Origin of the sequence: Hoeflea sp. CAU 1731, assembly GCF_039888615.1 — a bacterium.
In the GTDB taxonomy this organism is placed as follows: Bacteria; Pseudomonadota; Alphaproteobacteria; order Rhizobiales; family Rhizobiaceae; genus Flavimaribacter.
In genome coordinates, this window is record NZ_JBDQQS010000007.1 from 169,074 (window position 1) to 226,036 (window position 56,963).

The 56,963-nt window shown below is 59.6% G+C and carries 54 protein-coding genes (2 of these 54 cut by a window edge); 22 read left to right on the forward strand and 32 right to left on the reverse strand.

The window, feature by feature from the left end:
• Both AAFN47_RS13410 and AAFN47_RS13415 read left to right on the forward strand, forming a co-directional pair.
• On the forward strand, positions 1-1,288 hold the 3' portion of the coding sequence (locus AAFN47_RS13410; RefSeq protein WP_499809743.1) for a GMC family oxidoreductase. Its footprint begins 347 nt before the window's first position; 1,288 of the gene's 1,635 nt are visible here — the last part of the coding sequence; its start codon lies off the left edge, out of view; its stop codon occupies positions 1,286-1,288.
• Complete coding sequence (locus tag AAFN47_RS13415; protein WP_499809744.1) at positions 1,285-2,493, forward strand: mandelate racemase/muconate lactonizing enzyme family protein; 1,209 nt, start codon at positions 1,285-1,287, stop codon at positions 2,491-2,493. Before AAFN47_RS13410 ends, AAFN47_RS13415 begins: the two co-directional genes overlap by 4 nt.
• A gap of 413 nt (positions 2,494-2,906) precedes the next feature.
• On the opposite strand, the gene AAFN47_RS13420 is transcribed toward AAFN47_RS13415, so the two are convergent.
• Genes AAFN47_RS13420 through AAFN47_RS13430 form a run of 3 tightly spaced genes read right to left on the reverse strand, consistent with a single transcriptional unit; the run spans position 2,907 to position 5,413 of the window.
• Entirely contained in the window at positions 2,907-4,277 is a 1,371-nt protein-coding gene (locus AAFN47_RS13420) for an MFS transporter (protein WP_499809745.1), read from the reverse strand.
• A gap of 22 nt (positions 4,278-4,299) precedes the next feature.
• The gene (locus AAFN47_RS13425) at positions 4,300-4,746 is read right to left on the reverse strand and encodes an RbsD/FucU family protein (RefSeq protein WP_499809746.1); all 447 of its coding nucleotides are present in this window, start codon (positions 4,744-4,746) and stop codon (positions 4,300-4,302) included.
• A 16-nt stretch (positions 4,747-4,762) separates the two neighbouring features.
• A complete protein-coding gene (locus tag AAFN47_RS13430; protein ID WP_499809747.1) occupies positions 4,763-5,413 on the reverse strand; it encodes an SGNH/GDSL hydrolase family protein in 651 nt (216 codons plus the stop codon).
• A 139-nt stretch (positions 5,414-5,552) separates the two neighbouring features.
• Between AAFN47_RS13430 and AAFN47_RS13435 the strand changes: the two genes are divergently transcribed.
• The gene (locus AAFN47_RS13435) at positions 5,553-6,575 is read left to right on the forward strand and encodes an aldo/keto reductase (protein WP_499809748.1); all 1,023 of its coding nucleotides are present in this window, start codon (positions 5,553-5,555) and stop codon (positions 6,573-6,575) included.
• Position 6,576: 1 nt separating this feature from the next.
• Here AAFN47_RS13435 and AAFN47_RS13440 read toward each other — a convergent pair whose 3' ends face one another.
• From AAFN47_RS13440 to AAFN47_RS13450, 3 genes are read right to left on the reverse strand one after another with little or no spacing between them, the layout of a single operon-like run.
• Positions 6,577-8,058 (reverse strand): tripartite tricarboxylate transporter permease, encoded by a 1,482-nt coding sequence (locus AAFN47_RS13440; protein ID WP_499809843.1) that lies wholly within the window; start codon positions 8,056-8,058, stop codon positions 6,577-6,579.
• 21 nt (positions 8,059-8,079) lie between these two features.
• Positions 8,080-8,499 carry a tripartite tricarboxylate transporter TctB family protein gene (locus AAFN47_RS13445; protein ID WP_499809749.1) on the reverse strand — a complete coding sequence of 140 codons (420 nt, stop codon included), beginning with the start codon at positions 8,497-8,499 and terminating at the stop codon, positions 8,080-8,082.
• Between the two features lie 24 nt (positions 8,500-8,523).
• A complete protein-coding gene (locus AAFN47_RS13450; protein WP_499809750.1) occupies positions 8,524-9,465 on the reverse strand; it encodes a tripartite tricarboxylate transporter substrate binding protein in 942 nt (313 codons plus the stop codon).
• A gap of 257 nt (positions 9,466-9,722) precedes the next feature.
• On the opposite strand from AAFN47_RS13450, the gene AAFN47_RS13455 reads away from it, so the two are divergent.
• The 4 genes from AAFN47_RS13455 (at position 9,723) to AAFN47_RS13470 (ending at position 14,738) form a co-directional block, all read left to right on the forward strand.
• Complete coding sequence (locus AAFN47_RS13455; protein WP_499809751.1) at positions 9,723-11,195, forward strand: xylulokinase; 1,473 nt, start codon at positions 9,723-9,725, stop codon at positions 11,193-11,195.
• Positions 11,196-11,289: 94 nt separating this feature from the next.
• Positions 11,290-12,216, forward strand: coding sequence for a substrate-binding domain-containing protein (locus tag AAFN47_RS13460; protein ID WP_499809752.1), 927 nt, complete (start codon positions 11,290-11,292; stop codon positions 12,214-12,216).
• Positions 12,217-12,265: 49 nt separating this feature from the next.
• The gene (locus AAFN47_RS13465) at positions 12,266-13,765 is read left to right on the forward strand and encodes a sugar ABC transporter ATP-binding protein (protein ID WP_499809753.1); all 1,500 of its coding nucleotides are present in this window, start codon (positions 12,266-12,268) and stop codon (positions 13,763-13,765) included.
• A gap of 10 nt (positions 13,766-13,775) precedes the next feature.
• A complete protein-coding gene (locus tag AAFN47_RS13470; RefSeq protein WP_499809754.1) occupies positions 13,776-14,738 on the forward strand; it encodes an ABC transporter permease in 963 nt (320 codons plus the stop codon).
• A 2-nt stretch (positions 14,739-14,740) separates the two neighbouring features.
• Here AAFN47_RS13470 and AAFN47_RS13475 read toward each other — a convergent pair whose 3' ends face one another.
• The 4 genes from AAFN47_RS13475 to araD form a co-directional block, all read right to left on the reverse strand.
• The gene (locus AAFN47_RS13475; RefSeq protein WP_499809755.1) at positions 14,741-16,348 is read right to left on the reverse strand and encodes a glycoside hydrolase family 43 protein; all 1,608 of its coding nucleotides are present in this window, start codon (positions 16,346-16,348) and stop codon (positions 14,741-14,743) included.
• Between the two features lie 7 nt (positions 16,349-16,355).
• Positions 16,356-17,387: an aldo/keto reductase gene (locus AAFN47_RS13480; protein ID WP_499809756.1), complete on the reverse strand. Its 1,032-nt coding sequence runs from the start codon at positions 17,385-17,387 to the stop codon at positions 16,356-16,358.
• A gap of 241 nt (positions 17,388-17,628) precedes the next feature.
• On the reverse strand, positions 17,629-18,360 hold the full coding sequence (locus AAFN47_RS13485) for a ribonuclease activity regulator RraA (protein WP_499809757.1): 732 nt from the start codon (positions 18,358-18,360) through the stop codon (positions 17,629-17,631).
• A gap of 8 nt (positions 18,361-18,368) precedes the next feature.
• Entirely contained in the window at positions 18,369-20,096 is a 1,728-nt protein-coding gene (gene araD / locus AAFN47_RS13490; protein WP_499809758.1) for an L-arabinonate dehydratase, read from the reverse strand.
• A 284-nt stretch (positions 20,097-20,380) separates the two neighbouring features.
• Here araD and AAFN47_RS13495 point away from each other — a divergent pair, with 284 nt between their 5' ends.
• On the forward strand, positions 20,381-21,103 hold the full coding sequence (locus tag AAFN47_RS13495; RefSeq protein ID WP_499809759.1) for a GntR family transcriptional regulator: 723 nt from the start codon (positions 20,381-20,383) through the stop codon (positions 21,101-21,103).
• On the opposite strand, the gene AAFN47_RS13500 is transcribed toward AAFN47_RS13495, so the two are convergent.
• The 6 genes from AAFN47_RS13500 to AAFN47_RS13525 form a co-directional block, all read right to left on the reverse strand.
• A complete protein-coding gene (locus AAFN47_RS13500; RefSeq protein WP_499809760.1) occupies positions 21,078-21,953 on the reverse strand; it encodes an SMP-30/gluconolactonase/LRE family protein in 876 nt (291 codons plus the stop codon). The genes AAFN47_RS13495 and AAFN47_RS13500 overlap by 26 nt on opposite strands.
• Positions 21,950-23,233 carry a TRAP transporter large permease gene (locus AAFN47_RS13505; RefSeq protein ID WP_499809761.1) on the reverse strand — a complete coding sequence of 428 codons (1,284 nt, stop codon included), beginning with the start codon at positions 23,231-23,233 and terminating at the stop codon, positions 21,950-21,952. Before AAFN47_RS13505 ends, AAFN47_RS13500 begins: the two co-directional genes overlap by 4 nt.
• Positions 23,230-23,709: a TRAP transporter small permease gene (locus tag AAFN47_RS13510; RefSeq protein ID WP_499809762.1), complete on the reverse strand. Its 480-nt coding sequence runs from the start codon at positions 23,707-23,709 to the stop codon at positions 23,230-23,232. The genes AAFN47_RS13505 and AAFN47_RS13510 overlap by 4 nt, the downstream gene beginning before the upstream one ends.
• Before the next feature lie 30 nt (positions 23,710-23,739).
• Positions 23,740-24,729 carry a C4-dicarboxylate TRAP transporter substrate-binding protein gene (locus tag AAFN47_RS13515; protein WP_499809763.1) on the reverse strand — a complete coding sequence of 330 codons (990 nt, stop codon included), beginning with the start codon at positions 24,727-24,729 and terminating at the stop codon, positions 23,740-23,742.
• A 242-nt stretch (positions 24,730-24,971) separates the two neighbouring features.
• Positions 24,972-25,931 (reverse strand): catechol 2,3-dioxygenase, encoded by a 960-nt coding sequence (locus AAFN47_RS13520; protein ID WP_499809764.1) that lies wholly within the window; start codon positions 25,929-25,931, stop codon positions 24,972-24,974.
• A gap of 154 nt (positions 25,932-26,085) precedes the next feature.
• The gene (locus tag AAFN47_RS13525) at positions 26,086-26,694 is read right to left on the reverse strand and encodes a TetR/AcrR family transcriptional regulator (protein ID WP_499809765.1); all 609 of its coding nucleotides are present in this window, start codon (positions 26,692-26,694) and stop codon (positions 26,086-26,088) included.
• Between the two features lie 288 nt (positions 26,695-26,982).
• Between AAFN47_RS13525 and AAFN47_RS13530 the strand changes: the two genes are divergently transcribed.
• The 5 genes from AAFN47_RS13530 (at position 26,983) to AAFN47_RS13550 (ending at position 32,984) form a co-directional block, all read left to right on the forward strand.
• Entirely contained in the window at positions 26,983-28,254 is a 1,272-nt protein-coding gene (locus AAFN47_RS13530; RefSeq protein ID WP_499809766.1) for an imelysin family protein, read from the forward strand.
• Positions 28,255-28,296: 42 nt separating this feature from the next.
• Positions 28,297-29,895, forward strand: coding sequence for a di-heme oxidoreductase family protein (locus tag AAFN47_RS13535; protein WP_499809844.1), 1,599 nt, complete (start codon positions 28,297-28,299; stop codon positions 29,893-29,895).
• The gene (locus AAFN47_RS13540) at positions 29,895-30,992 is read left to right on the forward strand and encodes an imelysin family protein (RefSeq protein ID WP_499809767.1); all 1,098 of its coding nucleotides are present in this window, start codon (positions 29,895-29,897) and stop codon (positions 30,990-30,992) included. The genes AAFN47_RS13535 and AAFN47_RS13540 overlap by 1 nt, the downstream gene beginning before the upstream one ends.
• Positions 30,982-32,106 carry a DUF1513 domain-containing protein gene (locus AAFN47_RS13545; RefSeq protein ID WP_499809845.1) on the forward strand — a complete coding sequence of 375 codons (1,125 nt, stop codon included), beginning with the start codon at positions 30,982-30,984 and terminating at the stop codon, positions 32,104-32,106. The genes AAFN47_RS13540 and AAFN47_RS13545 overlap by 11 nt, the downstream gene beginning before the upstream one ends.
• Positions 32,107-32,231: 125 nt before the next feature.
• Positions 32,232-32,984 carry an SDR family NAD(P)-dependent oxidoreductase gene (locus tag AAFN47_RS13550; RefSeq protein ID WP_499809768.1) on the forward strand — a complete coding sequence of 251 codons (753 nt, stop codon included), beginning with the start codon at positions 32,232-32,234 and terminating at the stop codon, positions 32,982-32,984.
• Positions 32,985-32,990: 6 nt separating this feature from the next.
• Here AAFN47_RS13550 and AAFN47_RS13555 read toward each other — a convergent pair whose 3' ends face one another.
• Positions 32,991-33,545, reverse strand: coding sequence for a thioredoxin family protein (locus AAFN47_RS13555; protein ID WP_499809769.1), 555 nt, complete (start codon positions 33,543-33,545; stop codon positions 32,991-32,993).
• Positions 33,546-33,572: 27 nt separating this feature from the next.
• Complete coding sequence (locus AAFN47_RS13560; RefSeq protein WP_499809770.1) at positions 33,573-33,989, reverse strand: ester cyclase; 417 nt, start codon at positions 33,987-33,989, stop codon at positions 33,573-33,575.
• A gap of 102 nt (positions 33,990-34,091) precedes the next feature.
• On the opposite strand from AAFN47_RS13560, the gene AAFN47_RS13565 reads away from it, so the two are divergent.
• Entirely contained in the window at positions 34,092-34,511 is a 420-nt protein-coding gene (locus AAFN47_RS13565) for a PaaI family thioesterase (RefSeq protein WP_499809771.1), read from the forward strand.
• 10 nt (positions 34,512-34,521) lie between these two features.
• Here AAFN47_RS13565 and AAFN47_RS13570 read toward each other — a convergent pair whose 3' ends face one another.
• Entirely contained in the window at positions 34,522-35,703 is a 1,182-nt protein-coding gene (locus AAFN47_RS13570; protein WP_499809772.1) for a bactofilin family protein, read from the reverse strand.
• Between the two features lie 280 nt (positions 35,704-35,983).
• On the opposite strand from AAFN47_RS13570, the gene AAFN47_RS13575 reads away from it, so the two are divergent.
• The 4 genes from AAFN47_RS13575 (at position 35,984) to AAFN47_RS13590 (ending at position 39,685) form a co-directional block, all read left to right on the forward strand.
• A complete protein-coding gene (locus AAFN47_RS13575; protein WP_499809773.1) occupies positions 35,984-36,850 on the forward strand; it encodes a DUF1194 domain-containing protein in 867 nt (288 codons plus the stop codon).
• Positions 36,851-36,944: 94 nt separating this feature from the next.
• On the forward strand, positions 36,945-38,195 hold the full coding sequence (locus AAFN47_RS13580; protein WP_499809774.1) for a cytochrome P450: 1,251 nt from the start codon (positions 36,945-36,947) through the stop codon (positions 38,193-38,195).
• Between the two features lies 1 nt (position 38,196).
• Positions 38,197-38,745: a sugar O-acetyltransferase gene (locus tag AAFN47_RS13585; protein WP_499809775.1), complete on the forward strand. Its 549-nt coding sequence runs from the start codon at positions 38,197-38,199 to the stop codon at positions 38,743-38,745.
• Between the two features lie 130 nt (positions 38,746-38,875).
• A complete protein-coding gene (locus AAFN47_RS13590; protein WP_499809776.1) occupies positions 38,876-39,685 on the forward strand; it encodes a hypothetical protein in 810 nt (269 codons plus the stop codon).
• A gap of 23 nt (positions 39,686-39,708) precedes the next feature.
• Here the strand turns inward: AAFN47_RS13590 and AAFN47_RS13595 are convergent, their stop codons facing one another.
• The 6 genes from AAFN47_RS13595 to AAFN47_RS13620 all read right to left on the reverse strand — a co-directional run bounded on the left by AAFN47_RS13595 (position 39,709) and on the right by AAFN47_RS13620 (position 46,034).
• Positions 39,709-40,398: a peptidoglycan recognition protein family protein gene (locus AAFN47_RS13595; RefSeq protein ID WP_499809777.1), complete on the reverse strand. Its 690-nt coding sequence runs from the start codon at positions 40,396-40,398 to the stop codon at positions 39,709-39,711.
• Between the two features lie 111 nt (positions 40,399-40,509).
• A complete protein-coding gene (locus tag AAFN47_RS13600) occupies positions 40,510-42,372 on the reverse strand; it encodes an alpha/beta fold hydrolase (RefSeq protein ID WP_499809778.1) in 1,863 nt (620 codons plus the stop codon).
• 15 nt (positions 42,373-42,387) lie between these two features.
• Complete coding sequence (locus AAFN47_RS13605) at positions 42,388-43,278, reverse strand: branched-chain amino acid ABC transporter permease (protein ID WP_499809779.1); 891 nt, start codon at positions 43,276-43,278, stop codon at positions 42,388-42,390.
• Positions 43,275-44,060 (reverse strand): ABC transporter ATP-binding protein, encoded by a 786-nt coding sequence (locus AAFN47_RS13610; RefSeq protein WP_499809780.1) that lies wholly within the window; start codon positions 44,058-44,060, stop codon positions 43,275-43,277. Before AAFN47_RS13610 ends, AAFN47_RS13605 begins: the two co-directional genes overlap by 4 nt.
• Positions 44,057-44,785 (reverse strand): ABC transporter ATP-binding protein, encoded by a 729-nt coding sequence (locus tag AAFN47_RS13615; RefSeq protein ID WP_499809781.1) that lies wholly within the window; start codon positions 44,783-44,785, stop codon positions 44,057-44,059. The genes AAFN47_RS13610 and AAFN47_RS13615 overlap by 4 nt, the downstream gene beginning before the upstream one ends.
• A 19-nt stretch (positions 44,786-44,804) precedes the next feature.
• Positions 44,805-46,034: an ABC transporter substrate-binding protein gene (locus tag AAFN47_RS13620; protein WP_499809782.1), complete on the reverse strand. Its 1,230-nt coding sequence runs from the start codon at positions 46,032-46,034 to the stop codon at positions 44,805-44,807.
• A gap of 235 nt (positions 46,035-46,269) precedes the next feature.
• Here AAFN47_RS13620 and AAFN47_RS13625 point away from each other — a divergent pair, with 235 nt between their 5' ends.
• Entirely contained in the window at positions 46,270-47,004 is a 735-nt protein-coding gene (locus AAFN47_RS13625) for a helix-turn-helix transcriptional regulator (RefSeq protein WP_499809783.1), read from the forward strand.
• Between the two features lie 6 nt (positions 47,005-47,010).
• Here the strand turns inward: AAFN47_RS13625 and AAFN47_RS13630 are convergent, their stop codons facing one another.
• The 7 genes from AAFN47_RS13630 to AAFN47_RS13660 all read right to left on the reverse strand — a co-directional run bounded on the left by AAFN47_RS13630 (position 47,011) and on the right by AAFN47_RS13660 (position 53,840).
• On the reverse strand, positions 47,011-47,529 hold the full coding sequence (locus AAFN47_RS13630; protein WP_499809784.1) for an adenylate/guanylate cyclase domain-containing protein: 519 nt from the start codon (positions 47,527-47,529) through the stop codon (positions 47,011-47,013).
• Positions 47,530-47,945: 416 nt separating this feature from the next.
• Entirely contained in the window at positions 47,946-49,349 is a 1,404-nt protein-coding gene (locus tag AAFN47_RS13635; RefSeq protein WP_499809785.1) for an FAD-binding oxidoreductase, read from the reverse strand.
• Between the two features lie 2 nt (positions 49,350-49,351).
• Positions 49,352-50,446 (reverse strand): pyridoxal phosphate-dependent aminotransferase, encoded by a 1,095-nt coding sequence (locus AAFN47_RS13640; protein WP_499809786.1) that lies wholly within the window; start codon positions 50,444-50,446, stop codon positions 49,352-49,354.
• 3 nt (positions 50,447-50,449) lie between these two features.
• A complete protein-coding gene (locus AAFN47_RS13645) occupies positions 50,450-51,058 on the reverse strand; it encodes a carboxymuconolactone decarboxylase family protein (protein WP_499809787.1) in 609 nt (202 codons plus the stop codon).
• A gap of 54 nt (positions 51,059-51,112) precedes the next feature.
• Positions 51,113-51,907: an ABC transporter ATP-binding protein gene (locus AAFN47_RS13650; RefSeq protein WP_499809788.1), complete on the reverse strand. Its 795-nt coding sequence runs from the start codon at positions 51,905-51,907 to the stop codon at positions 51,113-51,115.
• Complete coding sequence (locus AAFN47_RS13655) at positions 51,904-52,806, reverse strand: ABC transporter permease (protein ID WP_499809789.1); 903 nt, start codon at positions 52,804-52,806, stop codon at positions 51,904-51,906. The genes AAFN47_RS13650 and AAFN47_RS13655 overlap by 4 nt, the downstream gene beginning before the upstream one ends.
• A gap of 56 nt (positions 52,807-52,862) precedes the next feature.
• Positions 52,863-53,840: an ABC transporter substrate-binding protein gene (locus tag AAFN47_RS13660; RefSeq protein ID WP_499809790.1), complete on the reverse strand. Its 978-nt coding sequence runs from the start codon at positions 53,838-53,840 to the stop codon at positions 52,863-52,865.
• Between the two features lie 147 nt (positions 53,841-53,987).
• On the opposite strand from AAFN47_RS13660, the gene AAFN47_RS13665 reads away from it, so the two are divergent.
• The 3 genes in view from AAFN47_RS13665 to AAFN47_RS13675 are tightly spaced (at most 10 nt apart) and all read left to right on the forward strand, a layout consistent with a single transcriptional unit that may run on beyond the window.
• Positions 53,988-54,776 carry an IclR family transcriptional regulator gene (locus AAFN47_RS13665; RefSeq protein ID WP_499809791.1) on the forward strand — a complete coding sequence of 263 codons (789 nt, stop codon included), beginning with the start codon at positions 53,988-53,990 and terminating at the stop codon, positions 54,774-54,776.
• A complete protein-coding gene (locus AAFN47_RS13670) occupies positions 54,773-55,762 on the forward strand; it encodes an NADPH:quinone oxidoreductase family protein (protein WP_499809792.1) in 990 nt (329 codons plus the stop codon). The genes AAFN47_RS13665 and AAFN47_RS13670 overlap by 4 nt, the downstream gene beginning before the upstream one ends.
• Before the next feature lie 10 nt (positions 55,763-55,772).
• A protein-coding gene (locus tag AAFN47_RS13675) for a CaiB/BaiF CoA transferase family protein (RefSeq protein WP_499809793.1) crosses the window boundary here: on the forward strand, positions 55,773-56,963 show its 5' portion. 3 nt of this gene lie beyond the right edge of the window; 1,191 of the gene's 1,194 nt are visible here — the first part of the coding sequence; the start codon lies at positions 55,773-55,775; the stop codon falls past the right edge of the window.

The window sequence follows — 56,963 nt, forward strand, 5'->3', positions numbered from 1 at the left end:
GGACTGGAAGTCGGTCCTGCCGGTGTTCGAGCGCACTGAAACCAAAGCGCGGCGCGTCGACGGCAGGCTGGAGACAACCGGCGATGGACCGCTGTGGGTGACGGACGAGACCGACCAGGTCCATCCGCTTACCGCGCGGTTCATCGAGGCGGCGCGCGAGGCGCAATGGCCGATCACGCCCGATGCCAACAGCGACAGGTGGGAAGGTCTCGGCTTCTTCCACAACAACACCCGGATGGGCTGGCGCTGTTCATCGGCGAGCGCCTTTCTCAAGCCGGCGCTGCGCAGACCGAACCTGACGGTTCTGACGAAAGCGATGGTCGACAGCATCCTGTTCGACGGCAAGAAGGCGACCGGCGTTGCGTTGCGCCAGGGCGGGCGATCGCAAACGGTGTTCGCCAATCGCGAAGTCATCATCAGCGCCGGGGCCGTCAACAGCCCCAAGCTTCTGCAGCTCTCAGGCCTCGGTCCCGCCGAACATCTCAGAGAGACCGGCGTGGAAGTGCTGCAGGACATGCCGGAAGTCGGCGGCGGCATGCAGGACCATCTCGCCATCACCTATCTCTACGAATCGAACGAACCGTCGCTGAACGGAATGCTCTATCCGTTGCACGGCCGCGCATGGGTGGCGTTGCGTTACGCGCTTACCCGACGCGGGCCGTTGAGCATGAGCATCAACCAGTGCGGCGGCTTTCTCAAATCCGGCCCGAACAGCGCCTTTCCGGATATGCAGATCTATTGCAATCCGGCGACCTATTCCTCCGGCGGCGGCGACAAGCCGCGGCTCGATCCCGCGCCGGGCTTTCTCCTTTCGTTTCAGCCCTGTCGTCCAACCAGCCGCGGCCGCATCGACATCGCCTCGGCCAATCCGGATGCGCCGCCGCGCATCCGTCCCAACTCGCTTGCCACAGAAAATGACCGCGCGGCAGTCCTGCGCGGCGCGCGACTTCTCGAGCAAATGATCGAAACGCCGACGATAAAACAGCTCATCAAGCGGTCGAAGCAGCCGGATCCATCGACCATGTCCGACGAAGAGATCTACGCCGATTTCACCGAGCGGGGCGCCACCAACTACCACCCGACCTGCACCTGCCGGATGGGGTCTGACAGTGCAAATTCCGTTCTCGACAGCCGACTGAAAGTCCACGGCGTCGAGGCGCTCAGGGTTGTCGACGCCTCGGCCTTCCCGAACATCACCTCCGGAAACACCAACGCGCCGACCATTATGCTTGCACAAAGGGGCGCGGACCTTATTCTTGAAGACGCAGGAGAAACGGTAACGCCATGAAACTGCAAACGATCGAAACCTTCGTCGTCGGCAATCCGCCCCCGCGCTTCGGCGGCAACTATTTCATCTTCGTCAAGCTGGTCACGGCCTGCGGCGTTGTCGGCTATGGCGAAATCTACAATGCGACCTTCGGTCCGCATCTCTGCGCGAAAATGGCCGAAGACGTGTTCGCCCGCAATTTCGAGGGCGAGGACCCGCACCACATCGAAAAGCTCTGGCGGCGGACCTATGGCGCCGGCTACACGCTGCGCCCGGACGTGACCGTCATGGGCGTGTTGAGCGGGCTCGAGATGGCCTGTTGGGACATCGTCGGCAAGGCGGCGAACCGGCCGGTCTACGACCTGCTCGGCGGCAAGGTGCATGAACGGCTGCGCAGCTACACCTATCTCTATCCGATGGACGGGGACGTCTATCCGGACCCTGTCACCCGCAACGTCTACAACGATCCGGACATGTCGGCCGAGGCGGCGCTTGCCTGCGTCGAGCAGGGCTTCACCGCCGTGAAGTTCGACCCGGCGGGACCATACACCGTCTATGACGGCCACCAGCCGAGCCTTGAGGATCTCGAACGCTCCGAACTCTTCTGCAAACGCATCCGCGAAGCCGTCGGCACGCGCGCCGACCTGCTGTTCGGCACCCACGGCCAGTTCACCGTGTCGGGGGCAAAACGCATGGCGCGGCGGCTGGAAGCCTACGATCCGCTCTGGTTCGAGGAGCCGGTGCCGCCGGAAATGCCAGAGCAGATGGCCGAGGTCGCGCGCTACACCTCGATCCCCATATCCACCGGCGAGCGGCTCTGCACGAAATACGAATTCGCCCGTGTGCTCGATCACGGCGCCGCCTCGATCCTGCAGATGAATCTCGGGCGTGTCGGCGGCCTGCTCGAAGCCCGCAAGATCGCCGGCATGGCCGAGACGCGGTACGCCCAGCTCGCACCGCACCTCTATTGCGGACCGATTGTCGGCGCGGCGAACATCCAGCTTGCGACCTGCTCGCCCAACTTCCTAATCCTTGAAAGCATCCAGACATGGGGCGGCTTTCATTCCGAATTACTGAAATCGCCGATCCGCTGGGAAAACGGTTACGTCATTCCGTCGCCGGAACCGGGTCTCGGGGTGGAACTGAACGAGGATGTCGCGCGCGCGCATCCCTGGACCGGCGACGCGCTGCATCTCGGCATGAAAACAGAACCGCCGGAGTTCTGACGTCAGTCTGCAATTTAGAACATAGCAGGAACTTTCCAGCTGCAGCCGGACGCGATTTGTGCTATATGGAGCGCTGTCCGACCGTAGAAATTTTTTACCCGGATCGGGAGCGGACTGACAATAAATCCCGGAAAGTGCAGATTCCCGAAACAAAGCCAGATCGCAACCGAGCGCTGAAATGACGGATTCCCGAAACAAACCCAGATTGGAGATTTGTCGCAGAATCGCGAATTCCCGAAACGAAGCCAGTTTCCCGCATCGCTGTTGATTTGCAGATTCCCGAAACAAACCCAGTCACGGAAATTCCGGGATTCCCCAAACAAAGCCAGATCAGGGTAATGGTCTCAAAACGCAGATTCCCGAAACAAAGCCAGATTTGAAAATATTAAATTTTTCACAATAAAATCAATTATTTAATTGATTTTCTGATCGGCGACTTGTTTCTCCACCAGTTGCCAGACGAACAGGGCTGTGACGAAGACCAGCGCGCCTGTCGTCAGGTAGACCGGCCAGAACTGACCGGTTTCAAGTAGCAGCGCGCCACAAAGCGCGATGCCGACGGTCCCGCCGAACATCTGGATCGTGAGATTGATGCCGCTGGCCTGTCCGCGTTCGGCTTCCGGCACGGCGTTCATCAGCGCCTTGCGCGCCGGGACGGCGAAGAACGGCAGCGACGCGCCCCAGACGATCAGGGCGGCGACGATCAGCCAGAATGACTGGAGGCCGACGCCTAGGGCGATGAAAAGAACGCTTGCGCCGTTGATGACCAGCGTGATGAGCAGCGGCGCCCGCGACCCGTAAAGGTCGGAGACACGTCCGGAGCCGTAGGAGGTGAGGAGCGTTGGCAGGATGGCGAGCAGCAGCACCGCGCCCGATTCGATCGCCGACACCTTCATGACCTGCTGCAGGTAGAGCGGCGTGAAAACGAAAATGACCATCTTCATGAACTGGAACGAGAAGAAGACGATATTGCCGCCGGTGAAGGTCGCAATCTTCAGGAGGTCGACATGAAAGAAGGCCGTCTCCAGACGCTTCTCGACCATGAAGAAGATCGCCAGCAGGACAACTCCGGCTGCGAACAAGAGTAGCGTCAGCCCGGACAGCCAGCCCCAGTCGGCGCCCTGCATCAGCGCGACGACGATGAGACTGAGACCGACGATCAGCGTCGGAAATCCCCAGTGATCCCGCTGCCTTTCCGGCTTGCGCTCCGGCGGCGGCTGGTCCCAGGCGAGAAACACGAAGGCGGCGACGGCGATCACCACCGGCAGATTGACCCAGAAGATCCAGCGCCAGGACAGCGTTTCGGTCAAAAGGCCGCCGACCAGCGGACCGAGCGACATGAAAAGCGCGGATATGTTCGTCTGAAGCCCCAGCGCCACGCCATGCTCTTCCTTTTTGAAGGCAAGGGTAATCATCGACAAGGCCGCGGGAAATATGATCGCCGCCCCCGCGCCTTGTATCGCCCTGGCGCCGATCAGGAAGGCGCCGTTCGGCGCGAAGCCGCAGGCGAGCGACGACACCCCGAACAGCAATGCGCCGAAGATGAAAAGCCGTCCGCGGTCGATCGCGTCTCCCATGCGCCCGCCAAGCGCCACGAAACAGGTAAAAGTCAGGAGATAGGCGTTGACCACCCAGTGCGAGGCAAGCGCGCCCATCGACAGGTCCGAACGCATGGTCGGAAGCGCTACGCCGACGATCGTCTCGTCGAGCACCGTTAGACCAAGCACGCCGGATGTTGCGGCCAGTATCCACCATTTCCGGCTGTCTGCGGCGAGTGTGACCATAGATCCGTCCCCGGCGGGCTGCTCAATCCGGCGGAATAACGCCCTTGCGCAAGGCGAAGCAGCCATAGAATCGGCGTTCGTCGGTCTGGATCACGCAATAGGCCTGTTTCGCTCGTTCATAGAAAGCGAAGCGCTCGATGGAGATCATCGGCCAGGCCTTCCCCTCCGCCTTGTCGATTTCCGCCTGCACCTCATGCTGGACAGGCAAAATCTCGTCCGGGGATCCGACGACTTCCATCCGCGCCGCCGAATCGTCGACAAAACTGTCGAGCGGGTAGACGGAGAGAATGGCCGCTGCGGCTTCGGCCGCCGTCCGGTCGATGCGCAGAACCTTGCCACAGGTCGTTTCGCGCGCCACAGCGTCGGCCGGAAAATTGGTGTCGACGATGACGAGATCATCGCCATGGCCCATCGCGGCCAGCGCATGAAGCACCTCGGCATTGAGTAGCGGATTGATTCCCTTGAGCAATAGAGCCTCCCCCTTTTCAGATTTCCAGACCGATGTCCTGTTCAATCAGATCGGCGATCGCATTTCCGAGGCGTGCATGCATGTCCGGTTCGAAATGCACGCCGTCGGTCACGCTCGATTCGATGATGTCGCCGGCGTCGAGATAGAGACAGCCATTGTCGCGCGCCGCCTTTCTGTACAGTTCCCCGAAACGCTCCGATTTCGCCTCGGCGCCGGCAAACATCTCCGCCAGGACGCCGGTTTCGCGCGCCGGCGGCGGAGCAATCAGCAGGATTTTCGGCGCGCCGCCATCCGGCCCGCACTGGCTTGCCTTCGCGATCATCGCCAGTCTGCCGGCGGACGCCGCAATCTCGTAAGCGCTGACGCCGAAGCGCGGCTTCAGATCGTTGGTGCCGAGCATGATGATCAGCAAATCCACGTCGCGATGCGATTCCAGGGAAATCGGAAGGCCGGTCTTGCCGTTCCGCTGCGGGCCCTCGATCGGATCGTCATGCACCGTCGTGCGGCCGGGAAGCCCTTCCTCGATCACGCGCCAATGCGGGGCAAGCCGCCTGTCGACCACGCCGGGCCAGCGCTGATCATGCGCGTAGCGGTGACGATCGCCGAGATTGGTTATCGGAACGGTGCCGTGTGTATTGGAATCGCCGTAACAAACAATCGTCTTCATGCCGGCCCAAACCCGCCTTTTCAAACGTCATCCCCGATGCTACCTCCGTTCCCGGCAGCGGGCGGACGTTAGCATCGCGCCCCGACCCTGTCTATTGAAGGCAAGGCGGGCGGACTTTAGGCAATTGGGGAGAACGAGCATGGACAAGCGGCTCTGGCGGCGTATCGACAATGGCGGAATGACCTTCACCGAACTCGGCTTCGGAACCGCGCCTCTCGGCAATCTCTACCGCGCTATTTCCGACGAGGACGCCGCCGCGGTTCTGGAAGAGGCGTGGGAAACAGGCTGCCGCTATTTCGATACGGCCCCGCTCTACGGATTCGGCCTCGCCGAAACCCGCATGAACCGTTTTCTGAGGTCCAGGAACCGCGACGATTATGTGCTGTCCACCAAGGTTGGACGGCTGCTTGAGGCCTGCGCGCCGGAAGTCCGCACCGGCATCGGCAAGTTCTTCGACACGCCAAGCCGCCGGGAGATCTACGACTACAGTTACGACGGCGTGATGCGGTCCTTCGAAATCTCGCTGGAACGTCTCGGCGTCGACCGGGTGGACATTCTCTACGCCCACGACATCGACGTCTTCAATCACGGTTCGCGCGAAGCCTGCGACGCCCGCATCGACGAACTGATGCGCGGCGGTTACTACGCGCTTCTCTCGCTGCGCGACCAGGGCGTCATCAAGGCCTTCGGCGTCGGTATGAACGAGTGGGAGCCTGCCCAGACAATGGCGGAGCGCGGCGATTTTGATATCTTTCTACTCGCCGGTCGCTACACGCTTCTGGAACAGGAGGCGCTGGAAACGTTCCTGCCGCTTTGCAAGTCGCGCGGCATCGGCATCGCGCTCGGCGGTCCCTACAATTCCGGGATCCTGGCGACCGGCCCGGTGGAAGGCGCTTACTATAACTACGATCCGGCGCCGCCGGAAATCCTTGACCGTGTCCGCAGGATCCAGGAAATCTGCGGCAGACACGGCGTCGAACTGCGCGAGGCGGCGATCCGCTTCCCGCTCCTCCATCCGTGCGTCGTTTCAGTCATCCCTGGCGGCCAAAGCGTCGAACAGGTGAAGGACAACAAGGCGACCATGAGCGCCGAGATTCCCGACGCACTCTGGCTTGACCTCAAATCCGCCGGCCTGATGCGGGAAGACGCGCCGACGCCATAGACTACGTTTTGTTGCGGAAGCCCAGCCACCAGACGGACACCGCGGCAAGCACGACCAGCGCGACCGCAATCGGATAGTTAATCATGCGTGTGAGATCGCCGTCGAGGATGACCATGGTCTGGGTCAGATAGGTTTCGAAGCTGCCGCCCAGAAAGAAGGCGATGATGAAAACCACGACGGGGAAGCCGAAGACGTTCATCACGTAGCCGACGACAGCGAAGACGAGCATGACGGCGACGCCGAACAGTCCGCCGGTCGACATGTAGACGCCGACGATACAGAGCAGCAGCGCGCTGGAAAATATCACCGATTCCGGCGCGGAGATCACCCGGGTCCACAGTCGCAGGCTGAACTGGCCGACAATCAGGTTGGTGGCGTTTGCGAGAATCATCGCGCCGAACAGGCCGTAGATCAGTCTGCCCTGTTGTTCGAAAAGCAGCGGCCCCGGCTGGATGCCGTGGATCTTGAACGCCGAGATCAGGAGAGCTGCGGCGATGCTGCCCGGTATCCCGATCACCAGCAACGGAATGAGGTTTGCGCCCATCACCGCGCTGTTGGCGGACTCGGCCGCGGCAATGCCCTTGATGTTGCCCTTGCCGAAACTGTCCGGCTCGTCGGAGGCCTGCTTGGCGCTGGCGTAGCTCATGAAAGCGGCTGCCGTGGAGCCGATTCCCGGAATGGCGCCGAGCACCGTTCCGATAACGGCGCCACGCGCCATCACGTAGCGGCACGACCAGTATTCCGCCCAGCTCACCCGGCTGACAGTCGGGTCGTCGCCGTCCAGCGACGTGATTGCAGAACGCGGGGTCGACCCGGCGCTGGCGAGCCGTCTGAGGATTTCTGACACGGCCAGCATGCCGATCGCGACCGCGGCGAGCGGCAGACCGTCGAAGAGTTCGAAGAAGCCGAAATAGAGCCTGGGTGTGCCATGTTCCGGGTCGATGCCGACCGTGGCGCACAGCAGGCCGAAGACCGCAGCGATAACGCCCTTGATCATAGAATCGCCGACCAGGCCCGCGATCACCGAAAAGGCGAAGATCATCAGGGCAAAGATCTCGACCGGCCCCATTTTCAGGGCCAGAACGGCGAGCGGCGCGGAGATCGTGATCAGCACGATATCGCTGAACGTGTCGCCGGTGACGGAGGAATAGAGCGCCATTTTGGTCGCCTTGACCGGCTTGCCCTGTTTGGCCAGCGGATGGCCGTCCAGTGCGGTCGCCGCCGCATCGGGCGTGCCGGGCGTGTTCATCAGGATCGCCGGAATGGCGCCTCCAAACAATCCGCCCTTGTTGACGCCCACCAGGAAGGCGATCGCCGGCAGCGTCGGCATGAAAAACGTGAAAGGTATGGCGATCGCCATCGCCATGACCGGACCGATGCCGGGCACGGCGCCGACGAACTGACCGACCATGACCCCGGCGATCACGAACAGCAGATTGACCAGGCTGAAGGCGTCGGAAAGCCCGGCCAGAAGCACGTCCATGTCAGGCAAGGCCGATCCCCCTCACGGCAGCGTCCGCTCCAGCAATTGCACGACAAGCAGCCAGACGACGGCCGGGATGATCAAGGCGCCGGTCGCCAGCCAGATCCAGCGTCTCTCGCCGATCAGAAGCATCACGACAAGCGCCGTCACCGGCGCGATGACCGAAAAACCCAAACGGCCCATCAGGACGAGCGACACCGCGGCTATCACCGCGAAAAGGCCGAAACGCAAGACTTCGCGCCATTCGATCGTCACTTCTCCGCGCGGTCTGATCGCATGGAGAGCGCCAAAGGCGACAAGCAGGATCGCGCAGAGATCCGGGATCGTCTGCGGCCGCATCCGGCCGTATTCGACCGTTTCCGTATTGGCCGGGATGATCAGGAAAAGCAGGAGAAGGCCGGCGCACGCGACAAAAACGCCTGAGAGCCTGTTTGCCGTCATGCAGCCTTCTCCTCTTGCCGGGCGCTATTTGCCGAAAAGTTTCGCCACGTTGCCCATGCCGCCGGTCATCATGTCCTGAGTGCCCTGCGGGCCGAGATCGCTCGGTTCGGTTTTCAGTGTGTTCATGATCACGGTCTTGACCTCATCCGAATTGATCGCCCCGTTCAGCGCGGCAGAAAGGGCGGCTTTCGCGTCATCGGGCAGTCCGGCCGGCGCCGCGATGAAGAAGTACGGATCGACGAAGATGTCGAAGCCCTGTTCCTTCACCGTAGGCGTGTCCGGGGCATAGCTGTGGCGTCCGTCATTGGCGCTGGCGATCATCTTTACGTCGCCGCTTTCCAGATACGGGATGTGCGCGCCGGCCGCGAAGGAGGCCGCCACGTGTCCGCCCAAAATGTCCTGTATCATCTCCGCGCTGCTCTTGGTCGGAACAAGCTTGAAGTTCGCGTCTGACTGGGAGCCGACAAAATTCATCAGCAGTTCCTGCGGCTTCGCGTCGAAAGCGACCAGGGCGCCGTCGCTGCCCTTGGAATATTCGATCAGGCCGGCCATGTCGTCGAAAGGCGCATCGGCCTTGGCGATGATGGCGAGCTGGGCCCGCGCTATTGTCGCAAGATAGTCGAAACTGTCGAGGTCGAAGGGCAGGTCCTTGCCGCGCAGGACCAGGTTGACGAGGATCGGCATGTTGACGCCCATGCCGAGCGTCTGTCCGTCCGGCTTGGCGACCGCCAGCCCGGTGAACATGGCGATGCCCCCGCCGCCCGGCTTGTTCTCGACGATGATCTTCCAGCCGGTCTGGTCTTCCATGGCCTTGGCGACGACGCGGCCGAGCGTGTCGGTCTCGCCGCCGGCGTCAAATCCGATCTGAAGCTTGATCGGCCCGGACGGCTTCCACTCCGCCTGGGCGGCGAAGGCCAGCATGAACGAGACCCACACGGCCGTCATCAGTGTCAGAATTCTTCTCATGTCGCATTCCTCCAGTGTCTCAGCAATAATCCCGCCGCTCCGCGATTCCCGTCAGGGATCGCGATTGTCCGGCGAGCGTGGCCTCCTCATGAATCCTGCCGCACAAGGGACATAGCACAATTTTTCCTATTGGAAAATTGCATCGCTCAAGAGAAAATTGCAGGACCGGGGCAAGTCGGCTGTGCGACAAAAGACTTGAATGCACCGACCCATCATTGCCATTGTCCACGCAACTTTGGTGACGCGGCGAGGTAGGGATGGCGCAGGAAATGTTGATCGGCGTCGATGTTGGAACAACAAGCGTCAAGGCGATCCTTTTCGATCTCGCCGGCGCCATTGTCGACCGCTACGCCGAACCATACGAAACCATTCACGGCAAGCACGGCGTCGTCGAGCAGGATCCCGAGCTCTGGATGAAGCATATATTTGCTGCGCTTTCGCAATTTACCGCGAACCATGACCTTTCGGAGGTCAGGGCGTTGGGCCTGACGTCGCAGGTCAACACACATCTCTTTGTCGACGAAAACGGTAAGGCGCTCGCTCCGGCGATTGTCTGGCAGGACGGACGCTGCGCCGATGTCGCCGCGCGACTGGACGAGCAGGTGCCGGTGGAAGACCGCATCCGCTGGTGGGGCACGCCACGCCCCATCGACGCCAGCCATTGCATGAGCCGGATGGCGTGGATGTCCGAGAACCGGCCCGACATATGGGAAAAGACCCACTGGGTGATGCTGCCGAAGGACTATTGCATCCAACGTCTCACCGGCGATGCCGTCTCCGATCAGATTGGCAATCTGGGGCTGGTTGATGCCGCGCTCGGCCCCATTCCGGACCTTTTCGCCCATGTGCCTGGCGCCGCCGAGCGCGTCGTGCCGCTGGCGCCGATGACGGCGATTGCCGGCAAGGTGCGCGCCGGCCTTCCCTGCGCCGGCATTCCTGTCGCCGTCGGCACGATGGACGCATGGGCCGGCATGTTTGGCATCGGCGTTCCGGGAGCAGGCCATGCGATGTATCTGAGCGGGACGAGCGAAGTGCTCGGCATATTGTCCGGCGCCGTCCTGCCCTCGCCCGGCGTGATCGTCTTTCCTTCCTATGACGGGCTGACGCTGCACGCCGGACCGACCCAGTCCGGCGGCGAGTCGCTCAACTGGTGTTCGCGTCTACTCGGCCATCCGCCCGAAACGCTTGCTTGCAAAGTGGAAGGGCTCGATTTCGATGCCCCCGCGCCGCTTTTTCTGCCGCACCTGCAGGGTGAGCGGGCGCCGCTCTGGGACATCCACACACGCGGTACTTTCCTCGGAATAGACAGCAGCGCGGGGCCGGCCGAAATCGCGCGCAGCGTGATGGAAGGCGTGGCCTGCTCGGCGCGCTGGGTGCAGGAGCGTTTGGAAGTCTCCGCCGACATGACCCCCGACACGATTAATTGCGGCGGCGGCGGGTTCCAATCCGATATCTGGAACAGCATCCGGGCGAATGTGCTCGACAAGCGCCTGAAGCGCGCGTCCGTGGGCGATCCGGGCGTGCTGGGCGCAGCGGGCATCGCCGCAGTCGCCACCGGGCTGATGCCGGATCTTTCCAGCGCCTTCGCCAGCCTTGTCCAATTCGACCGCGTCTACGAGCCGGACGCGGCGCGTCGCGGCCACTATGACCGACTCTTCGATTTGTACAAACGGGCCTATGAGTCGACGAAAGATCTCAGTCATGCGCTGGTCGGTCTGCATGAGGTGTAGTTGCGACAGGCGACAAAAGCCTTTTCGTGGAGAAGCCAATTGTATTAGGCTTAAAATATATATCGGGACCTATAGAATTTAACAGGAGAGGACTATGCGCAAACTGATGAAATCAATAGCCTTGACGCTGGCTTCGGCCTTCGTGCTCGCCGCAGGCGCTAAGGCTGCCGAAAAGGTGGCGGTGATCACGCCGTATCTCGCTCAGCCGGGAACGCAATTCTATCTCGAAGGCTTCCAGACGGCGGCCGGTGAAAAGGGCTGGGACGTCAATGTCATCGATACGGCCGGTGACGTCGCCGCCGTCATCAGCCGCATCGAGGACGCCGTCAACCAGAATGTCGACGCGATTGTTATCAATGTTGATCCGACGCAGGTTGCAGCTGGCCTTGAGGTTGCCAAACAGGCGGAAATCCCGGTCATCGGCATGGATTCCGGCGCTGACGCTCTGCTTGTCACCAACGTCACCAGCAATGGCTACGCCATGGCTGCGGAAACCGCGACCTATGTCGCCGACCGGATCGGCGGGAAAGGCAATGTGGTGATGTTCGTCTTCGACCCGTTCCCGCCGGTCCAGATACGCGGCGTCATCGCCGATGCCGTGTTCGGGAACTTTCCCGATATCGAAGTGATCGACCGGGTCACGCCCGATGTCCAGGACGGCGGCATCGCAGATTCCCGCGCCAAAATGGAGGCGATCCTCGCCGCCCATCCCGAAAAGGGCAGCATCGCAGCCGTTTGGGCGGCCTGGGACCAGCCGGCGCTCGGCGCCCTGCAGGCGATCGAGGATGCGGGCCGCGCCGATGAAGGCATCGTCATCACTGGCATAGACGCGAACCCGCAGGCGCAAGAGGCAATCGCCACCGGCGGCAATTTCGAGGCGTCCGTCGCTCAGGATTTCGTCGGCATCGGAACCGCGACCGCCGATGCGGTCGCCCGCACGCTTGCCGGAGAAACCATCAAGGAGCGCGCGATTTACGTGCCTGCAAAGCTCGTGACATCCGCCAACGTCGGCGGACAATGACCGAAAGCACGGCTGGCGGGCGCATGTCCCGCCGGCCGTTTCCACAGCTATGACTTTCCTGAAACTTGACCATGTGACGAAACGCTACGGGTCTGCCGCGGCGCTCGATAACGCCAGTCTCGAGATCGAGGCTGGCGAGGTGCACGCGTTGATGGGCGAGAACGGCGCAGGCAAGAGCACCTTGATCAAGGTTCTGGCGGGCGTCGTGAGGCCGGACGATTGTTCGCTCCTCATAGACGGATCGAAGGTCGCGCTCGACGGACCCGATGATGCGGCCCGCCAGGGGTTTCGGTTCATTCATCAGGAACTCAACATCGTTCCGCATCTCTCCGTGGCCGAGAACATCGTCATGGCCCAAGCCTATCCGAGGCGTTTCGGTCTCGCCGTCGACTGGCCACGCGTGCATGACAAGGCGCGCGCGGCGCTGGAGCGTCTCGACGTCGATCACATCGATACCCGCCGCAAGACGGCGCGGCTTTCGACCGGCGACCAGATGCTGGTCAAGATCGCCGCAACTCTCGTGTCTTCCGACGCGCATCCCGCCTGCCTCTATGTCATGGACGAACCAACGGCGGCGCTGACCGGGCAGGAATGCGACAAGCTCTTCGCCGTCATTGAGGGGCTCAAGCAGTCCGGCGCTTCGGTCCTTTTTGTTTCGCACCGGATGAACGAGGTCATGCAGATCTGCGATCGCGTGACGGTCTATCGGGACGGCCGCACAATCGAGACCTCAAAAATCGAAGAGACCAGCCGCGATCGGATCATCGAGGCGATGACCGGCCGCGCAATCCGCGACACGTATCCGGAGCGCGCGCAAGCGCCTGCGAAGGAAATATTCTGCGCCGTCGAAAAGCTGCGCACGAAACATGTGAGCGGGTTGGAGTTCTCGCTGAAGCGGGGCGAAATACTCGGCGTCGCGGGCCTCGCCGAATCGGGACAGAGCGAAGTCCTTCACGCCTTTCTCGGCGACGAGAAACCGCTATCGGGCACGGTTGCGTTTCAAGGCAAGCAGTCGTTGCCGTCCGCTCCGTCCGTCGCCTGGAAACGGCGCATCGCCTTTGTCCCGCGGGAACGCAGGCGCGAAGGCCTGATGTTGCGACGGAGCATCGTCGACAACGCTGTTCTGCCGCATCTCGCACAGCTCGGATCCGGGCGCATCTTTTCCAGCAGGCGCAGGGAGCGCGCTCATACCGGCGCCATCGCGGAGCGCGTCAGGCTGAAATTCGACAGGCTCGGCCAGCCCTGCTACCAGCTCAGCGGCGGCAACCAGCAGAAGGTCGTCTTCGCAAGGGCCCTGGGCAAAACGCCGGAACTGCTGCTGCTCGATGAACCCACGCGCGGCGTCGATGTGGGCGCAAAGTTCGACATCTATACGCTTGTCCGCGAACTCAGCGCAGCCGGCAGCACAACGATCATGACGTCGTCCGACCTTCCGGAACTCATCGGCATGTGCGACCGGATTCTTGTCATGCGCGATCATCGTCAACACGCCATCGTCGAGACCGACGGCCTGACGCCCGCGCGGCTTCTACAGATGTTCTACGAATAGGATTCGATCGTTGCTCAGCCTTGTTCGCCGCTTCGGCACCCTCATCGGCTTTTGCGCCATCATCGTGTTTTTCTGGACGCAGCTGCCGGACACATTCATGACGCCGCGAAACATGCTGAATATCTCGCAGCAGATCAGCATGCTTGCCGTCGTGGCCTTCACCATGACGATTGTCATGGTCATGGGCGATTTCGACCTCAGCGTCGGGTCCATGGCCAGTCTGGCGGGTGTGGCGGCGGCGATCGTCTTCAGCCATGACTATCCTGTCTACGCCGGCGTCGCCGCAGCCCTTGCGGTCGGCGCCGTGGGGGGTCTCTTCAACGGTTTCCTCGTCAGCTATGTCGGCATATTGCCTTTCGTCGCGTCGCTCGGCACGCTGACCATGTTCAGCGGCGCCGCCTTTCTGGTGAGCGGCGGCAAGACCATTTTCGGCCGCGATATTCCTTCCGCGTTCAGCGGTTTCGCGCGCAGCGGCATTTCGCTCGAGTGGCTGGGATTGCAGCCCCTGTACCTGCCCTATCTTACGATCCTTGCCATCACAGTACTCATTCTTGTCTGGATCGGCCTGGAGCATACGCCCTATGGAAGGCGGCTTTATGCCATCGGCGGCAATTACGAGGCGGCGCGGCTCGCCGGCGTCAAGGTTCGGATACTTCGCATGTCAGCCTTCGCCCTGACCGGGCTTGGCGCCGCCACAGCCGGACTCATGTACGCCAGCCGGGTGGCCTCGGCGAATCCGACCCAGGGCAGCGGGCTGATGCTCGATGCGATCGCCGCCGTCTTCCTCGGAATGACCATGAGCGAGGAAGGAGAGCCTCGCGTATTTGCAACGCTGGTTGGAGTTCTCACACTTGGCGTGCTCGACAACGGACTGACCCAGATGAGCGTCGACAGCTACGTCCGCGAAGTGCTGGTCGGCGCGATTGTCGTCCTGGCGGTCGCCACATCCAGCATCGGAAAGCAGCGCGCCTGATTTCAACGCGGCGCGTAGTCGAAACGGGAGAAGTCGGCGTTTATGGCCGACCCGCTCGTGTCGAACGCCGCCATGCCGACGAAAGCGCCGGTAAACGATGCATGTTCGCCGCGACCACCCTCGTCCGAAATCACGCTGGCGTCGAGAACAGGCCCGACCTGTTTCCAGTCCTCGGAAGCTGAAGCGCGCCAGAAAAACCGGAGTTCGCCAAGATCGACCTCAAGAGCGAGTTGCACCGGTCCGCCGGCGGGCAGCTGAACTGGCTCATCAAGCGGAAACTCGAGACGGCCGTCCGGCCAGTCGCCCGGACAACTCAGGATCGTCAGAACCCGGCCGAGTTCCTCATACCAAGTGACAGCCAGGAAGTGGAACTTGTGGCGATTGTAGTAGTGGGTGAGACCGGCAGCCTGCTGGATGGTTTCCGGTGCAAACGAGATTTCCGTCTCGGCGCGAAACACGAAATGTTCCTGACGCCGCGCCACCAGCGCCTGCTCGAACCAGCTTCCGATCGATTCCCGGGCGTGCAGACGCAGCGCGCTTCCGGTCATGGAGAACAGTTTTTCCGGTTCGGGCGAACGCAGCCACTGGAACTCCGGCGGTAGCTGATCGCCGTCGAAAATCCTGTGAACCGCTCTCGCGGGTTCCGGATCGACGAGCGGATCCTCTGTCGCCACCTCTACAAAGGGTTTTATGCCGCCTTGCGACAGATAGAGCCATCCATCGTCGCGCCATTCGCAGCGCTGGATCGCCGTTTCACGCCCCAGCGGCGAGCGCCTCGTTCCGGGAAGCGGTCTCGAACACAGGTGCGTATGAAACACGAGGCCGGTTGGCGTTTCGACGATCTGGCCGTGTCCGGCCCGCTGCAGCGCGGCGTCAGGCGCATTTGCTGAGGTGATCAGAAACGTATCGGGATGGATCTCGTACGGTCCGTCGATGGACCGTGAACGCGCCATGGTGACGGCGTGGTCGTATCCCGTCCCGCCTTCAGCGACGGTCATGTAGTACCAGCCCTTTCTCTTGAACAGATGCGGGCCTTCCACCAGTCCGTGCAAGCTTCCCTGGAAGACGTTTTTCACCGGCCCGACCAGCTTGCCCGCATCCGGATCATATTCCTGCAGCAGGATGCCAGCGAAGGCCGGATGCTTCGGACTGCCGCCTACCGAATTGGACCGGTGATTCCACAGCATGTTCATGAACCATTTGCGGCCATCATCGTCATGAAACAGCGACGGATCGAAGCCCGAGGAATTGATATGGACGGGATCCGACCATTCGCCTTCAATCGTCGGAGAGGTGACGATGTAGTTGTGCGCGTCTTTGAAGTTGCCGTCGAGCCTTTTCACGTCCGTATAGACAAGCCAGAACAGACCGTCGGCATAGGACAGACACGGAGCCCACACACCGCATGAATCCGGATTGCCGCGCATGTCGAGCTGGCTTGCCCGCTCCAGCGGACGCCTGACCAGATTCCAGTTCACGAGATTGCGGGAGTGATGAATTTGCACGCCCGGATACCACTCGAACGTCGATGTGGCGATATAGTAGTCGTCACCGGCGCGGCAGATCGACGGATCGGGGTTAAAGCCGCGAAGCACCGGATTGAAAATCATGGCTGCCTCAATTCCTCCTCTGTGCCGCGACGGCGGAAAGTCGGACATTCACTTCCCGCGAGAACCAGTCGATCTGCGTCAGTTCTTCGATCGAAAAATCGACATGCTTCATCGCCATCACGCAATCGACCACCTGCTCAGGCCGGGTGGCGCCAATAAGCGTCGACGTCATTTTGCCTCCCCATAAAATCCATGCAAGCACCAATTGCGCAAGAGACTGGCCTTTGCCGGCCGCAATACCATTCAATCTTCTCACGTTGTTCAAAAGACTGTCCTGAAAGGACGCGGCGTTTGGCGGCATTGCGGACACGGATCCGTCCTGCAGTGCGCGGGAGAGATTTCTGCTTGTCAACAGACCCTGGGCAAGCGGTGAAAAGACGATCGAGCCAATGCCGTTCTCGTCGAGAGTCGTCATCAGTTCCCTGTCATCCATCCAGCGGTCGCCGGAAACGTGTCTGGGCTGGTAAACGAGGCAGGGTGTGCCGAGCTCTTTAAGGATATCCACCGCTTCGCGTGTTGACTTGGTGTCATAGGCGGACAGTCCGACATAGAGAGCCCTGCCCGAACGCACGATGTGGTCGAGCGCTGACATGGTTTCGTCCAGAGGCGTTTTCGAATCCCGCAGGTGTGTGTAGAAAATGTCGACATAGTCGAGGCCCATCCGTCGAAGACTGCGGTCGCAACTCGCCACCAGGTGCTTTCTGCTGCTCCGTACGGCGTGATTGTTGGATGAGGCGCCGAAGCCGGCTTTGACAGAAATCACAAGTTCATCACGAATGTCGCGAAAATCGGTTCGCAATATCTCGCCAAAGATTTCTTCGGCCGAGCCGGGCGAGGATCCGGCGCCGGCGTTGAGATCGTAATGGGTTATCCCCATATCAACCGCCTGCCGGCAAACCGCCTGCTTGATGTCGAAGGGAATATCGGGTCCGAAATTGTGCCATAGTCCGAGGGACAATGCCGACACGCTCAACCCCGAATTTCCACATTGTCGATATGACATCCTGTCATATCTGTCTTCGGCTGGTCGCCACATCATTAAAACACTTTTGCTTCCCGTAATAAAACACCGGGAATCTGAAATCGATTTTCTAAAACAGGTGGCCGGAATTATTCCGGCGATGGCATCATCAGTCCCCCGCCAAACGCCTGATCCCGCCCGCAGTCCTGCAAAACGCAGACTGGTCGCCCGTATGTCGCCGCCTGCCTGACCTCCCCACCTCAACTCTGGATGGATTAGCCCGAAAGGCAATTCAACCTGCATATCTGGAAATCGAGTGTCAAGTGCAATCATCCGACCGTTCTGCAAGCCAGGCCTCGAATGCCTGTCTGGCGCTTTCGCTGGTCGGGGGATACAGACCAATGACCGGCGCGCCCTTGAGCACCTGCTCCGTGGCGAACTGCTCGAACCGCTCCATCCGGGCGCATTCCTCGGCGATTTCTGCAGTCATGTGCGCCGGAATGACGACGACGCCTTCACCATCGCCAACGATTGTGTCGCCGGGAAACACCGCGACCCCGCCGCATCCGATCGGCACATTCAGGTCGCACGCTTCGTGCAGCGTCAAGTTCGTAGGGGCGGACGGCCGATTATGATAACAGGCTATCTCCAGCGTCTCGATGACCGGACTGTCGCGAAACCCGCCGTCGGTGACGACGCCGGCGCACCCGCGAATCATCAACCGGGTGACAAGAATGGACCCTGCAGAGGCCGCGCGCGGATCGTTGCGGCTGTCCATGACCATGACATGGCCTTCAGGACATTGCTCCACCGCAACCCGTTGCGGATGCTCGGGATTCTCGAACACGGATATGCCGTTTCTGTCTTCCCGCGCCGGTATGTAACGTAACGTATAGGCGGGTCCGACCATGTTTGTCGTCGGTTTCGAAAGCGGCCGCACATCCTGGATGAACTGGTTCCGCAATCCCGTTTTGAAAAGCGCCGTGCAGATCGAGGCCGTACTGACCCGCTGCAGGATCTGCGATGTTCTCTCTTCGAGTGTTTCCGACATGGGCGACCTCAATAAATATCCGGCTCGCCGGACGCGGGTCCGTAGGCCGTCTCAAGGTAGTCGAAATCTGCGCCTTTGTCAGCTTGGCCGATATGCTGGAGGAACATCCAGCCGTAGCCGCGCCCGAATTGCGGCGGCGGTTCCTTCCACGCGGCGCGGCGCTGTTGCAACTCTTCATCGCTCACAAGCATGTCGATCCGTCTGTTGGGAACGTCCATACGCACCATGTCGCCGGTCTTCAGAAGCGCCAGCGGCCCTCCTACGCAGGATTCCGGCGCCACATGGAGCACGCAGGCGCCGAAGCTGGTGCCGCTCATTCGGGCGTCCGAAATGCGCACCATGTCGCGATGCCCTTCCTTCAGGAGCTTCTTCGGCATCGGGATCATGCCCCATTCCGGCATGCCCGGCCCGCCCTTCGGCCCGGCGTTGCGCAAGACGAGCACATGGTCGGCGGTAATGTCGAGATTCTCGTCGTCGAGCGCGATCTTGAGGTCGGGATAGCTGTCGAAGACCATGGCCGGACCTTCGTGGACGTGAAACTTTGGATCACATGCGGCCGGTTTGATGACGCAGCCGTCCGGCGCCAGATTCCCTTTCAGAACAGCGATCGAACCCTCCCGGTAGATCGGATTGTCAAGGCTGCGTATGACGTCGTCATCATAGATCTCGGCGTCTTGAATATTTTCGCCAAGCGTTTCGCCCGTCACCGTCATGCACTCGGCGTGGAGGTGATCGCCCAGTCTGGACATGAGGCCCGTCAGCCCTCCAGAGTAGTAGAAATCCTCCATCAGATAGGTCGAGCCGGATGGCCTCACATTGGCGATAACCGGAACGTCGCGGCTCTTGGCGTCGATGGCGTCGAGATCAAGCTGAACACCAGCTCTTCTCGCCATCGCTATCAGGTGTATGACGGCGTTGGTGGAGCATCCGGTTGCCATCGCGACGGTCAGCGCATTGTCGAAGGCGTTCCCATCAAGAATCCGGTCCGGGGTCAGGTCTTCGGCAATCATCCCGACGATCCTCACGCCGCATTTCGAGGCCATGCGGATATGTCCGGAATCGGCCGCCGGTATGGATGAGGCGCCTGGCAAGGTCAGGCCAAGCGCCTCTGCTATGGCCGTCATGGTGCTGGCTGTTCCCATCGTCATGCAGTGACCATAGGAGCGGGCGATGCCGGCTTCCATCTCGTCCCATTGCTTCGCCGTGATTTCACCCGCGCGCCGCTCGTCCCAGTACTTGAAAGCGTCCGAGCCGCTGCCAAGGGTCTTGCCTCTCCAGTTGCCGCGCAGCATAGGCCCGGCTGGCAGGAAGATGAACGGCAGGCCAGCGCTGATCGCTCCCATAATGAGTCCCGGCGTAGTCTTGTCGCAACCGCCCATGAGCACCGCTCCGTCGACCGGATGGGACACCAGAAGTTCCTCGGCCTCGATCGCCAGCAGATTACGATAGAGCATGGTTGTCGGTTTCACGTAGCTCTCGGATAACGAGAGCGCTGGAAGTTCAATCGGAAAACCCCCTGCTTCAAGAACGCCGCGCTTCACGTCCTCGACGCGCTGCTTGAAGTGCTGGTGGCACGGATTGATGTCGGACCAGGTGTTGAGAACCGCGACAATCGGCTTGCCCGACCATTCCTCCGGTCGAAGCCCCATCTGTTGCGCCCTCGATCGGTGGCCGAAGGATCGAAAGTCATCCGGTGCAAACCAGCGCTCGCTGCGCAGCGATTTCTTTTCTGTCATTTGCGCCCTTTCCTCCGCGCGCCGGCGAACAATTTGTCTGCCGCGCCAGTCTTGCTTATCATTTCGACTTGTCCTGAAACACGAAGAGCAAATCCGAACGACGGCCCACCGACTAGCCTCCCCTTGCCTCCGTCAGGCGTGAATGTATTGTCACCCGACCAAGCCTCGATCCTTGCTCCCGTCCGGCTTGCGCCGGAATGGACATCTAATCGATGTATTAATATATTAGTTTGCCAGAAGCAATGGCGCAAACCACGGCGCGTCCAGGCGAACAGGAGATTTGATTGCCGACAACGAGCGAAGAAACTGCGCAGGCCGGCAAACCGGCGCGCCATCAATTCGCCATCGATCGCAAACGGCCGGCGGCGATCCAGGTGTATGAGGATCTGCGTTCGCGAATCATTTCTCTGGAACTCAAGCCGGGCGAAAGTCTCTCCCGTCTCGAACTCGTCCAACAATACGGCGTTAGCCAGACGCCTGTGCGCGATGCATTCATTTTGTTGGAGAAAGAGGGGCTTATAGAGGTCTACCCGCAATCCAAAACACTTGTGTCAAAGATCGACATCGCCCAGGCGCGCGAAACCCAGTTTCTGAGAACAGCCGTCGAACTGGAAGTTGGCCGCGTGCTTGCCCGGTCAGACGACCGCTCGCTAACCGAAGAAGCGAGACATCTCTGGCAATTACAAGAGCGGGTTCTTGAGACGGAAAACTGGATCGACCGGTTTCGCGACCTCGATGCCCGCTTTCACGCGGCTCTTGCGGAAGCCGCAGGTCAGGCCAATCTCTGGGATCTGATCATTTCGCGCTCCGGCCATATCGACAGGCTGCGCAATCTGCATCTGCCCGATGCCGGCAAGGCCGCCACGGTGCTTTCCGATCACCGCGGGATTCTCGATGCAATCGAGGCCTCCGATCAGGTTCACATAGCCGAGGCCATTCGCAAACACTTGTCCGGCACCCTCAGCGCAGTTGACCTGATCGTCAGTCGGTATCCGGATTATTTTTGAATTTTTGACCAACACCCGTGACATCGGCTATCGCCTGACACAGAAACCCGCCCTCTCCATCCATATGTTTTGACGTCAGGAACACACGATCTCCGCGACTTCCGCCGAAGGTCATTTTTGTCGGATAATCACTGTCGGCTGCGACCGTTCGGATCCGTTCACCTGCCGGGGAGTAGCACCACAATTCACCGGCGTCGACGCCGGCGATCCAATAGTTTCCGGCGTTGTCGACCACGCCGCCGTCAGGGCGTCCCTTTCTATCCTGGCATACGTCCAGAATGCTCCTGTCAGACGCCTTGCCCGAAACCGGATCGTAATCGCAAACCCAGATCGTCCGGGATTCCGGATGTGAATCGGAAAAATACATACGGTTTCGCACAGCATCGAAGGCAAGTCCGTTTGGCGTATAGAGACCGGTGAAGAGAATGAACAAGGAGCCGTCCGGCTCGACGCGACTGATCGTTCCGACCGGATGAGCATTATCACTGTCCATTGTGCCACAAACGATCCGTCCGGCCGGATCGATTGACGCGTCATTGTAGCGAAGGCCCTCGCCAGGCGACGACGCAAAACGCGCGCCAAGTCCTGACCTACCTGTAAACCGATAAATTCCCGACTCCAGACCGATTGCGACCGACCCGTCATCCGCAAGGACAGCAAATCCAACCGTTTCCGGAAGATTCCAGCGTCGGGTTCGACCATTCTCGCAATCGGTGCGCAACAAGGCTTTTCCCGAGACGTCGATCCACCAGACACAATTGTCCCGATTTGACCATGCCGGGCTTTCCCCAAGTTCTGCATAAAGATCGGAAAGGATGGTAAAGCGCCAGGCCGGTTTGTCGTCCGTCACATCAACAGCCTCGGCAGATAAAGTGACAGGCCCGGGAATGCGATAAGGATGGCGAAAAAGATGATCATGGCCAGGAAGAACGGCAGCGAGGCCCTTACGAACTCACCCGACTTGCAATTCATTATGTCGCAGACTGTGAACATGATGACGCCAACCGGCGGCGTCACCCCGCCGAAATTGATCAGCGTCACGATGATGACCCCCATATGTATCGGATCGAAACCGCTCGCCACCAGAACCGGCAAGACGATCGGCGTAATCAGCAGGATGTTTGCTGCTCCTTCCAGGAACATCCCGGTCACGATCAACAGGCAGACGACCAGAATAAGAACAAGCAAGGAGACATCCGTGATCGAGGTAACGAATGCAGTGATTTCCTGCGGGGCCCGCTCGATCGTCATGGCGTATCCAAGCACCGCGGCCATCATGATGAGAAGCATGACCATCCCAAGGTCGGCCATGGTTCCACGCATCGCGTCCAGCAGCCTTTCGAAGTCGAGCTCCCGATACACGAACCGCCCGATGACAAGGGCGTAAAAGACAAGGAAGGCTCCGGCCTCCGTCGCCGTAAAGAGACCGAACCGAAAACCGATGATCAGAATGATCGGAAACATCAGCGCCCAGATGCTTTCAGCCGCGCTTGTCAGCAATTGGCGACCGGTCGGACGTTCTGGCAATTCGGGCGCGTACCCTCTGCGCGACGCGACAATACCGGTGACCGCCATGAGCACGAACATCAGCAGGAGACCCGGTATGACGCCTGCGAGAAACAATCGCCCGACGGAAACCTCGTTGATGAAGCCGAACAGGATCAGTCCGATGCTTGGGGGAATGGTCGCGGTAATGATGGAGCTGAAGGCGATAACTGCGGCTGACGTGCCGCGGCTGTAGCCGCGCTCGACCATCGCCTTGCCGAACAGCCGCGACTGCATCGACGCGTCAGCCACCGCCGAGCCCGATACACCCCCCATCATGAAGCTGAGAACCACGCTTACCTGGAGCAATCCGCCGGCCATCCAGCCGGTAAGAAGCCGCGAAAAATTGACGAGACGGCGCGTGAGGCCCGTCACATTCATCAGATTGCCGGCGAGAATGAAGAACGGAACGGCGAGTAACGGGAAAGACTGCGTCGCGACCGCCATTTTCTGCAGGGCGACGGTCGGCGGCATGCCGCCGCTGAAAATGAAGACCGGAATGCTGGCGAGCGCCAGGGCAAAAGCGACCGGAACGCCGATGACCAGGAACAGGGCGAAAAGCAACGCAACGCTGATGAGGATCATTGGCCGGCCAGTTCGTCTGCAGATGAGGTGTCGGCCGGTCCCCGGAGACTGCGATAGAGATCGAAGCCGAGCGTTCTGATCATCAGGAACAATCCGAATGGCAACGCCCCGGTGACGAAGGAGAAATGCATTTGCGTCGCTCCATAAAGGCGCGGGTGGCTCAATCGAACCAGCTCAATCGAATAAACAAAGAGAAAGACGAGCAAGACGAGAACGATGGCGAAGTTGAAGATCTTCACCATCCGACCGAAGACCGGCGCGAGAATATCGCCCAACCAGTCCAGTCCGAAATGCCGCGATTGCTGGAGCGCGATATCGGCGGCAAGCATGCAGAGCCAGATGAACAACGTCTGAGCGACTTCCACCGACCAAATGATAGGCGCGCCTGCGTAGCGGGTTATCGATGCGATCGCCACAAGGCAGACGATCGCGCTGAGTAAGAGGGCCGCGAGGGTGAATTCGATGCGCATCATCATTACAATTTTCCACCCGCGCGGCCGACTGGCCTATTGTTTGCCGAGGACTTCCTTGACGACGGCGACCTCGTCTTCCAGTTCCAGCTTGCCGTAGACACCCGACACGGCTTCCTTGAACACCTCGCGATCAACCTCGTTGACGTTCACTCCGGTCGCAGCCACGTCCTTCAAGGCTTTTTCACCAAGTTCTATCGTGAGTTGCGAGGCCCAACGGCCGTTTTCGACTGCTTCCTCCAGTACGATCGCCTGCTGCTCCGGGGTCAGTTTGCTCCAGCTATCTTCACCGACCACGAGCGCCGTGACAAGCTGGATGTGTCCGGTCAGGTTCACATCCTTGATCACCTCATACAACTTCGCGCCCCAAATGGCCGTCGGCTGGGCCTCGGCCGCATCGATCGTGCCGAGCTGCAGCGCGGAATAGACTTCGCCCCAGGCGATCGGGGTCGGCGTCGCGCCCATGGCCGCGATGGTTTCGATCCAGACCGGCGCGCCGATAGTCCGCATCTTGACGCCCTTGAGGTCCGCCGGCGACGCAATCGGCTTCTGCGTCAGCGCATGACGGGCGCCCTGATACCAGTTGGAAGCCAACATCACGAGGCCAGCCTTGTCCGTCAATTCCTCGCCCCATGCAAGATAGGGTTCCGACTGTGCAAACTTGTCGGCGTCCTCGAAATCGTCAAACAGGAACGGGGCGCTGAGAACTGCAAGTTCCGGAACAAAGCTTGCAAGCCTTGCGACGTCCGTCACCGTGCCGACATTCGCCCCTGCACGCGCCTGGTCGAGCATGTCGCGCGTGTCGCCAAGTTGCGAATTGTGGAACACCTCGATGACCACCTCGCCATTGGTGCGCTCTTCGACCTTCTCCTTGAAGCGCTCCAGGCCCTGACCCATTGGGTCCTGCGGCGACAACACCGTGCCGAGACGCAATACCTGTTGCGCTGAAACGCCGGTCGCGCCGACGCCCAATGCGAGCCCTGCCGCCAGCATGGCGACGGCAATCTTCAATCCTCTAGTCTTCATGTCTTCCTCCCGTGTGTTTCGCTCAAAATGAGTCCGGAACCGAGGCAACACCGATTCCAGCAACTCAGATACTAATATATTAGTTGAGATGGCATTGGCAGTTCAAGCGGGTCTTGGCAAGCTGAGATTGCAGTCGACGCGCTGCACGCCACTGGATAACACCAGGCGGCCGCGGGCCAACGGGAAAATCAATTCCGGCCAGACCGGGCCTGTGTCAGAGGTTGAACAAACGCGTTTCCCGTTTAGTCGGCGCCCACCGGCGGCGTGCCATGGGTGTGGAAACTGGCGATCGTCTGCAGTCCCCAGGCCTGCCCCTTCTTGCGTTCTTTCTCCGTCCAGATAACCGGCTTCCAGTCCGGTCTCAGGATCAGGCGCGCGCCGGCGTTGGCGACTTCGACGCGATTGCCAGCGGGTTCGTAAACATAGAGGAAGAACGTTCCCTGTATCGCATGCTTGTGCGGGCCGGTCTCGATAAAAACGCCGTTTTCAAGGAAGATGTCGGCGGCCCGCAAAACATCCTCACGCTGGTCCACCGCATAGGTAACGTGGTGAAAACGCTCCTGCGCGTTCGCATGATCTTCCGTGTAGGCGATGTCGTAGCTCTTGTTGTTGACCGTAAACCAGCATCCGCCAAGCCGTCCATTGTCGAGCTGGATCAATTCGGTCACGCGACTGCCGAGCGCCTTGGTCATGAATTCCCGGATCGCGCTGACATCGCGCGCAAGCAAATTCAGATGGTCGATGCGCCGCACACATACGCCACGCCCGTGATAACGCTGGGCAATGTTCTTCAGCGCCGGCTGCTCTTCCGCTGGCGCTATGTATTCGCGGGTATCGTAATAGAGTTCGAACAGGTGCCCGTCCGGATCGGTAAACTGGTACGCGCGTCCGTGTCCGAGGTCGCCGTCGATCCAGCCCTTTTCGCATCCCATCTCCTTGATCACCGCAACGCGTCGCTCAAGCGCCGCCTGTGAGGAGCACCGGTAGCCGATATGTCCAACGCCGGTTGTGTCGGACGCCGTCAGTTTCAGCGTGTGATATTCATAATCGTCGAAGGCGCGCAGATAGACGGAATCCCCTTCCCGGCCGCTTTCCGTCAGCCCGTAGACATTCACGAAAAAGTCGAGACTTTCTTCCGGCTTGTTGGTGAATATTTCGACATGTCCGAGATGCGCCACATCGTAACAGGGTTCGTCCGACATATGAATTCCTCCAAAGCATAAGGTCATCTATGAGAATTGCGGACCCGATAGCATACACTCGACCGATAGTGGAACAAGCGGATGGACGCGGCTGCGGGAAGCCGTGCGGGAGGGATCAACAGCTTAATAAATGCGCTTGTTGACGCTCTGCTTTTCAGAAACTGTCAGACTTGATTGCCTCGGGCGCGCCAGACAAAAGCAGATCAGCAACGAACCTTGCATACCGGGCGCGAGTCATGCCCCGGCCCTCGCGGAACCACATATAGTTCCAGTTCAGCATGCCGAAAGCCGACATGGTGAGAGGCTTGAGAAAGGGTCCGTCGGCAAGCTGCGGAAGAGCTTCTACAAGCGCCTCCGACATCAGCTTGACAAGCGCGCGCTCGCAATTCTTCAACAACTCCTGCTTGTCATCCGGCAACAGCTTCAGGCTCGATATCTGCACCTGGTGATGCGCGTCCGCGTCCTGGTAGGCGTCCAGCAAGGCTGCGGCTATTGCGTAGACCCGCTCGCGGGGATTGGAAGCGGCGTCGGATGCTTTCTGGACAACTTCGACCAGGCTCTGCAGATGTTCGTCGAGCATGTCGAACAGCACAGCTTCCTTGTCCGGATAATAATGGTAGATCAGCGCCTTCGAGACGCCGCACCCATCCGCAATCATCGTGATCGAGGTGCCGGAATAACCGTGTCTGGAAAACAGCTCGGCAGATTGTTGCAGAATCGCCAGCCGTTTTTCATCATAGTCCTGTGCCCGAGTACGAGCCATGGCAAGCCCTTCGCTGCCTGCGGCGGGGTTCGCGAACACGTCACGGACCTGCGCAGCCTTTAGGACGGCTAGAAGTAAAATAAACCGAACGAACGGTCAACCAACGACATCCGAACAGCGTTTCGTATAGTAGCACTGCGACAGAATATTCCCTGCAGGCAGATTTACATATCCTGTAATAATGATAACAAAACTCATGTTTAATACGCCAAGCTCCTAGCCTGTGCCGGCAGCGAAATCGTGCAACCCGTGGGCAGAATTCGACACTTGTATATCGGAGGAATCCAGATGATCAAAACCAGAACCATTCGCACAGCGATTGCGGCGACTTCGCTTGTTGTTGCCGGACATGCGTTAGCCGCGCCTTCAGCGCAAGAGGTGGTCGGCCACTATGCGAACCTGGCCGAAGCGATATTTTCCGATTCGCTAACCACCGCGAAAACGCTTGAAGCAGCGGTTGACGCGTTCCTGGCGAATCCTTCGCAGGAAACGCTTGATACGGCGAAAGACGCGTGGCTTGCAGCGCGCGTTCCCTATCAGCAGACTGAAGCCTACCGGTTCGGCAATGCGATTGTTGACGACTGGGAAGGCCGGGTCAACGCATGGCCGCTGGATGAAGGGCTGATCGACTATGTCGATGCCTCCTATGGCAGCGAGAGCGACGAAAACAGCCTCTACACGGCGAATGTCATCGCCAGTTCCGAATTGATGATCAACGGCGAAGAGGTCGACGCAACTGAAATCACCCCGGAATTCATAGGCGGAACCCTGCATGAAGCAGGTGATATAGAGGCCAATGTGGCGGGCGGCTACCACGCCATAGAGTTCCTGCTTTGGGGGCAGGATCTCAACGGAACCGGACCGGGCGCAGGAAATCGTCCCTACACCGATTTTGATCTTGAGAATTGCACCGGCGGTCACTGCGAACGCCGACGCGCCTATCTTGAGGCGGCCACTGACCTGCTCGTCATCGATCTTGAAGAAATGGTCGCCAACTGGGGCGCAGACGGAGCAGCGCGCAAGGAGTTGATGGAGGATCCCCGAACAGGATTGTCCGTAATCCTGACCGGCATGGGCTCGTTGTCTTATGGCGAACTGGCCGGCGAACGCATGAAGCTTGGCCTTTTGCTCGCGGACCCGGAAGAAGAGCATGACTGTTTTTCCGACAACACCCACAATTCGCATCTCTACGATGCGATCGGAATTCGCAACGTCTATCTCGGTGAATACACGCGGCCTGATGGCAGCACTGTCACAGGACCGTCCGTTTCCGATCTGGTGGCTGAAAAGGACGCCGGCGTCGACGCGGAACTCAAGGCGAAACTGGACGTGACGATCGAGAAAATGCAGGCGATGGCCGAGAGGGCGAAATCCGTCGAAGCCTACGATCAGATGATCGGCGAAGGCAATACGGAAGGCAACGCTGTGGTGCAGGCTGCAATCGACGGGCTCATCGATCAGACCCGCTCGATCGAACGCGCGGTAGCGACGCTCGAACTCGAAAGCCTCGAAATCGAGGGCTCGGACAGCTTGGACAATCCGAACGCTGTCTTCCATTAGGCGGCGTTCCGACGCATTGAATCGAAAGGTCTGCTCCAATACATCAGGCGCGTTGTCCGGGGAAACAGCCCTCCGGACGCGCGCTCGAAATGGTGGAAACTCGTGAGACGGCACGCACTTGCAGCTCTGTCAGCGTTCACGTTGCTTCTTGCAACGGCGTCGCTTGTCGATGCCGAGAACCACGCAGGACTTTTGGAATCAGGCGCCAGGCAGGATCTCTCCGCAAGGGATCTGGAACGGGTCCGGAAGGTAACGCAACCGACGACTGATTTCTCCAGCGCAGAAGCCTTTGAGACCATGCAGGGGGGCGCCGGAACCTCGAAGAAACTCGTCAATCGCGATTCCTTCTCGCAATTCCTCGCCAACCTGACCTTTGAACAGGAGCAGGAATTCAAACTCGGCAATGCGCTCTTTCGCAAATTGTGGGTCGCATCCCCGTCGTCCACTCAGGCCTCCGACGGTCTGGGGCCCCTGTTCAATTCCCGCGCTTGCCAGAGTTGTCACCTGAAGGACGGACGCGGTCACCCGCCACTTGCCGACGGCGACGCCACATCAATGCTCATACGGCTGGCCAGACCAGCAAACACGGAAGCGGAACGGAGACTGATCGCAGATTACGCGCTTCTGAATTTCGCCGACCCTGTTTACGGCGGACAATTGCAGGACAAGGCGGTGACAGGTTTGGCCGCGGAAGGGCAGATCAGCGTCGCCTATACGGAAAGGCCGTTCGCCTACCCAGACGGAGAGACCGTTTCCTTGCGTTATCCGACCTTTGAGATCAAAGATCTGGCCTACGGTGACATGCATCCCGAAACAACGATCTCGCCGCGCATCGCGCCGCCCATGATCGGGCTCGGGCTCGTGGAAGCCATTCCCCAGGCGGACATTATCGCCAAAGCCGACCCCGACGACGTAAATGCAGACGGCGTCTCGGGCCGTGTGCAGATCGTGCGCCATCCGGAGTCCGGAGAACCTGCGCTTGGGCGATTCGGATGGAAGGCTCAGAACGCGACCATCCGCCAGCAGTCGGCGGACGCTTTTTCCGGCGACATCGGAATATCGTCGCCGGATTCGGTAGATCCTTATGGCGACTGTACGCAAAACCAGACCGCCTGCCGCGCATTGCCTGACGGCGTCCAGGCCAGACTGGGAGAAACGGAAGCGCCTGATCCGGTTCTCGATCTTGTGACTTTCTACTCCTCCAATGTGGCCGTTCCTCAGCGCCGCGATGTCGATGATCCTCAGGTTCTGGAGGGTAAGGAACTTTTCTATGCGGCAGGCTGCACAAGCTGCCACACCCCGAAATTCGTCACCGCCAGGGACGCGTCCCAAAAGGAACACCGGTTTCAACTGATCTGGCCATACTCCGACTTTCTGTTGCACGACCTCGGAGAGGACATGGCTGACGGCCAACAGGTTGGCGAGGCCGATGGCCGCGAGTGGCGTACGCCGCCGCTCTGGGGCATCGGTCTCACCGAAACGGTCAACGGCCACACCTATTTTCTCCACGATGGCCGCGCCCGTAATCTGGAAGAGGCGATCCTGTGGCATGGTGGAGAAGCCGAAACGGCGCGAGACAATTTTGCTGCGATGACACGTGAACAGCGCCAGGCGCTGATCAGGTTTCTGGAGAGCCTCTGATGATAAAGTCCTTTGCGATCGCCTGTCTTTTGGCATTCCTGACGACATCGTCACTCGCTGAAACGCTTGAGCCGGATTCGGAAGGTTTCATGTCCGGCATCGTCGACAGAGCGATCGACGACTACATAAGGCCGTCCTTTGCCCGGCTTGCTGCAACCACGCAGGATCTCAAGGACACACTTTCAGAGTATTGCGAGCAGCCGTCGGAAAGCGGACTTGCAGCGGTTCACGCGCAGTTCGGCAACGTCGTCGAGGCCTGGTCGGCTGTAGAATTCCTGCGCTTTGGCCCTCTGATCGAGGACAACCGTTTGGAGCGGCTGTATTTCTGGCCGGATCGCAGAGGGCTTGGTCTCAAGCGCATCACGCAAGCGTTGAGGGAGCAGGAAGACGACGTCACGTCCGCGCAAGCGCTGGCGGAAAAAAGCGTCGCCGTACAAGGGCTCGGCGCGCTGGATTATCTCCTTTATGGAACTGATTCCGACGAACTGGCGGACAGTACTCTGTCAGGGCGCTTCCGCTGCGGCTTCGCATATGCCGTTGCTACGAACATGGCGACCATCAGCGCTGAATTGCGCGACGACTGGATGAATCCGGATGGCTACTCCGCTCTTTTAAGAAATCCCGCTGACGACAATCCGGTGTATCGGACAGCGCTCGAAGCCGCTTCGGAAATTCGCGACGCAATCCTCGAAGGCCTGGACATTGCAAGCGATCTCAAGCTCAAATCCGCGCTTGGCGAGGATCCTTCACGTGCGATACCCAAACGCAGCGCACTGTGGCGAAGCGGACAGACCTTTCCTGCGCTTCTCGCCAATGTCGACTCGCTTCAGATACTCCTGGACACATCCGGTTTCGCAGAAGGGCTGCCCGAAGAAGGCCGGTACCTGGTCAATGCGCTGCCTTTCGAGTTTGCCAACGTGACACGAACGATCGGCGCCGTTGACCTTCCTGTCGAAGAGGCTTTCACTAATCCGGAAGCACGCGGCAAGCTGATCTACGCAACCATTGCGCTCGACAGCCTCAGAGACATGATCGGTGACCAGATGGGCGCATATCTGGGGTTTCAACCCGGGTTCAGTTCACTTGATGGAGATTGACATTTCAGCTCTGTCGCAAAGCGCGCTCCAGACGAACCGGCGGACATTCCTTACCGGCATCTGCGCCGGTCTTTTCCTGGCGGCCGAACCTGGTTTCGCGCGGGGCGGGGAAACCGAAAGCATTCTCTTCGCCAGCGCGGGAAAACGCCCTGACGGCAGCTTCGTCGCCGTTCTGTTCGATGAGAATGGCCGGGAAACTTTCAGCGTTCCCCTGCCGGATCGTGGTCACGACATCACGCTGGATCGCCCACGAGACCGAGCCGTCGCGTTTGCGCGCCGACCAGGAAATTTTGCTGTCGCTTTCGACATCCAGGGCCGGCGAGAACCGGGTTTCTTCACCGCGCCGGAGGGCCGGCATTTTTATGGTCACGGTGCATTCACGAAGGACGGCAAACTGCTCTACGCCAGCGAAAACGACTACGACGGCGTGAAAGGCGTGATTGGCGTCTATGACGCCACGGATCGCTTCAGGCGGATCGGCGAATTGTCGAGCCACGGTCTGGGGCCGCACGAAATTCTGCTGATGCCAGACGGTCGCACACTCGCGGTCGCCAATGGCGGGATAGAAACCCATCCGGATTTTGGCAGGGAAAAACTCAATCTAGCAACCATGGCGCCGTCCCTTGCCTTTATTGACCTGGAGGCCGGCATTCTGCTGGAAAAACACGCATTATCGCCGGAATTGCATCAACTCTCGATCCGTCACATGGACGCTGACGCAAATGGCCGCATATTCTTCGGCGGCCAATATGAGGGCAACAAAGCGGATCTTCCGCCGCTCCTTGGCACAGGGGCGCTGGGCGAGAATATCCGGCTGTTCGACATGCCGAGAGAACTGATCGGCGGCTTCCGCAATTATATCGGCTCGGTCAGGGTCGGCGCCGATGACGCGACATTCGCGGCGACGTCGCCCAAGGGTGGTTGCGCCGTCATCTTCGACGCCCGCTCGGGCAATGCGCTCGAGGTTCTGAACCGTCGTGATGCGTGCGGTCTCAGCTCTGTTGAGGAAGGCTTCTACGTTGCATCGGAAAACGGCATCGGCTCCTTCGAGCCATCGACCGAAAGCCTGACAAGCCTCGACTTTCTGCCGGACAATCATCTGAGAAATATCTGATAACGACTCGCCTCGCTCCCTGGGGATGCTATCCAAGTCCTCTGGACAAGCCTCGATTGCATTTGGCGTTTTCAGGCCGGACAGATAAAGCGAAGTGAGGAAGCGATCATGCGCGGGGTGGAGGAATGAATGGAAAAACAGCAATTGTTACGGGCGCAGCGCGCGGCATAGGCCTTGCGACCACGAAACTGTTTCTCGAAGAAGGCCGACGCGTCGCCATGATCGACAGGGACGCCGACGCGCTGCAAGCGGCTGCTTCAGACCTTGCCGACGTCTTGCCCGTCATCTGCAACGTGTCGTCGCCGGATCAGGTCGACGACATGGCGAAACAGGTGGAAACCACGTTCGGTCGGGTCGACACGCTGATCAATAATGCCGGCGTCGCCGATTTCGGCCCGATGGAGCAGACCGATTTCGAACGCTGGCGCACTGTCATGGCGACCAATCTGGATGGCGTTTTCCTGTGCTCCCGGAGACTCATCCCGGCGCTAAAGGAAACCAGGGGAGCCATCGTCAATATCGCCTCGATTTCGGGGTTGCGTGCAAGCACGCTGCGCATCGCGTATGGAACGAGCAAGGCCGCCGTCATTCACCTGACCCAGCAACAGGCCGCCGAACTGGGCGAATTCGGCGTTCGCGCCAATTGTGTCGCGCCCGGTCCTGTGAATACAAAGCTGGCGCTTGCCGTCCACACGCCGGAAATTCGAGCGGCCTATCACGACGCGATCCCGCTTAACCGTTATGGCAGCGAGCAGGAGATAGCAGAGGCGATCGTCTTTTTGTCATCCGACAAGGCGAGCTACATCTCCGGACAATTGCTTTGCGTCGACGGTGGATTTCAGTCAACCGGCATCGGTCTGCCGGCGCTGCGCTCTTGACGACCCTCAGGTCGCCTTCCACTTGATCGAACACCCCATGGACGCAGTCTGATCCAGTGGTCCTTTTCCGGTTTCAGCGACCTGCTTCATTGCGTTGTAAAGATCGCGCGGCGCGTCGTTTACCCCGGCCTGCGCCCGCGAGGCATCCAGGCGACCGCGATATTGCAGTTCCAGATCGCTGTTGAAACCGTAGAAATCGGGCGTGCAAACTGCATCATAGGCTTTCGCGACCGACTGATCCTCGTCATGCAGATAAGGGAATGTGAAGCCATTCGCTTCGGCGAATTTGATCATGTTGTCGAACGAATCTTCCGGATGCGAATCGGAATCGTTGGAATTGATCGCCACTACGCCAATTCCTAACGCCTGCAGTTCATTTGCGTCGCGAACGAGCTTGTCAGCGATGGCTTTCACGTAAGGACAGTGATTGCATATGAAAACGACGAGGAGACCACTCGAACCCTTGTGATCGAATATACGATGGGTCCTGCCATCGGTTCCGGGCAGTTCCGCATCTATCGCTTTCCATCCAAAATTGCATACAGGTGGTATTGAAGCCATGTTTTCCTCTTGTTTTGTGGCGAAACCTCAGATGAACCCCAGAGTGGTCATGAAGCGGTACTTATCCCAATCGACCCAGCTTTCAACGATCTTTCCATCTCTAAACCGGTCAATCTGGATACCGGTCCACTCCACGGTCTTTCCCGTTGGCGCGTGACCGAGATATTCACCGTCGTTGACGCCCTTGATGGTCCAGCGGGTCGCAACCAGATCCCCTTCCTCGATCTGCATGTGGAAGCGGACTTCCGACTGCGAGAATCCCTTGTGATACCCGTCGACGATCTCCAGGTAGTCCTCAAGCGAATTGTCCGATATGTCGCCCGCGGCGTCCGGTTCCTGGTGGTTTAAATACCCCTCGCCGAAAATTCCATCCGCGGTGACGTCGCTTTCCGAACTCCACAAATTCAGCAGATCGCGCGACAACGCCTTTCGATCTTCCGCCATAACACTCCCCATTGGTTGCAGTTGGATGCAACGTCCACTATTGCACTCGGCCCCGGCCATGTTAACCCTGAGACCTAGGGAAATTGGATCGGGAGGGTCCGGATGCTGGACAAACAGGACGTCGCCAAAATCATTCCACAGGTGTTCGCGCCCTGGGTGCAGGATCTCTCGATTGAGGTCAGGTCGATTGACGACAACCTCGCATGTTTCACGATCCCGGAAAACGACCGCCTCGTACGGATAGGCGGTATCGTTTGCGGGCAAGCCCTGTCAGCCTTCGCCGATACGGCGATGGTACTTGCTCTGTGCGCGAAATTCGACGGTTTTCGGCCGGTGACGACAGTAGACCAGACGACGTCTTTCATGAAGCCGATACGCAATGTCGGCGTCAATTGCGACGTCGAAATCCTGCGGCTAGGCCGGCAGATGGCCTTCCTGCGCGCAATTCTCTACGAGCAGGGCGGCGCTCCCGCCGCCTCGGTGTCGGGAAGCTATATGCTGCCGCCGCTTGACAAAAAGTAACGAAATTCCGTCACACGGTCGTCAATCGGAGCCTGCGCCAGGCCTCCACGGAAGCCGCGCCGGCTCCCGCAACGACCGCCAGTCCGGTGATCACGACGCCGACGAAGGGAATGAGCATCACGAGACCCAGAATGACGGCGCCGATGACGGTCCAACCTGTCCTTCCGGCGTTCGATGGCGGCGGCGCACTGCGCCGCACCAGCCCTCTCAGATACAGACCGACACAAGCGCTCACGATCACCGATCCAAACAGTTTGACGATCCCGATCGCAACAAACAGGGCGACGCCCAGCGGAATTCCTACAATAGAAATGAATAGCAGCAAACTCAGCACGGCGCCGACTACCAGGATCGCGATCCCGATGCCGAGACTCGCCCAAGGCCGGTCGACGAGCCGGTTCGCCGCAATGGAGAAATATCCGACAAAGGCCCAGGCGAGGATCGCGGTCAGAACGAGAAACGCAACAACCCAGCCGATCAGCAAACCAATCATAATACCGATTATTGCGTCGATGATCGAGTGAATCTCCGGGAGATTGCTTTCGACCTTTGTTACACTGCCGGCGATCTTTGCGCCTTCGGCGATTTCGGGCGCGGCTTCCGACCGATAGGTGACATCGCCGTTGATGACTGCGCTCGGTCCGATGACGATCTTTTGTGCAAGAAGGTCCACCGTACCGGTAATCTCGCCCGATATGGTTACGCTCTTCGCCGCAACCCGAAGATTGCCGCTGATCTTCCCATCGATATCCATGCTTTCGGCAGCCAGTCGCGCGTCGCCCCCGATCGTGGCGGCTGACGCTATCGTGATCACCCTGGCGGCCGACAAGAGATCATCTTCCACGCTGCCGGAAAGGATGACGGTGTGCGCAAAGGCCACCAGATCGCCGACTGTACCACTGCGCTGATCGACTTCATATGCGGCGATATAGGTGTTTCCAGCAGTCGCGCCGTCAAGCGTTACAAAACGTCCGGCTGCAAACAGATCGTCGGCGATATTGGCCTTGACGAGCACGGTCTCGCCGCCGGTGAACTGGACGCCGGTCAGATCCCCTTCAAGGACAACATTTCTGCTGTCGCGCAAATGCTGCCCGACCGCCACCGTGGCGAACAGGCTGAATAGAGCAAGTAAAAGCACAAGCGCCGCAGATATTGCGCGATGCGACAGGCGGATGGATTTCTCCGTAACCATGGCAATCCCCTCAAAGCTAAAATCGACGGGCCGGTCCGTTCGTCCAAAACCGCTCCCATATTAGCCCAGACGAGCAGATCAGGCCGGCTAACCTCAAAAATTCGTTCTGCTGCAAGAGCTGTGAATCTCATTTTTACATCTGCCGCGCGTGAATTCCAGCCGTTGAAGCGCCGCTGCATCGATCTTTTCACGTTCCGGCGCCGAAAATGTCATTGAGGAAAACCAATGCTGCGATGCAAAAGGGCGCGCGACAAATCCAGATTCGTGATATCATTGTCCAATGGCCATGTCTGATTTCGGTAAATCACCGAAACGGGTAGCGGGTTGTAGCACCAGACATTTCGTTTGCCTGTTTCTTCTCATCCTGGCGTCGGTGTTCCACGCCGGCATTGCCGTCGCGGACGACACCGAGGTTGACGTCGAACTTATCCTTGCCGTCGACGTCTCCCGGTCCATGACCCCCAACGAGTTGGAAATCCAGAGACGCGGATACGCCGAAGCCATCGTCAGCGACGAGGTTATCGGCGCCATTCGCAATGGTCTGATCGGCCGCATCGCAATCACCTATGTCGAATGGGCCGGCTCCTGGTCCCAGAACGTAGTGGTTGAATGGATGATCATCAGCAATGTGGACGAGGCCCGCGTCTTCGCCGAACAACTCACCGCCCGTTTCGAGAATTCCTTGCGGCGTACGTCGATCTCGGGCGCAATCGACTTTACGTCAGGTCTTTTTGAAGACAATGGCTTCATCGCCAATCGTCAGGTCATCGACATTTCCGGCGACGGGCCCAATAATCATGGCCGGCCGGTCGTGCCCGCCCGCGACGAAGCGCTTGCCCGCGGCATCGTCATCAATGGTTTGCCGCTGATGACAAAAGAAGGCATGGGCACGCAATGGATGCTTGAAGATCTCGATCAGTATTATCGACATTGCGTCATCGGTGGGCCAAGATCGTTCGTTCTGCCGGTCAAGGAATGGTCACAGTTTCCAACCGCCGTTCGCCAGAAACTTGTTCTGGAACTGGCTGACGCTACCCCTCCCATAGCCCGGGACCTGATCGTACGCATCCAGGCGAGCGAAGCCTATGACTGTCTGGTCGGAGAGAAAATCTGGAACCGGATGCGGGACATCTGGTCCGAGCCATAACAATCTCCTTCAAGCAACGATTTTCTCACTGTGCATTTTCGCAACGCGTTTCCTGTTCTATGATCGGGCTCCCGCAATTCGAACGAGACGCATAATGAGTATTGCTTCCGAACTGACGTCGCACGGCCACTGGAGATTCGAGCCACTCTCCAAAGAATTCACAGCGGATCCCTACGCGGCCTATGCAAACTTGCGGGAAGAAGACGATTTATACTACTTCAAGGACTTCGACGTCTGGATCGCATCGCGGTTCGAGGATGTGCGCGCACTCGCGCTTGACAAGCGCATGGTCCGTTCTCTGGACGGGATAGCCACCCGGGAAGCACTTGAAGCGTTGCAGCGCCGAAACAACTGGCACGACATGCCGTACCATGAACGCTACGTTCAGGTGAACCTTCTGGAAAGCGACGGGCCGGTCCATGATCGTCTACGCAGGCAGATCTTCGGCTATTTCACATCCTCTGCGGTCAATCACTGGCAGGCGCTGATCCAGGACTATGTCGACGGATTGCTGGACAGTCTTTCGGGTCGTGACGAGATCGATTTCGTCTCCGAACTGGCCTCCCATGTTCCGGGACACATTATCGGGCGCATGCTTGGCGTGCCGGATGAGGACTGTCCGAAATTGCGCGAATGGTCGGAGGAGATCGTCCGGTATTTCGACATCGACAGAACGGAGGAGAAAAAGCGCATCGCGGAAAACGCGACGCGTGAATTCGCCGAATACATGATCGCACTGAAAGCCGAGCGCGAAAAGAATCCGAAAGACGACCTGATATCGCAGCTTCTCGAAGTGGAGCGTAATGGCGGTTTCCTGGAAGACGAATTTATCGCGACGGTCATGCTGATCCTGAAAGCAGGACACGGATCGACGATCGACGTTCTCGGGAGCGGCATGCATGCGCTGCTCGAATTTCCCGACCAGATGCAGAAATTGCGGGACGATCCCACGCTGATCGGAACGGCCGTGCAGGAAATGTTTCGCTACGAATCACCCCTGCCCTTCTTCCACCGCCATAATTGTGAGGAGATCGAACTGAAAGGACGGCGTTACCCGAAAGGCACGAAATTCGGACTGCTCTATGCTTCCGCCAACCGCGATCCGGCAGTCTTCCCGAACCCTGACAGCTTCGACATTACCCGCACGCCCAACCGCCACATCGCCTTTGGCGCCGGTCCGCATTTCTGTCTCGGCAATCATCTTTCGAGACTCGACATGGAAGTGATTTTCACGTCGCTGCTCAATCGTTTCAGTTCGATCGAACTCCTGGAGAAACCGAACTATAAACCCGGCCTTCAGGCCCGCGGTCCGCAATCCCTCCATCTACGCCTGAGGGAGGCTTGAGATGGCACGATCCGAACGAGAGAAAATGGCGGCGGGCGAATGGTACAACTGCCTTGACGCAGAACTGGACGAACTGCGCAAACGGGCGCGCCGGGCAGTTCATCAGCACAACACAATGCCCCCGGACGAGCGCAGCAGCGCGGGTCCCTACCTCGTCCAGTTGCTCCAGAGCATCACCGAGGACGCCTATCTCGAAGCGCCGTTCCACTGCGCCTACGGGTTCAACATTACCCTTGGCCGAGGCGTCTATCTGAACGCCGGCTGCGTCATGCTCGATACCGCGCCCGTCATCATCGGCGATCAGACAATGCTGGGCCCCAATGTGCAGATCTACTGCGCGCAGCACCACAAGGACAGAAAACTTCGCACCGAAGGGATAGAGATCGCGAAGCCCGTAACGATCGGCCGCGAAGTATGGATCGGCGGCAGCGCGATCATCATGCCGGGCGTCACAATCGGCGACGGCGCGATTGTTGCGGCGGGCGCGGTCGTCACCCGGGACGTCGCGGCCGACACAACGGTGTTAGGAAATCCGGCGCGGCCGCGCTGACAATTCGAAGAACAACGGCATCTCTGCTTTCATTGATGTAATTCTTCCTAGAAGGCGCTCCAGTTTCTTTCGTGACGCTGCAATTAGTGATTGCTATACTTCCTCTCCATGGCGACCAAGGGAGGTAACAATGGCGAAAACGGACCTTAAATCATCCATCGAAGCTATCGAGGCGCTCACGCTCGCCGAGCCGGCGCCGCTGATGCCCGGCATGCCGGGTTCGGAAATCATGCCCGAAAATGCGACGGCGACGAGCGATCCCTGGAGTGATCTCCGAGACATACAGGAGGAACACAAGGCCGCCATCAACGCGTCCAATCTGATCGCATTTGTCGAAGGCGTAAGCGCCGAGCAGAAAGGCGACGTGCTCGATTCAACCCAGTTCGCCGCCCGCGCCGCCGATGCGGAGTTCAATCGAGGATCCCAGATTCGCGAGTGGTACGACGCCTATGTCGAGGTGCTGACGAAAATGGGCTGGGTGATCGAGGGCTTCGCCTTCCAGCAAAGCCGACGCGCCGAGGGCGCGATGCTCATGAGCCAGGAAGCGATCGGCGTGATCACCGCGGTGGCCACCGGCAACCAACTCGCCATCCTGGAGGCGGCGATCGATTCTCTCGGCAAAATGGCCGACGATTCACGGCAGATCAAACTCTTCGATTTCAACGTGTCGGTGGAAACCGGCGGCAATTTCCAGATCGGAGCGGCCGAGGCGGCCGATAACGGCGCAATCGGCATGGCCATGGGGGCGTTCTACTACCGCTCAAACGACAATCGCAGAAACGTCCTCTTCTTCGGATGGGGGAGCCAGGAGATCGAAATGTGGACCGCCGCCCAAAGGCTCGTGCTTGACACGACATTCTACACTGATCTGAGAGACATCGTGAGACAGCGGCTCGGCGAAAAGAGCAAGGATTTCGTCGCGACCATCCCGATCATCTGATCGGCAGACCAGACCCACATGATCTACTGAACAAACGCATTGACCGCCTCGGCGATCAGCTCGTGTTCCTCGTCATGACTGATCTCCTCTTCCGGACCGACGCCGAGACTTTCGAGCACGAAGTCCTCGGCTGGGGGTTGCGGCGCCTCGAACTCCCTCACGCTCAGCAGGCCTTCGGGAACGACGTAGGCCCGCACCTCGCGACAAATCCTGTCGCTGTTTCCAACGAAACCATCAAACGTGGACAGCAGCAGAACCGGACAAGCCTTGCCGGTCCAGGCCTTGTGCGGCCTGACGTTCGCTGGAGCAATATTGAGATCATGCATCAAAGCCGCGACCAGACGTTCGGCGCGTGCGTTGGCGGCCGCCTGATCGATGCCCTTGTGCATGCAGATTTCAATACCGATGCTGACAGCGTTGCCGGAACCCGCATGGATCGCACGCTCGTTCACCGGCAGGTGCTTGATGACGCATTTGTCGTCGACGGTGAAATGCCAGGAAACGAAGTTCTGTTTTCCGGAGGGGAGCTGATAGCATCCCTTTTCCCGGACGAAGCGCGAATGGGCGTTGGCGTCCGCTCCCGCCCTGTCATTGGACGTGTTATGAATGGTGATGTATTGCGGCGTGATCGTTCGGCCGCTGCGGTTTGAAGCGCCCTCCGGAATCATCTCGATCTTGAGGTTCAGCGACTGGCCGAGTTCCTGTCTGTTCATGATATCCTCCCGCACAGTATATGTCCGACAGGATAAACTATAAGTAGCGATCACGCAGCAGTATGTGCGTATGGCCACAATAACCAAAGCAAACCGGCGGAAGAGCGGTGGCTAGTCGACTGTCGCCGCGCCTTTTGCCCAGGTCAGAAATTCCCGCAACATCCTGTCGAAGGTTTCATGATCTTCGAGAAAGGGCGCGTGCCCCGCCTCCGCGACATTCTGCGGCTCGCCGCCCCAGATATGGCCGTATCCAAAGGTTCGGCAGTATTCGTGATTGATAAAGGGATCCTTCGGTCCGTTGATCATCGCGAAGGGTATCTTCCCCTTCTTCAGCATCCGCACCTGGCGCGGCCAGTTGCATGTCTTGAGCTTGGCGAACGCCTGCTCGCGGGCGAGGCCGTCAGTCCGCCACACCGCCTGCCACACGAGCGGTTCGGCGCCTTTTTCCATTCCGATCGTATGGACCGCATAATTGGCTTTCTCATGCGGCGAGTGGAACCGCTTTCCGGCGAGCTCCATGTGGGGCGTCGCGATGTAGCCGCGCGGCATGTCTTCCGGAAACTTGCCCACGGGCGAGGTGCCGCAAATCGCAACCGCGGTTAGCGGGTAGCCGCGGGCCGCATATTCCAGCGCCACATAGCCGCCGAGCGACCAGCCGAAAACAACGGGTTTTCCAAGACCGAGCTTTTCGACGATGTCGCGGGCGATCTCGGAATAGGCTTCAATGCTGTAATCTTCTTCCGGATCGGCGTTGGGCGACACGCCATGGCCCGGTAGGTCGAAGGCGACGACCCGATGGTCCTTGCCGAATTCTGCGAACTGATGCCGGAAGACCTCCTTGCACGAGGAATTGCCGTGAATGAAGAGGATCGTCTCGTCTCCCTGTCCCGACTCGCAGACCGAGATCTTGCCGTGACGCGTCTCGACGAGCCTGTCGGGCGCACCCATCATGGCCTTGCGCATATCTGCGCCACGCGACCGCCGCCAGCTGGCCCTCGCATTCGTCCTGAATCGGTTGAACGCGCCCCAGCCTTCCTGAACGGCGGCGAACAGCCCTCCCGGATAGACGACGACCACAGCGATGATCACGAGCGCAATGATGATGCTGCGCCAGGCGCCGTAGTCGCCGAGGAACTGCGCAAGAATAGTGATGACGAAGGCCGCGATCAGCGATCCCCAGATGGTGGAGAGGCCGCCGAGCAGCAGGATCGAGAGCGTGATCGTCAGGAAGCCAAGACCGAAGACATCGGGCGAGGCGACTCGCAAGTAAGCCCCGTAGAAACCGCCGGCAAGCCCCGGGAACAGGGCCGATGCGCACAAAGTGTAGAGCCGCAGCCTGCCTTCCGACACGCCGCGGGCAATGGCGTAATACTTGTTGTCGCGCAGCGCCTTGATGGCGCGCCCAAGCGACGAACGCTGCAGCTTGTAGAGAAAGAAAGTGGAGAATGTCAGCAGTAACAGAGCAAGATAGTAATAGCCGATGCGGTTGTCCTTGCTGAGCTTGTAGCCGAATATTTCCAACCGCGGCAGGAGCACCATACCGCTGGTTCCGCCCGTATAATCGGACTGGCTGACGACGATCTGCAGGAGCAATTGCGCGGCGGCGATCGTCACCAGGATAACGTAGATGCCCTCGAGCCGCAGAATGGGAATGGCGAGCAGCGCCGCGAAGGCGACCGCCAGCAGGGGGGAAAGCAGCAAGGCGATCCACGGGTCGATGCCCAGCACCTTGCCGAATATGCCGAAACTGTAGAGACCGATCGCGAAGAAGGCCAGATGGGCGAAATTGACAATGCCGCCCAGCCCCAGAGAAATGTCCCAGTTGGAAGCGAGAATGGCATAGACGAAAACCAGGATGAGCGTGTGCCTGGCGTAGGTCTCGGTCAGGAACAGCGGGATCAGCGCCAGAGCGATGAATGCGACAAGAACCGGCAGAAACCCGTTGGTGCGCTGGAAGGGCGGCGCGTATTTCATCTTTTGTCTGTGCTCCTAAAGCGTCTTCGACCGATGGCCGAACAGACCTTCGGGCTTGATCAGAAGCACGGCGATCATCATCGCGAAGAGCACCGCCGGCGCCCAGTAGAGACCCAGAAAATAGACCGAGAAGGATTCGGCGATCCCGACGATGAAGGCTGCGAGGATGGGGCTTGTAAAGCGCGCGACGCCGCCGAGGATAACGACGATCAGCGACTTCATCAGCGGATCGCTCCCGAAGGTCGGACTGATGAAGCGCACAGATCCGATGAAGACGCCGGCGAGCGCCGCAGTCGCAGCCGAAAGGCCGATCGTCATGGCGTAGAGGCGCGAGACGTTGAGGCCCATCAGTTCCGCCGCCTCGCGGTTCTGGGCGACGGCGCGCATGGCCCGGCCCGTCGCGGTACGGCGCAGGAAGATAGCGAGAACCAGCAGGGCGAGCAGCGCAACTATCAAAATCATCACGTCATTGGCGCTGATTTCCGCGCCCATCAGGCCTATCGTTCCGCTGATCGGCGGCTCGATCTGCTTGTCGCGCGCGCCCCAGATGAGCAAAATGCCGTTCTCGATGATCGAGGCTGCGGCGAGCGTCGTGATCACAGCGAGCAGCACAAGATTGGCGTTTCGCTCGAACGGCTTGACGAGCACGTAGTGCAGGAGAAAGCCCACCCCGAACATCAAAACCACCGAAAGCGCAGCGCCGAGCAGATAGCCGACGCTGCCGGTAACGTTCTGGGTTACCTGCCAGGCGATATAGGCCCCGAGCGCAACGAAGACGCCATGCGCGAAGTTGAAGACGCCAAGCGTCGTCCAGACCACGGCGAGACCAGTCGCCATCAGCGCATAGAGACCGCCAAGCAGGACGCCGGAGGCAAAAACGAATAGAAAAGTGTCGGCGGAGATCAATGGCTTTCTCCGAACATCATGGCCATGGCTTCGTCATGCGACGGCATCGAGGCGGCGTCGATTTCGCGGGTGATCGCGCCATGGTCGAAGAGCAGCAGACGGTCCACCAGGCCGGAGAGGAATTCGATGTTCTGGTCGACGATGATCAGGGGCACCCGGCTTTCGCGGATCTGCCTGACGGCCTGCATGAGTTCGAGGCGAAGCTTCGGCGAAAGACCCAGCGTCGGCTCGTCAAGGATCAGAAGCTTCGGAAGCGCAAGCAGTCCGACGGCAATCGAAACCATTTGCCGCTCGCCGCCCGAGAGATAGCGGATTTTCGAAGATCGGCGCTCTTGCAGACGCGGAAACAGGTGATGGACGCGTTCGCGCATCTCGCGCACGCCGTTTCTGCCCTTCGCCGCCAGCGGCGCAACGCCCAGAACTTCCTCCACGGTCATTTCCGGAAACAGGAGATTGCCTTGCATGACGTAGATGACGCCAGCCTCGACAACCGTCGCCGCCCTGATGCGGCGTTTCTGGAACAGGTCGTAATTGAAATTGCGGGAGATGCGCGGCCGCATCTTGCCTTCCGCGTTGAGGCGTCGACCCTGAAAGACGACATCCCCCTCCCACGGATCGATCAGGCCGGCGACGGTTTTCAAAAGCGTCGTCTTGCCATGACCGTTGGGTCCGAAAAGGCCGACGGACTCTTCCTCGCCAACCGACATCCTGACGCCGCGAAAAACCGAGACGGGCGGATAGCCGCCGCTCAGGTCGCGCACTTCGAGAAGGGCCGCGCTCACACGGGTTGCCCCAGATAGGCTTCGATGACCTGCTTCTCGCGCGTGACCTCGGCCGGATTGCCAAGCGCGATCACGCTGCCCTGCTCCATCACCAGCAGGCGACGGGAGACGGCCATCAGCAGCGGAAGGACATGTTCGATAAGCAGAATTGTGATTCCCGTTTCGTTGAGCTTGAGGATCGTGTCGCGCACCCACTCGACCTCGTTGTCGACCAGCGACGAGGCCGGTTCGTCGAGCAGCAGCAGTTTCGGCTTCTGGGCGACGGCGGTCGCGAGCATGAGTTGCTTTTGGTAGAAGACCGGCATGGTGACAGCGGGCATATTGTGGAAATTCCGCGGAAAGCCGACCAGATCGGAGGCTTCGTCGGCCAGCCTTTCGGCCTCCTTGCCGCGTACGCCGAGCGTTTGTTCGACGGCGACGAGGATGTTGTCGATACAGGATAAAGACTCAAACACGGCTTCCCGCTGAAAGGTCCTGATCACGCCGCTGCGCGCAATCTGGTTGTCGCTCGCGCGTTCGATCCGTCGACCCTCGAAGACGACGCGTCCGCTGTCGGAGCCGAAAGGAACCCTGCTGATCAGGTTGAACAGCGTCGACTTGCCGGAGCCATTCGGCCCGGCAATGCCGAGGATCTCGCCCTTTTCGACTGCGAAGGAAACCTGGTTGACGGCCACCAGAGCCCCAAAGGACTTGGTCAGGCCGTCAATTTCAAGAATGGCCGCCATGAGGATGTAACTTAGGCGCCTATTCCATCCACTCGGGCTTTACGAAGTCACCGGATTTGTACTTGTCCGGACCGATCATCACGCCCTTGCCGTCCTGGATCTGGAAGAAGGTGACTGGAATGTAGTCGAGACCGTACTTTGCCACATGGGTCTCGGGATCGAACTCGAGAAAGCCCGCCGAAACGGGGCGGCTCGTTTCACCGATCGCCTTGCCGATTGCATCGTGATCCTTGGGATCGCCGACTTTTTCCAGCGCGTCGAAATAGATGTTCGCCATTTCATACAGGCCCGTGCCATAGGCGCCGGACTCGATATCGTACTTGTCCTTGTACTTCTTGAAGACTTCCTTGCCGCGCGGATGCGCGTCGACATTCAGCGTGGCGCCGATGGCGTTGTAGAGAATGCCGTTGGACGTGTCGCCGGTCAGTTCGACGAATTCCGGAACGAGCGGCGCATACTGCAGGAACACCAGAGAGTTGGTCGGGTTCTCGCGGAACTGGTTGGTGAACAAGGCGGCGTTGGCCGGAATATAGTCGGTATTGATGATAACTTCCGGCGGGTTCTCGCGCACCTTGGCGAGGATCGGACGCCAGTCGCTGACAGGACCGAAGGGCACCAGTTCGTCCAGAGTGATCGTCCAGCCTGCTTCGGTGAAGACCTCTTTCATGCCTTCGGAAATAGTCTTGGAATAGGGATTGTCGGAAGAGATGATGGCAACGGTCTTGTCGTCGAGCGGGAAGTGCCCCGCTTCTGACAGAGCCTCGATCAACGGTGTGACTTCCGTCTCGTAGCCCTTGAAGTCGGCTGTGAACGACCAGCAGCAATCGTATTCGCCCGGATCCTGCGTGACGATCGCCGCGAATTGCGGCGAAGGCCCGGCCGGCAGATAGGGCATGCCGGCCTCCGCCATCAGTTCCACCTCGAACAGCGACAGGCTGGCGTAACCGGTCAGGATGATCTCCACGCCGTCGGTGGCGAGGAGCCGTTCGACGGCGGAGGTGACGTTGGCCGCCGAGTGATCGACGACGTCCGCCGGAACGACCTCGAAAGTGTGCCCGGCGACGCCGCCTTCGGCGTTGACTTCTTCCACCGCCAGTTCCACACCGCGTACGAACTCCTCGCCGTCTGAGGCGGTCGGACCTGTCAAAGGCGCAAGCACGCCAATCTTGACGAGATCGGCGTAAGCCGCCGTCGTTGCAAGGGTTGTAAGCGCCGTTGCAATTGCCAGGGCTTTCGTGAGCTTGCCCATTTTTTTCTCCATGAAGAACGTGATTGAAAATGAAAATCCGGCGTTCAGGCTACTAGAGATTTTGGCGGAGGCTCAATTGCAAAGGTTTGCCAAAATCCAGCCGCTCGGTGTAGATTTTCGAACTTATCGTATTTGCGAAAACCGGATGACGGGTTGCGCCGCTGCATCCATGCAATCTATCGGCTAATCTAAGACGGTTCCGAGAGCAGCGTGACGACCCCGAAGGACAGAGCGTATGAAGCCATGGCTTGCCGAGAGCGACTACCAGATAGAGGATGGCGACGCCGAGATCGGCGTCCGCATGAAAGCCATGCTTGGCGCCATGAACCTGGAGCATTTCTCGTTCATGATCCTGCGTCCGCCGCGCAACAGGCCATTTCCCATCGACGAGACGATCAGGACGAGCTATCCCGACGCGTGGCTTGGCCGGTACCGCGCCCTGCGCTACTTCGAAGTCGATCCGGTGGCCGACCTGTCGACACGCATCATGCAGCCTTTCTACTGGGGCCAGGGGCGTTTCCTGAGGGATTTCAAGAAGCCGCAGCGGCTTGTTTTCAACGAGGCGAAATGTTTCGGTATTTCCTATGGTCTCGCCATTCCGATGCACGGACCGGCCGGCGAAGTTTCCGTTTTCAACGTGGTTTCGTCGGACAAACGCCACTTGCTCGATGCGACGCGCAGCGAGCATGGCCGCATCTTCGCGGCCGCCTACGGCACCCATGACCGGGTGATGCGCGAGCAGATCAGATTGCCGCTTGCCGGCGTCGACGAGGATGTGGAGCTTTCCATAAGAGAACGTGAATGCCTCGCCTGGACGCTTGAAGGCAAGACGGCCGGGGAGATCGCGACGATCCTCAATCTCTCGGTTTCCACCGTCAATCACCATGCGCTGTCGGCAACGCGCAAGCTCGGAAGCCTGAACAAGCATCACGCCGCGGTCACGGCTCTGCGCGGAGGACTGATCCAGTAGAATGGGTCAGGCCTCCGGCGCAAAAACGGTCACGGGATCTGAAACGCCCTTGAGGTCGTAGGCTCCGATTTCCCGCCAGCTGCGCGACGACCGCTCGACGATCGCCTGTGAAACCAGCAGCGGCTCTCCGAGGCCGCCCGCCAGACTTTCGATGCGGCTCGCCGTATTGACGGCGGAACCGATCACCGTGAAATCCAGCCGCATACCCCCGCCGATATTGCCGTAGAAAACCTCGCCCGGATGCAAGGCCATGCCGAAAGCAAAACGAGCGTTATCCGTCTGGCGCAAAGTTTCGAGCGCCCCGAAAGCCGCGTCTTCCGCCCGCTTGACCGCGTCCTCGGAATCGCCGTCGATGGGGAAGATTGCGAGCATGGCGTCGCCGATGAACTTCAGCACCTCGCCGCCATTGCTTTCAACGGCGTCGGTCACCAGTTCGAAATAGGCGTTGAGGATGGCCAGCAACTCCTCCTCGCCGCGCCCTTCGGAAAGAGCCGTGAAATTGCGCAAGTCACAGAACCAGATCACTGCGTCGATGCGGCTGATTTCGCCTATCTATTTTCTAATATATTGTTTTTATTAAATAATTTACTTTAAATTGGCTCGCGACACTGGCTTCCCGGCAATCTGGCTTTGTTTCGGGAATTCGCGTTCTACGCCATCTGGGTTTGTTTCGGGAATTCGTGTCTCAGTCTTTTGGGTTCGTTTCGGGAATCTACATTTTCGACCATCTGGCTTTGTTTCGGTAAATCCCGGTTTCAGGCATTGTGGCTTTGTTTCGGTAAATCTGGCTTTGTTTCGGGAATCTGCAATTTCGAAGAGTCGCCGGATGGACAACGGCTCTACGATTACGGCGCGCCCTCCCCTGAGAGGTCGCCACCATAGCACAAAAAACCGAAAATTGCAGCAACATTGTTCTGCTTGTGTTCCGGCCTCGCCGCGCCTCAGAGAAGCACGTCCGGATTGAAGATCCGGTTGTCGTCGAGCGCCTTGCGCAATCTGCGCATGAGATCCTTTTCGACCGGATCTGCGCTGAGGTCGAAGCTCTTGCGACGGATCGCGCCAATGCCGTGCTCGGCGCTGATCGTCCCGCCAAGTTTCAGCGCCTCTTCCTCGACGATCTTCTTCAACGTCTCGTGGCGGGCGTGAAAGTCCGGCCCGCTCATCGTTTGCGGACGCAGAAGATTGAAATGGATGTTGCCGTCGCCGACATGGCCAAAGGGCGCGGACCGGACTCCGGGCAGATAGTCAGACACGGCGGCTGTCGCGTTGACGATATAGTCGGGAACATTTCCGGCCGGCACAGCGGTGTCGTTCTTCAGTGAGTGTTTGTCTTCGATGAAAACGACGGCGATCGCCTCGCGAAGACGCCACATGGCCTGGCGCTGGGCGACGGACTGGGCAATGACCGCATCCGAAACGTCACCGTTTTCGATGCATGCAGCGAGGCCTTCTTCGAGCGCGGCGGAAATATCGAACGAAAGCGCCGGCGTTTCCACCTCGACCAGAACACACCAGTCGGCCAGTTCGGCGAGCGGCAATACGACGCCCTCTGCGGACAAGCCCTGTTCAAGCGCGGTGCGACCGATCAGCTCGAAGGCTGCGACAGTCTCGCCAAGGATGGCCTCCAGGCGCCGCAATACCCGCAACGCTGCTTCCGGCGACTGCACGGCGGCGAATGCGGTCACGCGATTGCGTGGCAAGGGCCGCAGTTTCAACACAGCGGCGGTGATCACGCCCAGCGTGCCCTCGCCCCCGATGAAAAGCTGTTTGAGATCGTATCCGGCGGTATTCTTCCTGAGTTTCCTCAGGCCGTTCCAAACCGTTCCGTCCTGAAGCACGACTTCCAGACCCATGACCTGATCGCGCGCAGTACCGTATCTCAGCGCATTGTTGCCGCCGGAATTGGTCGAAAGATTGCCGCCTATCTGGCTGGAGCCCTGTCCGCCATGGCTAAGCGGCAGGTAGCGCTCCACCTCTTCGGCCGCCGCCTTTGCATCGGCGAGGACGACGCCGGCTTCGACCGTCATGCTGTTGTTGAGCGGATCGATATCGCGGAACCTGTTCATGCGATGCGTCGACAGGATGACGGATTTGCCGTTCGAGAGCGGCACGGCCCCGCTGCTTAGACCCGTCAGCCCACCCTGGGGGACGATCGCGAATTCGCGCCGGGCGCACCACTTGACGGCCGCTGAAGTTTCCTCGGTGCTGGCCGGGCAAAGGACTGCGACCGGCGGCACAGGCGTCGAACCGATCATGTCGTCCAGATGGCGCGCCATGCCGGCCTTGTCCGTCACCACGCCGCGTTCGCCAAGTATGGCGGTTAATTCATCAAGAGACTCATGCATTCTCAGCGCTTTAACAGTTTGCCGAGAGCCTCGACAAGTCGGTCCGTGCTTTCCGGGGAGTCGACGGTAATTCTGAGTGAACCCTGCACGTCCGGCCAGGCGAGCGGCTGGACGAGAATATTCTGCGTCTCCAGTTCCCGGCCAAGTTCAGACGCGGAAACCGGCGCCCGCAGCGTGAGAAAATTGGCGAAGCTTGGAAAGGCTTCGAACCCCATGGGACGGAGCGCTTCCAAAAGCCGCCGCCGCTCGGTGATCGTCAGTTTCAGCGTTTCCAGCAGATAGGCCTCATCCTGAATCGCCGCGGCCGCGGCGGCGAGCGCTGGACGTCCGAGATTGAAGTTCGGCCGGAGCTGCCACAGGCCGTAGGCGATGTCCTTGTCACTGGCGAGCGCGTAGCCGACCCGAAGCCCGGCCATGCAATAAGCCTTCGAAAACGAGCGTGTGACGATCCATGGACCTGTCCGATCCTTCAGCAGCGAAAGAACATCCGGTCCACCCTCGACCGAGGCAAATTCGAAATAGGCTTCGTCGACGACTAGCATGCAGCTGTCCGGCGCTTCATTGACGGCCGTCCGCAGGTCATCAGAACTGATTATGCCGCCAGTCGGATTGTTGGGCGTGCAGAGATAGAACAACCGGGTGCGCTCGGTCACAGCCGCGAGCATGGCCGGGACGTCATTGCTTCCGTCCTGCTTCAGCGGAACATTGGCGATCCGGCCGCCGGCGATCTGCACACCCTTGCCGCAGGTCGGGAATGTGGGAGCGGGCATGACAGCCTCGTCTCCCGGCTCGATGCTGATCATCGCAGTCGCCACAAGAACCTCGCCGCTGCCGTTGCCAAAACTCATCCGGTCGACTGGAACGCCGGTCTTGTCGTGGATCGCCGCAGCCAGGACCCGGCATTCGTGGTCGGGATAGCGGTTTGCATCGAGCAGCGCCAGCGACGCCGCTTCCATGGCCTTCGGCGACGGAGCGCGGGCGGATTCGTTGAGGTTCATGCGGACAAAACCGGCGTCAGCCCTTCCCTTGACGTCGGCGATCGAAGGCGGCGGCGGAAATGTGATTGCGCGGATTCGCTCTATCGGAAATCCACCCATCGCCTAACCGTGACTCCAGTCGTTCTGATCTTCGGAATTGCCGGGAGACAGCCCGAGGATGTCGCCCTTGGTCGAACAGCCCAACCCCAGAACCGTGCGGTTCGCATAGGCGAAATAGGCGGTCACCTGGTTGATTTCCAAAATCTCGCCGTCGCTGTAACCGGCGTCCCTCAGTCGTTGCACGCTTTCTTCCTGCATGCCGCCGGGATCACGGGTCAGTTCGCGCGCATAGACCATTGCAAGCTTTTGTTTTGGCTCGAGAGGCGCCGAATCAACATTGCGCAGTTCGATCGCCATTCTGATTGCATCGGCCATTTCATCGTCTTTCAGCAAACGCTTGAGACCGGCAAAATGGTGTTCGACACAGTAATGGCAGTCGTTCAGCGAACTGACCCATACACCAAGGGTTTCCAGGAACCATTTCGGCACCTTGTTGGCGCTGTGGTGCAGCACGTATTTGTAGATCGCCATGTGCCCTTCCATCGTATGGGGGCGCAGCGAATGCATCATCATGATGTTGTCGACATTGTTGTCCGGGCCTTTCACCCGGTCGTAGAGCATCTTCAGCTTGCCGTCGGCGTCTTCGTAATCGATCGTGTCTATCCAGGGCATGGAGAAATCCTTGGTCTTAGGGACGCCTGCGGTCGCAGTCCCTCATGCGTTGGTTCATCCGAGCAGCAGCGAGTCGTCGGCGAGTTCCTCGCCCTGCTCGCGCTTGAACAGTTCGAGCAGGTCGCCGACTTCCAGCTTGTCGCGCGCTTCGCCGGCGGCGTCGAAAACGATGCGGCCGCGGTGAAACATGATCGTCCGCTCGCCGGTATGCAGCGCCTGCGCCATCGAATGCGTGACCATGACGGCGGTCAGTTTGAGCGATGAAACAATACTCTTCGTCAGTTCCAGGACGAATTCGGCGGTTTTCGGATCAAGCGCGGCCGTATGCTCATCGAGCAGCAGCACCTTCGTGTCGCCGGTCGCCGCCATGAGCAGGGAGACCGCCTGGCGCTGTCCGCCGGACAGCAGGCCGACCTTGTCGTCCAGCCTGTTTTCCAACCCCAGTCCGAGCACCTTGAGACGTTCCGCCGCCAAATCCCGCATTTTCGGCGCCACCGCGAAGCGCAGGCCGCGCGGTTGCGTCCGTCCATGGGCGAGCGCGAAATTCTCGATGATCGACAGATCCTCGCAGGTTCCCATCTTCGGGTCCTGAAAGACACGCGACAGCATTCGTGACCGCTTGTGCACCGGCCAGTCGGTGACAATCTTGCCGTCGATTTCCGTCGAACCGCTCTCGACTTTCGTGAGGCCGGCAATGACGTTCAGACAGGTCGACTTGCCCGCGCCATTGGAGCCGATGATCGTCAGGAACTGGCCTTCCGGCACCTCCAGATCGACGCCTCGAAGCGCGCGCGTCTCAAGCGGCGTTCCCTTGTTGAAGGTGACGTGGATATCCTTGAGCCGGATCATCGCTTGTTTCCTCTACGGAATATCGACCGGACATTGCCGGATTGCTGCAGGATCAATGCGATAATGACGAGCAAAGCCGTGACGAGCTGAACATCCGAGGCCTGAAAGCCGATGAAGTCGGCGTTCAACGCCAGCGCCACCGCCAGACGATAGAGAATGGCGCCGACGATGCAGGCGATCGTCGCCAGAAAGATCGTGCCAGACGGCATGATCGACATGCCGACGATGACGGAAGCCAGTCCGATGATGATGACGCCGATACCCATATAGGCGTCCGCCGCGCCGAAGCTCTGCGCGAAAAGAGCCCCGGCCAGCGCCGTCAGCGCATTGGCGACGCCGACGCCGACGAGCTTCATATTGCCGACATTGACGCCGTTCGCCTCGGCCATGGCCGGATTGGAGCCGGCTGCGCGCATGGATATGCCGTAGCCGGTGGCAAGGAATGCGTCCAGCAACAGTTTGATCAGCAGGATCACTATTCCAAGGAAGATCGGGTTGATGATGTAGCCGGAAATGCCGAAGACGTCCAAATAGGTAAATACCGTATCGACCCTCAACAGTGGCTTGTTCGGCCCGCTCATGATTTTGAGATTGATGGAATAGAGCGATATCGCAACCAGAATGCCGGCAAGAATGTGCAGGATTTTGAACCGGACATTCAAAGATGCGGTGATGAAGCCGGCAACGAAGCCGGCGAGACCCGCACATATCGTCGCGATCCACGGATTCCATCCGGCCGACACCATCAGGGTCGCGGCAACGGCGGCGCCCAGGGGAAAACTTCCCTCGACCGTCAAATCAGGAAAATCGAGGATCCTGAAAGTCAGGAAGGCGCCGAGCGCCACGATTCCGAAAATGAACCCCGTTTCAAGCGTTCCGAGGATTTCATAAAGGGACATGAAGAAAGGCTTTCAAATGGAGAGAACGGCGCACCGAAAGGCGCGCCGCAACATTGCTATTCGATGACCTGGGTCGCCTGGGCCATAACCGATTCCGGGATCGTGACGCCCATGCGTTCAGCCGCGCCCTTGTTGATGACGACCTTGAATTTGTCCAGCACCTTGTAGGCGATGACGGCGTCGATCTCGCCGACCGGCTTGCCTTCAAGCACGTCGGCGGCCATGTTGCCGGCGATCTCGCCGATGCCGACATAGTCAAGACCGACAGACGCGACCGCGCCGCGCTCGACGCCGCCGGTTTCACCGGTGAAGATCGGAAGATCCACGTCTTCACCGATCTTCACGATGGCTTCCAGAGCGGCGACGATCGTCGTGTCGTTCGGGATGTAGATCGCGTCGACTTCGCCGATCAGCTTCTTGGTAGCGAGAATGACTTCGTTCGTGGTCGGGGCCGGCGATTCAACGACCTCGATGCCGCGCGGCGCGCCGAATTCCTTGACCCAGCCGAGGGTGGCGACAGCGTTGTCGAGACCCGGATTGTATATGAAACCGATCTTCTTGAGACCCGGAACGATTTCCTGAAACAGGTCGAGTTGCGGCTCGATGGGTGCAGCGTCCGACACGCCTGTGACGTTTCCGCCCGGCTTTTCCAACTGGGGAATGAGCTTTGCCTTGATCGGATCGGTGACCGTGGAGAAGACGATCGGTATATCGGACGTGGCCGAAATCATCGCCTGGGAGGTCGGCGTGGTGATCGGCATGATGATGTCCGGGTTGTCGCCCACGAACTTCTTGGCGATCTGCTGCTGCGTCGGCATGTTGCCGTTGGCGTTCTGGTAGTCGATCGTGATCGACTCGCCGTCGACATAACCGCGGGCGGCGAGCGCATCGATGATACCTTGCTTCGTGTCTGTCAGCGCCGGCACCTCGACGATGGTCGAGATCGCAATCTTCTTCGTGTCCTGGGCGTATGCGGATGTCGCCGCAACGCCGAGAACGATCGCTGCAACAGCGCTTCTCAGTAGTACTGTCATATTGGTCTCCTGTCTGTTCCGCCCCTGCGGGGATTTTCGTTGATCTTCCGTCAATCTGTCTCTGCACTCTCGACAATATGGTTGACGCCATAGACGAAATAGCGTCTCATAATATGAACGCATATCACATATAGCGGGTTACAGTGCATGAAAGTCAAGACCGAATCTCCGGCGGGCGTCGCTCTTGTCGCCAAGGCCTTCCAGATTCTCGACATGTTCCAAATTGAAAGTCCGGCCTGGTCGCAGGCCGACCTCGTCCGCGCGACCGGCCTCAACCGGTCCACTGTCAATCGACTCGTGCGCTTTCTCGCAAGCCATGGCTATCTCGTTCAGATCGGCTCCTCCGGTCAGCACACGCTGGGACTGGCGGCAATCGAACTCGGCAACCGCGCCAGCGCCGGTTTCAATCTCAGAAAGGTCTGTCAGCCGAGCATGGAGGCTCTCGCAGCGAAAATCAATGAAACCGTTATCCTGAGCGCGCTGGACGCCGCCAATCTCGCCGCCGTCTGTGTAGATCAGATAGAAGGCCGGCAGGAGGGCCTGCGGGTTTTCGAAAGCATCGGATCGCGTTTTCCGCTGCATGCAGGCGCGGCGCCCAAGGCCATACTCGCCTTTCTGCCCGAAGACTTGCAACAGGAGGCGCTGGACAGGGACCTGAAATCCTACACCGATCACACGATCGTCGACCGGAAAGCGATCGAGGAGGCTCTGAAACTGACCCGCGAACGCGGATACGCGATATCGAGCGAAGAAACCTTCGAAGGCACGATGGGTATCGCCGCTCCCATTCTCGGTCCGAACGGAACGGCGGTGGCGAGCCTCGCCGTCGCTCTTCCGATCCCGCGCGCAAAACCCGAAACCTGCAAGATCATCACCGACGAACTGGTGTCGATTGCGGCAGGCGTAACCCGACATATCAACGGAGGCGCAGCATGACCGCCGCTCTTCCCGTTTCGATGGCCGCATGGATATCCGGCGAAACGCCGGGCGCCGAGCATCTGACGTTTTCGACCCGCCCGGCGCCGCGCGCGAAACCGGGAACGATGATCGTGAAAGTCGCGGCGGCGGCGCTGAATTTCTCCGATACTCTGATGATCGACGGGGCCTACCAGGTGCGGCCGCCCCGCCCTTTCATTCCGGGTCAGGAGATCGCCGGGACCGTAGTCGAGGTTTCCGGCGGGAGCGCCTGGAAACCGGGAGACCGCATCGCCAGCAAGGTGTTCTGGGGCGGCTTCTCGGAATTTTCGGCAGTGCGCGAGGACATGGCGATCGCCTTGCCCGACGATGTCGATTTCGTGAGGGGCGCAGCGCTGCCGGTCTCCTACATGACGGCGATGGTCGCGCTTCACGACAGCGTCGACGTCGGACCGCAGGACAGCGTGCTTGTCCACGCCGCAGCCGGCGGGGTTGGCCTGGCCGCCGTCGAGATCGCCCACGCCGCCAGCGCGAAAGTAATCGCGACGGCCGGCAGTTCCGAAAAGCTGAAGCTTGCGAAGGACCACGGCGCCGATATCGGCGTCAATTACCGCGACAAAAACTGGAAGGACGCCGTGAAGGAAGCGACCGACGGCGACGGCGCCACGATTGTCGTCGATCCGGTGGGCGGCGACGTGGCGACCGAAAGCCTGCGCTGCATCGCCCGGCATGGAACGCTCCTGATCGTCGGCTTCGCGTCCGGCAAGATTGCACAGCTTCCATCCAATTACCTGCTTTTGAAAAGCCTGACAGCGCGCGGCGTGTTGTGGGATCACGACCGTGACGGCCCGATGATCGCACGGATGACCAAACGAATTCAGGACCTGTTGCAACAGGGAAAGATCGATCCTGTCGTCCGTTCCGATTTCAAGCTTGAGGATCTACCGCAAGCGCTCGACGCGCTGAGCAACCGCAACTCCGTCGGCAAGCTGGTGCTGACGGTATGAGGATCGGACAATGATCGACAAACCGATCCTGGACGGCATTCGCATTCTCGACCTGACTCGCGTCATGTCGGGACCCTACTGCACGTCGATGCTGGCCGATCTCGGGGCCGAGATCATCAAGATCGAAATGCCGGAAAGCGGCGACGAGGCGCGTCATTTCGGACCTTATAGGGATGGCGAGAGCACCTATTTCATGATGCTCAACCGCGCCAAGAAAAGCGTCACCATCAACATGAAGGATCCGGAAGGCCTCGCGGTCGTGAAGAACCTGATCCCGAAATGCGATGTGATCGTCGAGAATTTCCGGCCGGGCGTCATGGCGAGACTCGGCATGGACGAAGCGTCGGTGCGAGCGCTTAATCCGACGATCGTCTACGCCAGCATTTCCGGCTTCGGCCAGGACAGCCCTTTAAAGAACTGGCCCGCCTTCGACCTGGTGATCCAGGCGATGAGCGGCATGATGAGCACCACCGGACCGAAAGGTGGACCCATGACGGCGGTTGGCGAATCGATCGCCGATGTCTGCACCGGCATGTTCGCGGCCTTCGGGATAGTCGCTGCGCTGTTCGACCGCGAACGCAACGGCAAGGGACGCCATGTCGATGTCGCCATGCTCGATTCCGTCATGGCGATGGAGCTCACCGGACTGTCGCGCCAGCTCTACTCCGGCGATACGCCGAAGCCGGCCGGCAACCGCCATCCGGTGACCTACCCGGTCGACAGCTTTCCGACCACCGGCGACGACATCGTGATGGTGTGTTTTTCGCAGGCGGCTTTCCGGTCGCTGTGCGCGCTGATGGGTGAGCCGAAGCTTGCCGACGATCCGCGATTCAAGACCAACGCCGACCGCAACGAAAACGAAGACGCGCTGCGCGCGCTGATCGCCAACTGGACCCGCAATCAGGAACAGGAAGCGCTGGTGACCCGCCTGCAGGAGGCCGGCATTCCGGCCGGCCCCGTCTGGGATCTGAAGGCCTTGACGGAAAGTGAGCACGCGGTTGCACGCGGCCTCATTGTCGACGGCGCGCACTCGAAATTCGGAAGCGTCCCGCTCGTCCCGCAGCCGGTTCGGTTTTCAGGGACGCCGGGCGTCAAGGATCCGCATGTGCCGATGCTGGGCGAGGACACGGACGACGTCCTGCAAGATGTGCTCGGGCTTGATGACGACGCCATCGCCGCCATGAGAAAAAAGAAAATAATC

Bases quoted from the DNA above. Each gene is read 5' to 3' on its own strand.
- AAFN47_RS13635 (WP_499809785.1), bottom strand. From the start codon at position 49,349: ATGCATGAGTCTCTTGATGAATTAACCGCCATACTTGGCGAACGCGGC.
- AAFN47_RS13520 (WP_499809764.1), bottom strand. From the start codon at position 25,931: ATGTCGGACGAACCCTGTTACGATGTGGCGCATCTCGGACATGTCGAA.
- AAFN47_RS13570 (WP_499809772.1), bottom strand. From the start codon at position 35,703: ATGGTTACGGAGAAATCCATCCGCCTGTCGCATCGCGCAATATCTGCG.
- AAFN47_RS13530 (WP_499809766.1), top strand. From the start codon at position 26,983: ATGATCAAAACCAGAACCATTCGCACAGCGATTGCGGCGACTTCGCTT.
- AAFN47_RS13515 (WP_499809763.1), bottom strand. From the start codon at position 24,729: ATGAAGACTAGAGGATTGAAGATTGCCGTCGCCATGCTGGCGGCAGGG.
- AAFN47_RS13550 (WP_499809768.1), top strand. From the start codon at position 32,232: ATGAATGGAAAAACAGCAATTGTTACGGGCGCAGCGCGCGGCATAGGC.
- AAFN47_RS13650 (WP_499809788.1), bottom strand. From the start codon at position 51,907: ATGATCCGGCTCAAGGATATCCACGTCACCTTCAACAAGGGAACGCCG.
- AAFN47_RS13640 (WP_499809786.1), bottom strand. From the start codon at position 50,446: ATGGGTGGATTTCCGATAGAGCGAATCCGCGCAATCACATTTCCGCCG.
- AAFN47_RS13450 (WP_499809750.1), bottom strand. From the start codon at position 9,465: ATGAGAAGAATTCTGACACTGATGACGGCCGTGTGGGTCTCGTTCATG.
- AAFN47_RS13440 (WP_499809843.1), bottom strand. From the start codon at position 8,058: ATGGACGTGCTTCTGGCCGGGCTTTCCGACGCCTTCAGCCTGGTCAAT.
- AAFN47_RS13565 (WP_499809771.1), top strand. From the start codon at position 34,092: ATGCTGGACAAACAGGACGTCGCCAAAATCATTCCACAGGTGTTCGCG.
- AAFN47_RS13430 (WP_499809747.1), bottom strand. From the start codon at position 5,413: ATGAAGACGATTGTTTGTTACGGCGATTCCAATACACACGGCACCGTT.
- AAFN47_RS13480 (WP_499809756.1), bottom strand. From the start codon at position 17,387: ATGATGTGGCGACCAGCCGAAGACAGATATGACAGGATGTCATATCGA.
- AAFN47_RS13435 (WP_499809748.1), top strand. From the start codon at position 5,553: ATGGACAAGCGGCTCTGGCGGCGTATCGACAATGGCGGAATGACCTTC.
- AAFN47_RS13445 (WP_499809749.1), bottom strand. From the start codon at position 8,499: ATGACGGCAAACAGGCTCTCAGGCGTTTTTGTCGCGTGCGCCGGCCTT.
- AAFN47_RS13510 (WP_499809762.1), bottom strand. From the start codon at position 23,709: ATGATGATGCGCATCGAATTCACCCTCGCGGCCCTCTTACTCAGCGCG.
- AAFN47_RS13575 (WP_499809773.1), top strand. From the start codon at position 35,984: ATGGCCATGTCTGATTTCGGTAAATCACCGAAACGGGTAGCGGGTTGT.
- AAFN47_RS13560 (WP_499809770.1), bottom strand. From the start codon at position 33,989: ATGGCGGAAGATCGAAAGGCGTTGTCGCGCGATCTGCTGAATTTGTGG.
- AAFN47_RS13580 (WP_499809774.1), top strand. From the start codon at position 36,945: ATGAGTATTGCTTCCGAACTGACGTCGCACGGCCACTGGAGATTCGAG.
- AAFN47_RS13485 (WP_499809757.1), bottom strand. From the start codon at position 18,360: ATGTCGGAAACACTCGAAGAGAGAACATCGCAGATCCTGCAGCGGGTC.
- AAFN47_RS13460 (WP_499809752.1), top strand. From the start codon at position 11,290: ATGCGCAAACTGATGAAATCAATAGCCTTGACGCTGGCTTCGGCCTTC.
- AAFN47_RS13475 (WP_499809755.1), bottom strand. From the start codon at position 16,348: ATGATTTTCAATCCGGTGCTTCGCGGCTTTAACCCCGATCCGTCGATC.
- AAFN47_RS13645 (WP_499809787.1), bottom strand. From the start codon at position 51,058: ATGCCCTGGATAGACACGATCGATTACGAAGACGCCGACGGCAAGCTG.
- AAFN47_RS13615 (WP_499809781.1), bottom strand. From the start codon at position 44,785: ATGGCGGCCATTCTTGAAATTGACGGCCTGACCAAGTCCTTTGGGGCT.
- AAFN47_RS13655 (WP_499809789.1), bottom strand. From the start codon at position 52,806: ATGTCCCTTTATGAAATCCTCGGAACGCTTGAAACGGGGTTCATTTTC.
- AAFN47_RS13420 (WP_499809745.1), bottom strand. From the start codon at position 4,277: ATGGTCACACTCGCCGCAGACAGCCGGAAATGGTGGATACTGGCCGCA.
- AAFN47_RS13525 (WP_499809765.1), bottom strand. From the start codon at position 26,694: ATGGCTCGTACTCGGGCACAGGACTATGATGAAAAACGGCTGGCGATT.
- AAFN47_RS13670 (WP_499809792.1), top strand. From the start codon at position 54,773: ATGACCGCCGCTCTTCCCGTTTCGATGGCCGCATGGATATCCGGCGAA.
- AAFN47_RS13555 (WP_499809769.1), bottom strand. From the start codon at position 33,545: ATGGCTTCAATACCACCTGTATGCAATTTTGGATGGAAAGCGATAGAT.
- AAFN47_RS13600 (WP_499809778.1), bottom strand. From the start codon at position 42,372: ATGAAATACGCGCCGCCCTTCCAGCGCACCAACGGGTTTCTGCCGGTT.
- AAFN47_RS13665 (WP_499809791.1), top strand. From the start codon at position 53,988: ATGAAAGTCAAGACCGAATCTCCGGCGGGCGTCGCTCTTGTCGCCAAG.
- AAFN47_RS13660 (WP_499809790.1), bottom strand. From the start codon at position 53,840: ATGACAGTACTACTGAGAAGCGCTGTTGCAGCGATCGTTCTCGGCGTT.
- AAFN47_RS13505 (WP_499809761.1), bottom strand. From the start codon at position 23,233: ATGATCCTCATCAGCGTTGCGTTGCTTTTCGCCCTGTTCCTGGTCATC.
- AAFN47_RS13585 (WP_499809775.1), top strand. From the start codon at position 38,197: ATGGCACGATCCGAACGAGAGAAAATGGCGGCGGGCGAATGGTACAAC.
- AAFN47_RS13620 (WP_499809782.1), bottom strand. From the start codon at position 46,034: ATGGGCAAGCTCACGAAAGCCCTGGCAATTGCAACGGCGCTTACAACC.
- AAFN47_RS13540 (WP_499809767.1), top strand. From the start codon at position 29,895: ATGATAAAGTCCTTTGCGATCGCCTGTCTTTTGGCATTCCTGACGACA.
- AAFN47_RS13595 (WP_499809777.1), bottom strand. From the start codon at position 40,398: ATGAACAGACAGGAACTCGGCCAGTCGCTGAACCTCAAGATCGAGATG.
- AAFN47_RS13590 (WP_499809776.1), top strand. From the start codon at position 38,876: ATGGCGAAAACGGACCTTAAATCATCCATCGAAGCTATCGAGGCGCTC.
- AAFN47_RS13545 (WP_499809845.1), top strand. From the start codon at position 30,982: ATGGAGATTGACATTTCAGCTCTGTCGCAAAGCGCGCTCCAGACGAAC.
- AAFN47_RS13455 (WP_499809751.1), top strand. From the start codon at position 9,723: ATGGCGCAGGAAATGTTGATCGGCGTCGATGTTGGAACAACAAGCGTC.
- AAFN47_RS13625 (WP_499809783.1), top strand. From the start codon at position 46,270: ATGAAGCCATGGCTTGCCGAGAGCGACTACCAGATAGAGGATGGCGAC.
- AAFN47_RS13465 (WP_499809753.1), top strand. From the start codon at position 12,266: ATGACTTTCCTGAAACTTGACCATGTGACGAAACGCTACGGGTCTGCC.
- AAFN47_RS13415 (WP_499809744.1), top strand. From the start codon at position 1,285: ATGAAACTGCAAACGATCGAAACCTTCGTCGTCGGCAATCCGCCCCCG.
- araD (WP_499809758.1), bottom strand. From the start codon at position 20,096: ATGACAGAAAAGAAATCGCTGCGCAGCGAGCGCTGGTTTGCACCGGAT.